Genomic DNA, 57,671 nt, shown 5'->3' with positions numbered 1-57,671 from the left:
TCCCGATACGCATTGAGCCTGATATTTACCTGCTTTGCCGCTTCTCTTACGGTCTCTTCCTCGTCACGATTGATGGTGAGGGGATAATAAGAATCTGCTATTTGCAGGTTTATTTTTATTTTATCGTTCATACATCCTTTTTTATGTTATTCATTCAACAAAGCGATGCATTTATCGACTTCACGCACTAATTTAGACAATCGCAGCTTCGTCTCTTTTACGTCGCTGCCGTTAAGGCTGATTGCCGTAGCTGTTTTTAGGTCTGTGTAGTTTGATTCTAACGCTTTGTATTCAGCTTTCACCTTTTCGAGTTCGGCCTTCTCATCTTCGAGAAGTTGCTTTAACTCAGCATTTTCGCGCTTTAATTCATCATGCAGATAGATTAAATGCCGCAGCCTTGCTTCAAAGGTACTTAATAGCTTCTTTTCTTCTTCTGTCATCACTACACCAAAATTGTACACAAAAATACGATTAACTCTGATATTACAAAAACTTTTCGGCGGAAAATAGTCATTTATAGTGAAAATAGTTGTCCGGGGCAACTTTTATTTATTTTTTTTAGCTATATGTCTTCTATTACAAGGATATTTATTTTCTACACACAAACGTTCATTTATAGAAAAGAATATGGGTATAAGTACAATTATTCAGAATCATCATCTCGTTTGTAATAAATATGCAGAAAGAAGAGAAAAAGCTGGATACATTTTCATCTTTTTGTGCCTTTTTGTTATTAATTTAATAGAATTTATATCAAATAGACTACGATTCCGAAGTTTTATTCCTACATTTGCGGGCAAATGATAACCTTTATAAAAACGCATAATCATGGCTAAAATAACCAAAGAAGCCGCTTTGCTCTATCACTCACAGGGCAAACCCGGTAAAATTGAGGTAGTACCTACCAAACCCTACAGTACACAAACCGACTTATCTCTCGCTTACTCTCCCGGTGTGGCAGAACCATGCCTCGAAATAGAAAAGAACCCACAGGATGCTTATAAATATACAGCCAAAGGTAATCTGGTAGCCGTAATCTCAAACGGTACAGCAGTTTTGGGATTGGGCGACATCGGCGCCTTAAGCGGTAAACCGGTAATGGAAGGTAAAGGTTTACTTTTCAAAATCTATGCAGGTATCGATGTGTTCGACATCGAAGTCAACGAAAAAGATCCTGATAAATTTATCGAAGCTGTAAAAGCCATCGCTCCTACTTTCGGAGGTATCAACCTGGAAGATATCAAAGCACCCGAATGTTTTGAGATAGAACGCCGCCTGAAAGAAGAGCTTGACATCCCTGTGATGCATGACGACCAACACGGAACGGCCATCATCTCGAGTGCCGGACTGGTAAACGCCTTGCAAGTGGCCGGTAAGAAGATAGAAGATGTGAAAATCGTTGTCAATGGTGCAGGTGCTTCCGCCGTATCGTGCACGAAGCTCTACGTATCATTGGGCGCCCGCCTCGAAAATATCGTCATGCTCGACAGCAAAGGCGTTATCAGCAAGGCACGCACCGACTTGAACGAACAGAAACGTTATTTCGCAACCGACCGTACCGACATTCATACACTGGCCGAAGCAATCAAGGGAGCAGACGTATTCCTCGGCCTGTCAAAAGGAAATGTATTATCCCAGGATATGGTGCGCAGCATGGCCTCCTCGCCCATCGTGTTCGCTTTGGCAAACCCCACACCCGAGATTTCATATGAAGACGCCATGGCTGCCCGCCCCGACGTGTTGATGGCAACCGGACGTTCGGACTATCCGAACCAGATTAATAATGTAATCGGTTTCCCGTATATCTTCCGCGGAGCGCTCGACACTCAGGCAAAAGCAATCAACGAAGAGATGAAGATTGCCGCCGTACACGCCATTGCCAATCTGGCCAAACAACCCGTGCCCGATGTGGTGAACGAAGCTTACCATGTGAACAACTTCACTTTCGGTCCGGAATACTTTATCCCGAAACCGGTAGATCCGCGTCTGATTACGGAAGTATCTATCGCCGTGGCCCGTGCCGCTATGGAGAGTGGTGTGGCCCGCAAGAATATCGAGAACTGGGATGAATATAAAACGCATCTCCGCGAATTGATGGGACAGGAATCCCAGTTGACCCGCCAGCTCTACGATACCGCCCGCCGCAACCCGCAACGTGTGGTATTTGCCGAAGGCGGACACCCCAACATGCTGAAAGCCGCTGTCGAAGCTAAATCGGAAGGAATCTGCCACCCTATTATATTAGGTAACGAAGAACGCATCGAGAAACTGGCCAAGGAACTCGACCTGAGCCTGGACGGAATCGAAATCATCAACCTTCGCCACGACCGTGAGGCAGAACGACGCGAACGTTATGCCCACATTCTCTCTCAGAAACGTGCCCGCGAAGGCGCTACATACGAAGAGGCCAACGACAAGATGTTCGAGCGCAACTACTTCGGTATGATGATGGTTGAAACCGGAGACGCGGATGCTTTCATCACCGGATTATACACCAAATACAGCAATACCATCAAAGTAGCAAAAGAAGTTATCGGCATCCGTCCGGAATACAAGCATTTCGGAACCATGCATATCCTGAATTCCAAAAAGGGAACTTACTTTCTGGCTGACACTTTAATCAACCGCCATCCGGATACTTCCACTCTGATAGATATAGCCAAGCTGGCCGATCAAACTGTCAGATTCTTCAATCATACCCCGGTGATCTCCATGCTGAGCTATTCTAACTTCGGTTCCGACCAGGCAGGAAGCCCGCTGAAGGTACACGAAGCAGTAGCTTATATGCAGAAAGAATATCCCGAACTGGCTATTGACGGTGAAATGCAGGTGAACTTTGCCATGAACCGCGAACTCCGTGACTCCAAGTACCCCTTCACCCGCCTCAACGGAAAGGATGTGAATACATTGGTATTCCCCAACCTAAGCTCTGCCAATGCAGGATATCAGTTGTTGCAAGCCATGGACCCGGATACCGAATTTATCGGCCCGATCCAAATGGGGCTGAACAAACCGATCCATTTTACAGATATCGAAAGCTCGGTACGCGACATCGTGAACATCACCGCCGTGGCTGTTATCGACGCTATTGTAGAAAAGAAAAAAGCTAATAAATGAAACGTCCTTTATCCAAATCACAAATAGTTTGTATCATTCTGCTTTGGGTGGCGCTTTGTTACATAGTATTGGTATACGCCGAACGTATTGACGGTCCTACCATACTTATGCTTATCATTTCGGCAGCATTAGTCTTTATTCCCGTCTACAAATCACTTAAAAAGAATAAATAATATCTTTTTATTCCTTTTTTGCGGCATAAAATATCAATTTTGATGTTTTATGCCGTTTTTCTTTATAAAATGCTTGTTAGTTCGATTTTTATGTTTACTTTTGCAACGTCATCAACAGAGAGACGATAGAATTTAAAAACAATCATATTAAAAGAAAAAAGAATTATGAATGCAGCTAAGGTATTAGAAGATTTGAAGAGAAGGTTCCCCAACGAACCGGAGTATCATCAGGCAGTAGAAGAAGTTCTTTCTACGATTGAAGAAGAATACAACCAACATCCTGAATTCGACAAAGCCAATCTGATTGAACGTCTTTGCATTCCAGACAGAGTATACCAGTTCCGTGTGACTTGGGTAGACGATAAAGGCAACGTGCAGACCAACATGGGTTACCGTGTTCAGCACAACAACGCCATCGGCCCGTACAAAGGAGGTATCCGCTTCCATGCTTCTGTAAACCTTGGTATTCTTAAATTCCTTGCTTTCGAACAAACCTTTAAAAACTCACTGACTACCCTGCCGATGGGTGGTGGTAAAGGTGGTTCGGACTTCTCTCCGCGCGGAAAGTCAAATGCCGAAGTAATGCGTTTCACTCAGGCCTTCATGCTTGAACTGTGGCGCCACATCGGTCCTGAAACCGACGTACCTGCCGGTGACATCGGTGTAGGTGGCCGCGAAGTAGGTTTCATGTTCGGTATGTACAAAAAGCTCTCTCACGAGTTCACCGGAACATTCACCGGTAAAGGTCGCGAGTTCGGCGGTTCACTGATCCGTCCGGAAGCTACAGGTTATGGTAACATCTACTTCCTGATGGAAATGTTGAAGACAAAAGGAACTGACCTGAAAGGTAAAGTTTGTCTGATCTCTGGTTCGGGTAACGTGGCTCAGTATACCGCCGAAAAAGTGTTGGAACTGGGCGGTAAAGTGGTTACCATGTCTGATTCCGATGGTTACATCTACGATCCGGACGGTATCGACCGCGCTAAACTGGACTACATCATGGAGCTGAAGAACCTCTACCGCGGACGCATCCGCGAATATGCCGAAACTTACGGATGTAAATACGTTGAAGGAGCCCGTCCCTGGGGTGAGAAAGGCGATATCGCATTGCCTTCGGCCACTCAGAACGAACTTAACGGTGACGATGCACGCAAACTGGTTGCCAACGGTGTCATGGCAGTATCCGAAGGTGCCAACATGCCTTCTACTCCGGAAGCTATCAAAGTGTTCCAGGATGCCAAGATCCTGTATGCTCCGGGTAAAGCAGCCAATGCGGGTGGTGTATCCGTTTCAGGATTGGAAATGACCCAGAACTCTATCAAACTGAGCTGGAGCTCTGAAGAGGTAGACGAAAAGCTGAAGAGCATCATGAAGAATATCCATGAAGCTTGCGTACAATACGGTACAGAACCGGACGGATACGTAAACTATGTGAAAGGTGCTAACGTGGCCGGATTTATGAAGGTTGCCAAAGCAATGATGGCACAGGGAATCTTATAATCAGCAAAGAATTCAATCATAATGTCATAGTAGAAGTCCCCGTATCTCTGTAACAGGAGTACGGGGATTTTCATTTCAAACTGTCAATGCAAGTGCTTGAAGAGAAAGAGCACAAAGATGGGATACTAAAAAATGTACTCAAGCTCCGGAACAGCAAAATAAAATATCTCCTTATTCAACATCACCTCCGCATTCCATTAATCGTTCAGCAACAAAAAAAATAATATTAACAGACTATTTAAACAGACAGTCCGGACAGTTTGCTATAAAAGAACTTATTGACATCAAAAAAATAAAAACAATCGTCCCAATCTTTCATAAAACGAAAAAGTAATCTCTTTTTTTAGTTCATTAAAAATTTGCTTGTTTGTTTTAAACCATTTACTTTTGGAATTTTAAAAACCAAAGCCTTATTTTTGAAAAAATCACAATCAGCCTTATATTCTACTAAATGATTTTAAATAACGAGCCTAAGAAGAAGAAATTTGAGCAGTTTTTCATTATGACTTACCCAAAAGTCAAAGCGTTTGCATGGAAATTGTTGAAATCAGAAGAAGATGCAGAAGATATTGCCCAAGATATATTCGCAAAATTATGGACCCATCCTGAGATTTGGGAAAACCAGGAAACTTGGAACAGCTACATTTACACTATGGTCCGCAATCATATTTATAACTTTCTAAAACATAAATCAATCGAACAGACCTATCAGGAGCAATATACAAAAGAGGATCTGTCTATATCCGAAGCCGACATTCACGATCAACTTTATGCCAGGGAAAGCGAACTTCTGATGAAACTCACGATTGCCAATATGCCCGAACAGAGAAGAAAGATCTTCCGGATGAGCCGCACACAAGAAAAAAGCAATCAGGAAATTGCCGATGAACTGAATATTTCAGTTCGTACGGTAGAGCGTCACATCTATTTGGCATTAATCGACTTAAAAAAAGTGCTCCTCACCCTATTTTTTTTCTACATCGGTTGAGTAATCAGCCACAACTAATTGTCTTATCTATATAAAGGCTATAAAAATGAAGAATTATATTCAGAGAATCATCCGTTTGTTTGCAGCTTCCGATCCCGACAAAAAAGTCACCGGAGAGATCCATCAATGGTTGCTCGACCAGGAACATACCGAGGAAAAGGAAACTGCCCTGCACGACTTATGGAACGAAACGGAAGGAAAGGTCGACCAGACCACCTGGGACTCTCTCGCATCAGTATATACCAAAGTCGGAGCCAACTCCGGAGGCAGACATCAGCCACGCATCCGTTTTGCATATTACGCGGCTGTCATAGCGTTGTTGATCGTGTCTGTTTCGGTTACTTTTCAAATGACCAAACAGCACTTCACCGAGACTCCCCTAATTGAGAACATAACACCGGACGGGCGCCTGAGCACCCTCCGGCTTCCGGACGGCAGTATAGTGGAAACTAACTCAGGCAGCATCCTCCTTTATCCTGAAAAGTTCAAAGGTGAAACCCGCACGGTTTACTTAATCGGTGAGGCCAACTTCAAAGTAAAGAAAAACACCGGCCAGCCTTTTATAGTCAGATCGGGCACCATGGCAGTGACAGCCTTGGGAACCGAGTTCAATGTCGCCGCTTATCCGGAAGAGAACGAAATGATTGCAACCCTGATTCATGGAAAAATAAAAGTGGAATGCGACAATGGAAAAGAGAGTTATATTGTCACTCCCGGACAACAGGTCACTTACCATAAGAGCACGGGAAAAAGCAAGCTCGCCGAAGCAAATATTGAAGACGTTACAGCCTGGCAAAAAGGGATGTACGTATTCAGAGGAGTTACTATGTCGGCAATCCTGAACGAACTGGAAAGACGCTACGCGGTCACCTTCCAGTATAACGCCAATTTATTTAATGATGATAAATTCAACTTCCGTTTCCGTGAGAAATCCACTTTAGAAGATATCCTGAATATCATGCAGGAAGTCGTGGGAGGATTCAACCATGAACTGAAGGGGAATATATGTTACATTAAACGGGATGCAAAAAAATAAAATGATTTAGTATATTTATTTGTTTAACCTTAAAAACAACTATTTAGCATGTAAAAAAGTATCCGGAAAGAGGCGGCCACCTAATTCCGGATATGAAATCTGAATTCTTAGCGTCAAAGCTTATGCTTTACTTTTTGGGAAATAAATATTATGATTTAACACTAAAATTCGTTCAAATCTATGAATTTTTATCGATTAAAGTCTATTTTTTTTATAATTTTTAGCTGTTTTATTCTACAAACAGCTGCCTTTGCTCAAAACAACGTAAAAATAACGATCAAAAAAAAGAATATCACGTTGCAGGAAGCATTGCGGGAAGTTGAGAAACAATCTGATTATCTGATTGCTTTCAACGAATCCAAACTTGAGAAAACCAAACGCGTTAACCTGAATATTAATGCTGAATCTCTGGATAAGACCCTGACTTCTATCCTGTCCGGAACGGGTCTTTCCTACAAAATCAAAGACAAATATATCATGATTATTCCGCAATCAAAAGTGGAAGTTGAAAGCAAAAAACTGTCGGGGATAGTGAAAGATGACAAAGGAGATCCCTTGATCGGAGTCAACGTCTCATTCAAAGGCAGCCCCACAGGAACCGTCACCGGTCTTGACGGACGATTTTCCATCCTGGCTGCCAAAGGAAATGTAATTGAATTCTCCTATGTGGGCTATACCACCAAATATATTACAGTGGGTGATGCTTCTTCACTGACTGTCGTATTGGACGAAGACGCCAAAGCGCTGGACGAGGTTGTCGTCACCGCACTGGGTATCAAACGTGCAGAAAAAGCGCTGAGTTACAGTGTTCAGCAGGTAAAGTCGGATGCTATCAACAGTGTGAAAGATGCCAACTTCGTAAACGGATTAACCGGAAAAGTAGCGGGTGTGTCCATCAACCGGAGCTCCTCGGGCATCGGCGGAGCAACCCGCGTAGTCATGCGCGGGGCCAAGTCCATTGTAGGAAACAATAATGTGCTCTATGTGGTGGACGGTATGCCCATCGGCAACCCCTCAAAAGGTGAAATCAATAATGATTACAGTACTCCGGGAGGAGGTGAAGGCATTTCCGATTTCAACCCGGAAGACATCGAGAGTTTATCGATACTGACAGGTCCCGCCGCTGCGGCCTTATATGGTTCATCGGCAGCCAACGGTGTTATCCTGATCAACACTAAAAAAGGTCAGGAAGGCAAACTGAAAATCTCAATCTCCAACAATACGGAGTTTATGACTCCTTACGTAATGCCGGAATTTCAGAATCAATACGGTAATGCAAAAGGATCCTATAAGAGTTGGGGTGAGATGTTGCAACAGCCTTCAACGTTCCGCCCGAAAGACTTCTTTAAGACAGGCGCCAATATCATGAATGCCGCCAATTTTTCAGTAGGAAACAAAAATAATCAAACGTTCGTATCGGTGGCAACCACGAATTCCACCGGCATCATCCCCAACAACGAATACTATCGTTATAACTTCACATTGCGCAACACTGCGAGTATGCTGAATAACAAACTCCATCTTGACCTGGGAGCCAGTTATGTTCTGCAGGGAGACCAGAACATGCTGTCGGCAGGACGTTACTTTAATCCGCTGGTACCTCTGTATCTCTTTCCGCGGGGTGAAGATTTTGAAGCGGTCAAAGTGTACGAACGATATGACACCAACCGCAAGTTCCCCATACAGGAATGGTCGTATGGTGACCAGGGCCTGAACCTGGAAAACCCGTACTGGATTGTGAACCGCGAAATGTTTGTTTCCAAAAAGAAACGTTATATGTTTTATGCCAACGTAAAATACGACATTCTGAGCTGGCTGAACATAGCAGGACGTATACGAGTGGATAACACCAACACCACATCCGAACGTAAACTGCATGCTTCGACAATCAAGCTGCATGCCCAGTCGGACAAGGGAGCATATAACCAAAGTATGGAAGAGTATCAGCAGACCTATGCAGATATCATGCTGAATGTGAACAAAAATCTCGGTGACTTCAATCTGACAGCAAACGCCGGATTCAGTTATGAAGATCACCTGACTACCGGCATGGGCATCGGAGGGAAACTGTTTACTGTCCCCAACCTGTTCTCTGCCTATAACTTCGATCCGTCTTCCGGACCCGGTTCGCAATCGCACATCCATACACGAAACAATTCGGTGTTTGTAAGTACTGAATTGGGCTATAAAAGTATGCTTTATCTCACCCTGACCGGACGGCAGGAATGGGCTTCCCAGTTAGTCAACTCCGACCAGCCCACCTATTTCTATCCTTCCGTCGGAGTGTCGGGCGTAATCTCCGAAATGGTAAGTCTGCCTAAATTCATTTCATTCTGGAAGATGAGAGCTTCATTCGCTGAAGTAGGAGGACCGATCAATTATACCGGATTGACTCCCGGAACCGTCACCGATCCCATGAAAGGCGGAGTCATCAATCCGATATCGATTTACCCTTTCCCGAACTTCAAAGCAGAACAAACCAAATCGTATGAGTTGGGAACTAACCTGAGACTTTTCAACAATAAAATCAATATCGACGCCACGGTTTATCTGACAGATACCTATAATCAGACCTTCCTCTCCAGTATGTCTCCTGCTTCGGGATATTCGGGTTTCTATGTACAGGCAGGTAAGGTACGCAACAAAGGTATCGAACTGTCATTGGGTTATAACGACCGGTTCGGAAAAGTGGGATATGCCACCAATCTGACTTACACAGCCAACCGAAATAAAATCATGAAGATGGTGCATGACTACAGGAACCCGGCGGACGGCTCGCTGTTCAGCATCACCGAACTGACCCTGCAGGATAAAGGAGGAGTTTATCTGCGGGAGAAGGACGCAATCGGGGATGTATACGTAAAAGGTATCCTTGCCAGAGGCAAAGACGGTAAACTGATCGAAGAAGAAGGAGGATATAAAGTAGACCGCTCACAACGTATCAAGATAGGATCGGTCAACCCGGATTTTTCAATAGGCTGGAGACATAATGTAACCTGGAACAACCTTACTCTGGACCTGTTGTTCAACGGACGCTTCGGAGGTATCGTAACCTCTTCCACCCAAGCCTTCCTCGACGACTACGGTGTATCGAAAGACACTTATAAAGCGCGTCAGAACGGTGGTGTATGGGTGAACGGAACACAATATGATGCGGAAAAATATTATACGACCATCGGCGGCGAACAACTGATGGCATATTATGCGTATAAAGCGACCAACATCCGCCTTCAAGAAGCCAGCCTGAGCTATACACTGCCGGGCAAATGGTTCGGTAATGTGATCAACCGGCTGACGGTTTCCGCCATCGGACGCAATTTGTGGATGATCTATAATAAAGCTCCATTCGATCCGGAAATGACCTCTTCGACAGGTACCTATAACCGGGGAGATGTCTTTATGCCACCCAGTTTGCGTAGTGTGGGATTTAGCGTAAAGATTGAATTATAACCTTTAAAAAATGCAACACTATGAAATTAAATAAAATAAAGAATACGTGTAGAACGCTATCGGCCATAGCCCTTTTAGGTTCAACACTATGCACCTCGTGTATATCCGAAGATATCAACCGGAACCCGTTGCTCCCGACAAAAGAAGACGAAAAGATGGACGGAGTTATTTACGGGGCCTACCTGCCTAATCTTGAGAAAAGTGTAATCCCCGTCGGCACCGCTTCAGAAAGCACAGAACCGGTAAACCGCTATCAGATCGGAGTAAATCTGGCCGGTGATGCCTGGGCGGGATACATGTCTCCCCGCGACAACAAATTTAACGGCAGCAAGAACTTCACCAACTACTTCATGTACGAAAACTGGGTGAACTATGTGTATTCTTTTATGGTGACGGATGTTTATTCGCCATGGATGCAGATAAAACGCATCTCGCAGGATGAAGGAACAAGAAATGACGAGATTTATGCCTTAGCCCAGATCATTAAGATCGCGGCTCTGCACCGCACTACGGATATGTTTGGCCCGATTCCCTACTCACAAGTGGGCAAAGGTTCTTTTAAAGTGGCATACGACTCCCAGGAAAGCGTATACCGCTCTTTTCTGAAAGAGCTGGAAGAGGCTGTCCAAACCTTGGACGATTACTCGAATAAGAGCAAAGAAGTATTGCCTGCCTTCGACATTGTTTATAACGGCGATGTCAATAAATGGATGCGCTTTGCCAATTCGCTGATGCTTCGCCTGGCCATCCGTGTCCGCTTTGCCGATGCGGGACTTGCCAAAGAATATGCGGAGAAAGCCGTGAAACATCCCGCAGGCATGATCGACAGCAAAGAACTGGCAGCCCAGATGGGTAAAGGGGCCGGCCTGCAAATGAAGAATCCGCTGAAAGTGATTAATGAAGAATACAATGACACCCGCATGGGAGCCACCATCTATTCTTATCTGGCAGGATATAATGACGCCCGTGCTTCCGTATACTTTGTCAACAACAATGGCTTCAAGGCCGTACGGTGCGGAATCGCCAAGTCCGGAGACGCTTACAACGGGTTCACACGCCCCAACGTGCATGAAGACGATCCCCTCTATTGGATGAAAGCGTCCGAAGTATGCTTCTTGAAAGCCGAAGGAGCATTGGCCGGATTCGATATGGGCGGCAGTGCCGGTGACTTCTACAACGCAGGCATCCGTATGTCGTTCAGCGAAAATGGACTGAGCAATTCATCGGCCGAGAACTATCTGAAGGATCACACCCGTAAACCGGCCAACTATACCGACACCGCCAATGGTGAGTTAAGTGCAAACGCTCCAAGCAGCATCACTATCCGCTGGGAAAACGGAGCTACGGAAGAAGAAAAGCTGGAACGTATCATCACTCAAAAATATCTCGCCATCTTCCCCAACGGACAGGAAGCATGGACAGAGTGGAGACGTACCGGATATCCCCGCCAAATAGTCGTTGCCGAAAACAAAACGAACTCCGCGGTATTGATCGGAAACGGATACGATGTGGGAGGTGTAAGAAGAATGCCCTATCCCCGCACCGAGTATGAACAAAACAGCGAAAACCTGCACAATGCCATCAACCAGCATTTAGGAGGAGCAGACAATGCCGCCGCTAAAGTGTGGTGGGACAAAAAAAGCAAATAGTAATGAACCTGAAAATTAAAGAAACATGAATATGAGAAATACCATTTTTGCATTTATCGGAACGGCACTCTTAGTAAGCTTTGCCGCATGCGATGACTGGACCTCACCGGAGAAACTTGATGTGGAAAACGAAGCCGTGGGCGATCTTTATTCCAAACGGGACTCCGTAAAATGGGCTGAAGAAGATAAAAGACATAAAGAGAATGAAGTTGCCTACGAAAAATATCTGGAAAACCTGAGAGCTTACAAAAGCACCAAACACCCCATTATGTTCGGGTGGTTCAATGCCTGGCAACCGGACGGAGCGGGAAAATATCCCCGGCTGTCTCTTTTACCGGACAGTATGGACGTTGTTTCGATATGGGGAAACTGGCACTCTTTGAGCGAAGAAAAAATCAAAGAGCTGCGGAGTGTGCAGGCCAAAGGAACCAAAGTCATTATCGGCTGGATTATAGAAGACATAGGTGACCAGATAAAATGGGGACGCGACCAATGGCCCGCCGACGACACACAAGCCATCAAAGAGTATGCGCAAGCCATCGTAGATACAATCAATAAATATGGTTACGACGGATTCGACTATGACTATGAACCCTCGTACGCATCGCCGTTCAAGCCGGGCAACCATTGCGGTAATTTGACTTCTTGCTCACGCGATTATAATAAAGAGAAAGAAATCTTGTTTATGAAGACCATGCGCGAGCTGCTGGGACCGGACAAACTGTTTCATCTGAACGGCTCTATCCATTGGCTGGACCCGCGTGCGGCACAGTATTTCGACCGTTTTGTCGTTCAATCTTACAGCGGTTCGGCTTCCAGTTTCGAGAGATGGTCCAATGATATCCAAAACCGGTTGAATATCAAACCCGAACAGATCATTTTTACGGAAAGTTTTCAGAACAAGCCCGGTGCACGAAGCAGATTTCCGGGCACATACGCCGGTTATGTGGCTTCCAAACAAGGCAATGTGGGAGGAATCGGAGTTTTTCATATTAACGAAGACGCATTTGAAGACGAAGCTTATGTTAATATCAGAAAAGCAATATCGATCATGAATCCTCCCGTAAAATAATTAACCTAAAAACAGTTTGAAACATGAAATGTAACGTATCTTACAAATATCTGTTTATTGCGATCGGCATACTTTGCCCGTTCTTTTCTGCCTGTGACTATGCCGACGGAGAAGGTTCAGGCTCGGAAAACGCAGTATACATGGAAACACCCGATAATAAAGGCATCGTCAACTTCACTTTAGAGCCCGATGGCGGAACAACCTATCTGACACCCCGACTGGCCAATATCAGCCAAAGCCCGGTGACCATACAAGTGAGTTATGATAAAGAGGCTTTGGACAAATACAACAAAGCCAACGGAGCCTCGTATGAGCCCCTGCCTCCCTCCGCTTTTAAACTGGCAGATGCAGAGGGAAACGAGCTATCCGGCTCCGAAGGCATACGGGTACCCGCCGGTGACTTTTCAGCAAAAATAATGGTGAAAGTGGGACAACTGGATTCCAAGGATTTCCCCGCCAACAAGAAATATGCAATTCCTCTTAGTATCACGGGGGCTTCCAAATATTCGCTGATTCCCTCACAACGCAGTGCGGTCTTGCTCCTGAATCGCTCCATCCTTTCGTCAGTAGCCAAAGTCAGCGGTGGAGAAGGTATCCGGATAAAACCTGCCGGAATGCACACAAAGGCTGAATGGACCATTCAAATGAGTGCCATCTATTCAAGCCTGACCCGCAGCAACCTGACCACAGCCTATCTAAGCAACGGAACAGGAGGAGAATTCTATACCCGTATTTCATCTACCGCCGGTATACAAGTGAAAAACGGACGCGACGGGGACGACACATGGACTCAAATACCCCTGCAAGCGGGTAAATGGTTGCATATCACCTATGTGCACAAGGATAAAAAAACGACAGTCTATGTCAACGGAAAAGTCCAGAAGGTTTTCGAGAACAGTGCCATCACCTTTGGTGAAAACAGCATGATCATAGTCGGAAACTCCGGTTACCGAAACGACTATCTGCGAGAAATACGCTTATGGGATAAGGCGTTGACAGAATCGGAAATCAACGATTACTTATACCTCCCGATGGATCCGGAAACACCACATCTCATTTCGTATCTGCCACTGAGCAAAGAGACGGGGATCAAGGACCTGAAAGCTCCCGCCGATATGGAGAATGTGACCACGAAAGCCCGTATTGAATATGTGGAAAACGTTAAATTTCCGGCAGATGAATTAGTAATTGTAAATCAAGAATAAAAAAGAGTTCAGAATGAAAAGAAGAATAAAATCCACCCCAAGCATTTTATGGGTTCTATTGCTCGTCTTGTCGGCATCGTGCAGTAAAGATGAAATACAGATAGTAGATCAGGATACAAGTTGGCAAATGGACAATAAGTATATCGAAGAAGATATCCGTGAGCAACTCGGCATCGATCCGTTCACTGATCTGGTGTACCTGGGATACTATGGCAAGCCTTATATACAGCTGGAAGCAACCAACGACCTGGTAAGTACCACCCTGGTAGGAAAGAACGAACTTTCGTTCAAAGTAAAAGTGACAAAGCCCTACAAAGAAGATATCCAGGTCAATCTTATCAAAGAAGACAAATTGATGGCCGATTTTCCTGAAATGGTGGAAGGTATCCCCCTCTTTCCGAACGAAAGCTGCACCTTTGAGGGTAGTGTGCTGAAAGCGGGTGAACTGGAAACGACAGTCAAACTGACTCTCAAGGATGTTGAGAAGTTAAACAACCTATCGGGTTATGTGATGGCAATAAAGCTGACGATGGAAGGATCGCATGAACATTTGGCAATCGCCCGGACCCGCTCGGCATACTTTGTGAAACTAAATCTTTCTATACGCCTGGACAATATCGATTCAAGCAATAAAAAGATCGAAGGAAAAGGCTTCAACAAAGAAATCGGGTTTAAATCGGATATACGACCGGAGAAATTAGGTTCGCTAAACGATGGTAACTTTACAGCCAACAACTGGTATACCTCCAACGCCCACAATTATCTGACGATTATTCTGCCGGAAAAACAGTTACTCAAAGGGTTCAGGCTGGACACCAACAAATCGACAAGCGGCTCGTATATGCTTAAATCCTGTAGAGTGATGGTTGAAACACCGGACGGAAATTGGGTGAACCATGGAGTATTCGACCGTAAGGTCATGGATGGAATTGCTTATATAAGCTTTAAAAAACCGGTGGAATGTACTAAAGTACGTTTCGAGAATATGATGGCCTTCAATGGCAGATTTTCCGTTGATGTAAATGAAGTCACAGCTTTCCGGTAAAGCAAGATTTCATTACTTTTTATTCACACCGTGAAGGGGCGGGACTGTTAATTCATAAGTCCCGCCCCTTCCTTAAAACCATGTGACAGCACATTAATATACAAACAGGTGAAGCTGTACCCTTCTCCATATTATGCCTCTAAATGCATTTCATATCCCTTACTATCTTTAGTGAAAATGGTCTGCCATTGATCCGGCCTGATCGTCCGGCTGAGATAGTTCTCCTTCGGGAACAGCCTCAGCTACTTCACGTTCGATAATCTCTCCGATCCGTTTTCTGTTTTTGCGCAACAGATCATAAATCTCATTTTCATCAAAGCTATCCTCAAATATAATGGGATATTTTTCCACATCTTCGCTGTCACCCATACAAACAAGAATACGCAGCTCGCTACAATGACCGTAAGATATTATGGCACTGTATTCTTTTAAAAGTTCAGCCAGTTTGGTGAAGAAATCAATTTCTTTAGTTGTCAGTAGTCCGATCATAGTGTGTAATAGGATTGTTGTTATTTCAATAGCCGTAAAATAAGCGCAAAACAGTTGATTCTGCAAGCATATACGTATTCCTTATATTCTATTTTCAAACAAAGTAATATTCATTTTATTCATCTTATTCCATTTTTTTCGTATATTTGCTTCGAACGGAACATTTTAACGGAAATCGTTGTTCAAAAAGCAAAAAGAACATGGAAACAGAAGAAGAAATACAGAATGTAAATGTCCATCACGGACATAACATAAGGCGTACCCGGATCGAGAAAAACATCAAGCAGGACGCATTGGCAGCACTCGTAAACATGACGCAACCGAATGTATCCAAATACGAGAAGATGCGGGTGATTGAGGATGAAATGCTAAATAGATTCGCAAGGGCGCTGAATGTGCCGGTGGAATATCTGAAAACGCTGGAAGAGGATGCACCTTCTGTGGTATTTGAGAATATCACAAATAATGTGCATGACAATAAAGATAGCTCAATGGGATCTACAGGATATAACAACGATATTATAACTAACACTTTTAATCCGATTGATAAAATCACCGAACTCTACGAGCGTCTTCTCAAAGAGAAAGATGAAAAATATGCCGCACTTGAAAAACGGATTCAAAGTCTGGAACAGCAAAATAACAGCGGAAAGTAATTCCGCAAACATATCTCTCCATATAAATGGGTGTAGCCATCCGACACTTAGGGTGTAGCCATACCGGGGTTAGGGTGTAGCTATCCGTCCCGGATGGCTACACCCTAATTATTATGTGCAAGTTCCATCGGGGCGGGCATCCCTCACCCGTTTCTCCGGACAATTCTTCGATCCGGGTATATTCCACATGACATTGCTACATATGACAGCTTCAGCTTGAACCTGTCAAAATCACCTTTTAATAAGGAAAGAAGATCCCCAGGCCTTTAATATGAAGTGGTAATATGTTTCTGCGCTTTATTAGAAACATAAAATTTCTAACCAGCAATAAAAGTATAACTTCCTCTAATCTGCAAGGACGACTACAATACCGGACATGGTTATCTGGATATATTAGACTTACTGACATAGGGTTGTCATAGAAGTTGTTATTTTTGCACCATTAAGCATTCAACGTTGATTTTGGATGATTTTAGGTTGCTAATACCAAGTACCCGACAATAATAAATTTAATATAACTAAATATGAAAAGATTATTTTTATGCTCATCTTTTGCCGATGTAGCCAATCTGCTTATTGATTTTGCTAATGAGGATTTAAAAGGAAAAATTATAGCTTTTATACCAACTGCAAGCCTTACAGAATCAATACGATTCTATGTAAAAACAGGAAAAAAAGCTCTTGAAAAAGTAGGAATGATTGTTGAAGAAGTTGAGATTACCCAATTTTCCAATGAAGAAATATCTTCTATATTACACAAATGTGATTATATCTATATAACAGGTGGAAATACATTCTTCCTTCTGCAAGAGTTAAAAAGAAAAGGTGTTGATAAAATCATATCCGAACAAGTTAAATCGGGAAAACTGTATATTGGGGAGTCTGCTGGAGCAATAATAGCATCTCCCGATACAGAGTATATGAAGAATGTAAACTTTGACCCAATAGAAAAAGCTCCTGAATTGGAGGACTATTCTTCTTTAGGTTTGGTTGATTTTTATACAATTCCCCATTATGGTAATTTCCCATTCAAGAAAAAAGGTGAAAAAGTAATTCAGCTATATAATGAAAAGTTGCAGCTTATCCCAATAAGTAATAAACAAGCAATTTTTATTGAAGACTCAAATATCCAAATTAAAGATGCAAGATGAATAGGATAGACCGTATTTCTGCTATATTGATTCAATTGCAATCGCATTCGTTAGTGAAAGCACAACAGATTTCAGAGCGTTTTGAAATAAGTATTCGTACTGTATACCGGGATATAAGAACATTGGAAGAGGCAGGAATTCCGATTATTGGAAATCCCGGTATTGGTTATTCACTGGCAGAAGGATTCAAATTGCCCCCGCTAATGTTTACTCAAAAAGAAGCCTTGTCCTTTTTAATTGCAGAGAAATTAGTACATGAACTAACTGATTCAAACAGTAATGAACATTACAAGTCGGGCATAGAAAAGATAAAGTCTGTGATGCGCTTTGTAGATAAAAAGATGTTGGAAACAATGGAAGAATGCCTGTCTGTCTTAAATACTTATAAATCATCTGCGTATAAGCCAGACATTCTTTTACTAATATTGCAAAGTATATATCAAAAGAGAATTGTTGAAATGTCTTATTTTACAGGTACTACATTAAGTGTTTCAGAACGAAAGGTTGAACCTATTGGAATTTTCTTTTCGAGAACTAACTGGTATCTGATAGGGTTTTGTCTTCAAAAAGAAGCCTATCTTACATTTCGTATAGATAGAATTCAAGAAATACACATTCTTAATGAATTTCAATCACGAGAACATCCACCTTTTAAAAAGTTCTTGGATGAGTTTTACGACAAAGAAAAGTTATATGAAGTTGTCATAAGAATAGAAAAAGATAAAACATCCATGATAAATGATGATAAATATTACTACGGATTGACATCCGAAAAAGAAATAGACAATATGATTGAGTACCGTTTTATTACTTTTTCAATCAGTAAATTTGCACATTGGTATTTGTCTTTCGCAGATGTTGCTACAATAATAACGCCAAATTCTTTAAAACATGAAGTTAAAAATATTATCAATAACATCTCTATTTGATAGCAATCAGCTGTTCCTGATGACAAACAGGTGATGAACCGGTTACGGAACGGTGACTTCAGCAACAAGATTGGGCATTGCCAAACGAAAGATCAATAGATTTGGAGAAGTGTTTGAGAGCAGATGTCAAAGTGCCAAAATGTCAAAATGATAATCCAATGGCTCTATATCCCGTTCTTTCGGACACGTCTCTGATGAAGTTCGGAAAAACGGCTCACAGACGATTCCCCGATTATCGTTTCAACAGGTCATTCAGCTGCTTCCTTATCAAATAGAAACAATAAAGGAGTATTATCCGCCGTAATCTCCTTGTTAGAGTAGAATACCATTCTTTTACACACTTCGGACAGGATACTTCCCGGCGAGCAACGGGAAGAAAATCCGTGCTCTTATCGCCCGATTTGCATAACAATATATGTAATCTGCCAAAACATTAGGAGATATTTAAAAAAGAAGTAAGCAAATTGGGAAAATGTAACCGTCTTTCGAAGCAAATGCTTACTTGTTTTGGGGTAAATGCTTACTTGTTTTCCGGAAAAGCAAGGCTCTACCGACTCAAAAGAGCGGTTCTTCGCCTCCGGAAGTTACTTGATATGCTTCTTTTCCCTCCGGTTCATCCGGAAAAAAAACTGGGAGAGTCAGAGGAAAGAGGTATTTCACACCTTTTTGATAGTTTAATAGGATAATAGAGAACAAAACGTTTTACCTGCCACAAAGCATACAAAGGGCACAAAGGCTTATTTATAAATAAAACCTCCATGCCCTCTGTGTACTCTGTAGTGAAAAAGGGATCTCGCAACGATTCCTGTTTTACACTATTTTTTCTTTCCCGTTCCTTTGCCGGAATGGATATCGCCAGCACTGCCGGATGCAGCAGCTTTTTCCTTTACTTTGTCCTCAGACATCAGATGCCTGTTCTTTTCATATTCTTCATGGATCTGCACTTCCCGGCTCTCCATGTCCTTCTTCAATTGCCTGTCTCTATTCATACTTTCTACGTTTTAAAGATTGGCAATATGACAAATCCGGAAGAAGAAAGTTTGGAGGTTTAAGGAAGTTTAGGAGTAACCGGACTGCTTTTCATCGACCTTCCTTACTGAACCAGGCCGATCCGGACTTTATAATTTCCGGAAGTAAGTTCCGCTCCCGATTCCTGAAGGATGGAACGCGCTTCGGAAGTCATTGTTTCTCCATCGGCATTGGTGGCGGTAAGCGTATAACTTAAATGGGCTCCACCGGTCGGGACATTAAAATAAAGAAGGTCTGTCACATTACCTGCCAGGCTTGCCTGACGTCCTGTAGGACTACTTACGGTAATGGAGAAGTCTGTAAAGTTTGCCATAAATTCATCCGAATACTCAACGCCAACCCCGATATTAATTTGGGGCGCTTTCACCGAAATCAGAGTTACATCCTCTGATACAATGGCGAAAGGGTAGTCGACGCTGTAAGTGGGTGTGCCCGATTCATTGTCCGACGCCTCGGTCTGATCGGGCGTAAAAGCCTTCAGGGTATATTCACCAACCGGAAGAACGATTCTTTTGGAAAGTTCCGCAGCTCCCGGATCGTAACTACGGACACACTCAGAACCTTGCCAGATTTCAAGCTTAAGTCCGGCATCGACGGCACGAGTAATGGGAAGCGTTTCGGTATCACAAGTGAGGGTGATGTTTTCTACGCGGAGATAACCGACAGAGTGATCGGGAGTAGTTTGCTCGCTACAAGAGGCTGTAGCAAGCAAAAGGAGAAAGAGGTATATATAGGTTTTCATATTTATTTGTCGTAAATTAGTTCCACATCGTCGATGAATAGTTCACTACCACGAAACATAGGGTTAGCCGTTTTAGCACTTGTCAGCCCCCCCGATTCGCGTTTTTCAACAGAGGTATTCAAACCAGACTTAAATACCAAAGACATTTTATCCGGGGATAAATATTTATAATTGTCATCATAAATAATATCTATTTTATATTCTTTATAAGATGAAACTAAAGTACTTTCCTGCAATAAGCCTTCGCCTATCACAATATCCCCACTTATTATTTGAATCTTAATATCTGACTTATCATTATCATAAGGAGCATATTTATACCAAAAATGAACTCCAGTGGGTCTTGATTTATACGAGATACCTTTTACGTTATATTCTCCTAAAAAGAGTTCACTTGGAGTAACAGACTTTGGAGAACTATTACTTCCACCATAACCATATCCCACTGTTATAATCCATACAGCAGTCTTTCCATCAGATAAAGGACGTACATCAGTAGTTGGACGTGTACCTGATCTTGAATTATAAGCAAAAGCTGTACCGACACATTTATCTGCAGTCAATACATTCAAAGTAGCCCAAGAATCCCATTCATATTGAGCTCCGTAATCACCACTCAAAAAAGATGTTCCATCTTTACCTCTTACTAACGAATAAGTCTCCATACCTCCATTTATTAATTCTGTCTGGGGATACGTTTTCACCTCCACTTTCTCTCCCGGCACCTCTCCCCTATATTTCGCTCTCACATAATAAGAGGTCCCCGGACTCAGCCCTGCCTTTCGCAAATCTCCGGGCATCGCCTCCCAACTATTACCATCCGCACTAAATTCGTAAGCAATATCGGTAAACTTATCCAAGTTACCGGTTTTCACACTATCGGCAGTAAGTGTATTCAAAGTAAACTCTTTCGTCCAAACATTGCCCGGATAATAACCCACTTTAAAGACAGGTTTCACAGTCCGGATGGTATACATACCGGCATCACTCCAACGGTCATTTGCTTTTACCCGAACGGCTATTATATTATCCGTATCCTGTCCTCCATCGTGAGTCAGCATGCCGGAAGTTACTCCGGCAAAGTCGATAACTCCCTCAGTACTTCCTGCAGTCAGATCGGGCAAGACAATATTCACAGCAGCCAAAGCCCGCCGATCTTCTTCGGAAAGTTCCGACAGCAGATATGTCTTATTCAGATGTTCCAAATGCTTATCCGCAAAGTTGAGGGCAAACTCCACATCCTGAACCGGACGCAAAGCAGTATACGAAACGCCGGCTCTCGACAAAGCGTCCGCTGTTTCCGTATAAGTCAGCACATGATTTTCATCGAAATCCTCACTGAAGACCTTAGCTTTCGGCAACCAACTGTCGGGTACGGTTTCATTGATAGTGACAGGTTCCTGCCGGGCTTCCGTAGTGACCTCAAAACCAACATTGGAAGCTTTCATGGAGAGCTTATAATTATACTTAACGCCCGCTTTCACTGTCTCGATCGGATTCAAAGCATAACTTCCCTCCTGCCCTGTTTCTACGGAAGTGCCGATCAACGCCATCGTCACCCGGCCTCCGGCTTTGAAGTAGGGATGTGTGACATCTCCCGGTTTCCACGTAACCGACTCACCGCCTACGGTAACTTTTACGTAATAATCTTTCAGGCGTTTATCGAAAGCCTCCCGATTCACAATCTCAAAAGTAGCCAGCGCATTGGCTACCTTACAGCCAACGCTTACCGTTGTTGCCTTACCTTTCTCGATAGCGATGTCTTGGACTTCTCCATAATAATAGGGTGCATCCAACTCTAATGCCGGATTCTCTCCAAGATAAGCCTTCAGTTGATAACTGCCTACCTTGAATACCCTTTGATCTCCGAAATCTTTCAATGCACCTTTGTATTCGGGCACGATTGTCCCATCTCTGTCACGCAGCAACTCAATCGTAAACTGCTGCCGCAATTCATCCGACAGTGCATCCGGCAAAGTCCGGGTAACCGCTGCTCCGTCCGTCAATACTATATTCAGGCTGCCGTTAGGCATCGTTTCTATTTCTTCCTGACACGACAGGAAAAAGAACAAACAACACACTAAAGATAAAACAGATTTATGCATAACTCCCTTTCTTATTCATACAATAATTCAAATTCATCTACCCACAGTTCACTACCTACACCTACCGAACCGGTCACTTTCATTCCGGTAAAGTCGCCTCCGTAATGGCTCGAAGTGGCAACAATCGTTATCTTGGCGGGCTTCGCCGTTTTATTGGAGTAAGTCACATCGAACCGGAACTGAGTGTACTTGGTCACTGTCTCCTTTCCGACAAACTCTCCGTAACCGATCTCGTTATCTTTATCGTCCCACAAACGGAGATAGATATGGCATTCATCGTTTTTCAAGTTATCCGGATTGCCTACATAATCAACCGGTTTAGAAGTATATTTATACCATCCTTTCAATCCGGTGGGACGGGCTCCCGTAAACGAACGTCCAAACTTGGGACTATCCTTGGGGCTTTGAGCATTCGTTTTATAATCACCGATGAACAAGTTGCCGGCAGCAACCCCTACCAATGGCACACTGCCCAAAGTAACCATATAAGCGGCTTTCCCGCTTACCGCCTCTTTCTCTTCAGGGCGGGTGCTCGAATCACGGCTGCCTGCCAACGAAGAGGTCACTCCGTCGTTTCCGGTTGCCCAATAGGAATTCGCTCCGTCAGAGTTCGGATACCAACTCTTCTTAAAGGTTCCTGTGGGATTCTGCGACCAGGTATCGAAGTTTAAGTTGGGTATTTCTTGTATCTTTTCGGTTGTGAACGCGGCTTCCGTACTGGGAATTTCTTCGACTACTACCCGCCAAACGTAGTCGGTGCCATCTTGCAACCCGGTCAGTGTCGTACTGAAAGTAGTACCACTTTCCAGTTTCACATCTGCCTCGGGTACAACGCTCCAGGTATCTTCCGACTTCTTCCTGTATTCCACACGGGGAGTGGTTCCCTGCTTCATGCCCCCATCCAGAGTGGCACGTGTGGCCCATACATCGGCACTGCCCGTAGTACCTGTCGATGTGGTACGCACCACATCGACCGTCCATAGCTCTTCTTTATCGAAACGGCTGACAACAAACTCTTGCGGTCTGCGGAAATTGGTTACGGTGGACGGATCGGGGGTGATGGTAGCCTTACTGCCTCCCAGAATCATCTTTGTTATCTTGACAGCAGACAAATCCTGTTTCTGCGAGACATACACCAATACCGTGTGATTCTTATCATCGATGATGGCAGGCAAGGCCTGGTTCTCGACTTCGACTACCCGCTCGATGGTCTGACGGACGGTTATCATCCACTGATAATCCTGATAGGTACGCAGCAGAACAGGAACGGTCTTACTGAAATCGACCCGTGTATCTGCTCCTGCCGGCAAGTCGGCTAAAGCAGAAAAGCCGGCCGAAGGAAATTTATTGGGGCTGACACAGTATTGTTCGTCTACGCTGTAAGTGGCTTCTTCGTTCACAACGAACCTGATAATACGCAATTCTTCTATATCGACTTCATCACCTACTTCGACTGCGATGGTGCGGCTGTTCTTGTTTATCTCGGCATCACCGGTCTGCCCTTCTACTTCGAAAGCTGTAATTTCGCCTTTGATGTAAGGGTAAGGAATGTCATTCTGTATGCAAGCACCCAGAGCAAAGACCGACAGAAACAGGAATAGATAAATTTGTAAACTCTTCATTTCTCAAAACACTGCTTAAGTTAGAAATACATCGTCATTCCGAGATTAATCGAGAATAAGTCTATCTTGAAATTACCACTTGCACTATGACGGGAAGCTTTGTTTACCTGATTGTGTATCTGATCGACCCATTTATAACTGAATCCCATCACTCCTACCGAAACTTCTACCGAAGCAAAATCGGATACGAATGCCGCCAATCCGGGAGCTGCACCGATCTCAAACGTGTGAGAACGCTGATAGTATCCCGTCAAGTCGTTACCCGTACCATTGGAATGTTTCCCTTGCCCGTAAGCATAAGTCAGACGCACTTCATTGAAGAAACCGAACACTTTGCTGCTGCCCAGCCCCATATAGGTACGCAGAAATCCGGATGCGGAATAGTTATGCTCCAGATACATATCGTCTTTGATGTGGAACGAAAGATCATCGCCCAGATTAATGTCTACGTTTCCTATATTGAAGTAGGTACGAGAGTAAGTGAACCTGCCTCCCGCTGCCATATTGTCGGCAAAGAAGTATCCTCCGAAGGGACTCAAACGGAATGTATAACCTTTGGCATCGATATTTGCCAATACCAAAAACTGGTATTGATCAGCACTCTGCTCCGAATACGAAACTGTAGAACCCATAAACCATTGCCCTTTCGGGACAAACACACTCTTCACGATTCCACGGTCAAACTTCTTCTTTGCCTGGACCAGTACCGGACAAAGAAGAAGTAGAAATATAATTATTTTTTTCATTCGCTATGGATTAGTTGGCGGTAACAGGTGTACCGTACACCAATTCAAAATCATCAATCAACATGACACTGCTTTCGCTGCCGGTAAAGAAGTCACCATATTTACTTGCAGAAGCAACAACGATAATATATTTGGGTTTACGGGTCAAATCACGATATTGCAGATCAATCGTAAACTGCTTCCAGACTACATTTCCGCTTTCATCGAAAGAACCTTTGGACTCTTCATCGGTAATGGAACCGTAGGCTATGACATCTTTATTGGCTTCGGAAAGATCGACCGTATAACGCGTGGGACTGCCTTCTTTGTTATTGTTGACTTCATAAGCTGTCTTCACTCCATTATCATCAACCAAACCTTCATTGTCAGTCAAGGCAATATAGATAGCACATTTATCACCACCCGAGTTTTTCAATTCCTCCACATTATGATCTCCACGATCTATACTGGTTCCACGAGTGTATTTGTACCATCCATTCAGTTGCGTAGGACGTGAAGTAAACTCACGACCAAAACGTATACGTGCTCCCATCGGGCTTGTATACGTTTCCATATAACGCCCGATATAGATGTTACCGGCAGCAAATTTTCCGATACCAAACACTCCCACAAATTGCGAAGACAATTTAGCCGATTTACCACCTACGGTATGTACATCGTTGCTTTCTCCGATACTTGGATTTTTACTCATGGTAGCTGCTCCCACATTACCGGTATCCCAATACGAATTCTTAGCAGAAGCCTCAGCCGCAGTTCCCGGGAACCAAGTTTTTCCATTCTGATTCCATTCATCAAAACTTCCATTTTCCAGTTGTTTCTGAAGTTCGGTGGTCGCAGTCGTTATCTTTCCGTTTACTCCATTTATTGCAAAACAGAAATCATACTCCGTACCGGGAATCAGACCGGTTATGGTTGCAATAAGCTTTCCATCGGCCTGTTCAACATTGGACACCGTATTCCAATCTTCCGTTCCGGAAATGCGATATTTACACTCTTTGGTAACAACACCGTCAGGAAGAGGAAGAGTTACGTCTGCAAAATCAGACCAGACATTTACACTCGGATTACTTTCTTTAGGAATGGAAATATTCACATTATACTCTTTGGTAGAAGGATCTAAAGTAACAGATACACCACCAATAGCACCATTGGCCTTCATAGTATAGTTAATACGATAGTGCTGACGTTCTTTTACATCTGTAATCGGTTCGGATTCAAAAACAAAAGAACGTCCATCCGTATTTGTCAATGCCAACGAAATATTCAGATTATCCACCGCAAAATATCCGGAACGTGTTTCATCCTTACCAAAAATCAGTTTACCGGAAGAATTACCCACAGAACAGCTCAGTTTCGAAAAATACTTCTTCACATCAGCACTGTAATTGACTGTCACTTTCACATTAGCCAAACGGCACTCTATATTCACATTCTGATTTACTTTCGGAACAACCGTTACTTCGGTCTGTCCCCAATAATAAGGTTCGTCAAATCCGGCCGTCGCCACATCAACCCCTTTTGAGAAAGCATTAATGGTATAAGTACCCAATGGTAATTCAAGGGGAGCAGATGTCCAGTTATGCCAGTCATCAGTCTCTTTCACAACAGTCCCTGCTCTGTCAACTACCTGCAAGGCAATCGGCAACTCTTCTGCCCTTGTCGCCGGAACCAAAATCGTACTTGTATTCTTCTCCACAGAAAACTGGAGATAGCCAGTCTTGCCGTTAGAAGTCTCTTCTTGTTGGCATGATGCCATCACAAGAGTAAAGACAGAGACGAACAAATATATATATCTTTTCATTGGAAATTCAAATTAGTTTTTCACCACTTTTACTGTCAATTTCTTGGCTAACTCCTTACCATTATTATCAATCAGTTTAATAGTAAAATAATGTTGCTGAAGGCCAAACGGTGACAACATAGGCATAAAGCCGGATACATCAAAGATGAACTCTTTTTTATCTTTAATCGGATCATTCGGATCAATCAAACCGATACCGGATCCGTCTTCCAAACTACCTCCAAGTTTATCTTCCAAATCACCGGGATTAGCCAAATCGAATGTTTCTCCCAACCCCATTTGAGAAATCAAACCTATAAACTCATTAGAGTCTGAAGTGATAGTCACAAGCAAGTTCCGGATTCCGGCCGGAGCTTTCATCGTTACCTGAACTGTCGGCGGATTGTTCGTATCCACTTCCACCACTTCATCTGCTCCGATAATCTCCGGTCCGTCTTCTGCCGGCTGATCCGGTTCTGCCGGCTGATCCGGCTCCTCCGGTTTCGATTCTTCAATCAGTTCAGTTGGTACTTTCACTGTTATGCCGGTCTCGTCCATTGTCAAGTCAATATCCAACTGTATCCCCAATTTCGGATCAGAAGGGGTCACATCCGGATCTTCCGGGTCCTCACCCTCTTCTACAGGTTTCACTGTAACATTAAAAGAATCACCTCCCTCCAAGCCTTCTTCATCGGGTTTGGTCACAGTATAAATAGTTTCAATGTCTCTACCTGTTTCCTTCTCAGTTACTTTCGCCACAATTTTGATCGAAGTGGCTCCATTGGGAATGCTGAGATAAATTGAACCTAAATCTTCCTTCTTCACATAAATAACTCCGCCAATCCCATTTGAAACGGTGAACACATAATCGTCGGCAAACATACTGAGAAACTCGTCCGATACATTCAAACTGACCTTTACCGTTGCCGATTTACAGAGAACTTCCGCCTTAGATTCCATTCCCTGCTTCACTTCAATAGAAGAGCTTCCTTCAAAATAAGGAGTACGCGAAGCATCTTGCAAAACACCGCTTTTAGCCACAATCTTATAGTTTCCTACCGGAACGACCAACGGCAAGGCCTCTTTCAGCTTCGCATAGCTGGCAAACGAACGAACCACAGCCTCAGTGGCATTATCAACAATCTCTACTTTATAGGTATTCACATCCAGTTCATCAGTAAGTGACGTACTTTCAGCTTTTGTAGAAGGCGTAGCCTGCGTCTTGTTCACCAGATCCAATGTCAGAAGTCCTTCGTCATTCTTCAAATTATATTTGCCTTCCAGCTCATTTTTCATCTCGCAGGAACTCAAACAAAGTGCTATCAATGCCAGCACTGCATATATGTTTCTTATCGCATTCATATATACCAATCTTTTATATTTACTTACTTGCATTACCCGGCCAATACTCTTCCGGAATCTCAATATTCACATCCTTATCTTCCGTACCGGTATCCACGGTTACGTCCAACGATGCAGTACCCGTAGAAATAGTAATCACCTCCGGATCTACTGTAATAGTAAGATGCGTTTTGGGAGCTACTTTTTTCTCGGCAACCAAAGCTTCCATCACCACCGCATTGCCTTCTTTATCTTTGAAACCTCCTACAGTGATAGATACATTCTCACCATCGGCATTTGCTTTCAGATAAGCATCCTTACCGGAGTCTTTTTTCATATTTACTTCAAAAGGAGCAGTCAGGTGTGAAGTAGAAAGGGAGACAGTACAATCCGAATAATATTTCAGAAAATCTTCCGTATAAACGACTGATACTTTAACATTAGCCGGCTTACAGTACAAAATAACATTCTTTTGTTCGCCTTCACTGACAGTGAACTCCTGGCTGCCTTCCACATACAGTTTATCGAAACCTGCATCTACATTATCACCGTAGAAGGCTTTCACCGTATATTTTTTGCCGGCAGTCAGATCGATAGACAAAGGCATATCCTTGTACAGGCCATCGTATAAAGAGGTACCGTCGCCCTCGTTGACCGTAACTTGATAGTTATCGACTTTTTTGTATTCCGCTTCGCTGACGGAACGGGTTTTCTCTGCAAAAGAAGGATTGGCTGAAAGCCCAAGACTTAAAGAACCAACACCGTATGAAACAGCATCACTGCCGGAATCACACGAGGCAATACATGAAATTAGCATCGCCATACTAACCATAAAAGAGAGTCTTTTCATAATGATAACTACTAAATATTATTCATAAGTTGTAAAAACCGCAGGCAAAATTATAGTTTTCTTTTATTATAATAAATACACAACCTTCGATTCCTTACAAAATCTGAAAAAAGGACCACAAATAGTTGTTTAATCATAAAAACAGACCACAGAAATGGGCTAAAACAAGAAAGTCCCGCCTTTCTTATGAAAAACAGGACTTTTTTTATACAATATTATTTTATTATTTCTCCGGCATAAGAACCACTCCAAGTTTCTTTTTACCATCCATTTTCACAACAATCGGCCTCTCAAAGTGTATGTGACGAAGATATTCAGTCTCAAATACGGCAGGTTGCGCATTCAGAAACTCCTGGTTGTATATTCCATCATTCATAAACGCATTGATGGTGAAATAACCTACACCAAAGGAGGTCAGATTCTGGAAGAAATGCGTCCCCTGACTGGGGTCTACCCGGTAATTGGTCAGTCCGGCTTCCACAATGACACGCGCAGCAGAAATATGCGGCCACTTCACCGGGATACCTAACCAAGTGTCACTGCTTCCCCATCGTCCGGGTCCGACAAGTACATAGTTCTTGCCTTCATTCAGGAACTGCTGGTTAAGTTTCTCTATTTCCCAAGCTATATTCTGATTGTTCGATGCACTGTAATGATCAGTCTTGACATATACGATATCATGTATTTCGTTCATAATGCCATGCCCCAAGGAGTTATTGGAACGGAGCAGCACATCTTCGTCCGAAATAGTAGTAAGATCTTCATCCAGCATATCTTTACTGTCTACAATGGGACGTACCTGAAGCAGATAGAACGTACCGGTCTTATCACGGTCATGATTGAGTGTCACTGCAAATTCGATCTCTACCGGACGGCGCATCTCCTGCTGCCCATAACGAAGTACCCAGCGCAGAATGCGTGCCAACGGAAATACATCGTGCTGCAAGATGTTGGCAAACGTAATCACTTTACGCCCACCGGGATATAAACCGTCACGAATCACCTGGTCATACGGATCATAGGTAGAAGCTATATACCGTAACGAACCGTCTTTTTCGGCTTCTTTCACATGCAACTTCAGAAGATTGAATCCATCATCAATCGAAAAGTTATCACCGGCATTTTTCAGATCGAGAGCGTAAAAACGGGTCTGCGTCTCTTTCAAGGCAATATCCAGTTCACTGGTTTGCAACACCTTTGAAGGATGGGCAGGCGAGAAACGTAAAGTCATACCTCCGTCCACGATATACTTGCCCAAACCGAGAGCCAGGTTTACCGTACCTTCTTCAGCTTTCTCGTCGCCAATGGGATAGTAATTGAGAGATCGGGCTACACCGGACATCGAAGGATAATAACGGTCTCCGTACTGATTGCCGACCACTTGTTGCAGAATAACGGCCATCTTTTCCTGATCGATCACATTCGAAGTGGCCTGCATATATGCCTTACTGTCGCGGAAATAAACAGACGCATATACGCCTTTAATGGCATCGGACAGCATACGGAGCATCTCATATTTATCATCCAGATAAGGAATCATATAGGTATTATAGATTCCTGCAAAAGGCTGATAGTGGGAGTCCTCAAGCAAGGAAGAAGAACGAATGGCGATAGGAGACTTCACCACATCGAAGAAAGTAAAGAAGTCTTCAACCAGACGGTCGGGCAACTTCGCTTTCAGGAAGTATTTCAGAATCGTATCGTCATCAGCATCGGAAAGGGCAATCTGATACAGATTATTGCTATCCATAAACTCGTCGAATACATCGGTACAAAGCACCACTGTTTTCGGGATAGCCACACGGGCATTCTCAAATTCTTCAAATTCCGGATGACGCTTCACCATATTGTCAATAAACGCCAGTCCACGCCCCTTTCCTCCCAACGAACCGTCTCCGATACGGGCAAAGTTTGAATAACGGTCGAAGCGGTCGCGTTTGAATACAGCTACCACTCCCTGATTTTTCATTTTTCGGTATTTAACAATAGCCTCAAAGATGATTTTACGATGCGCATCCACATCTTGCAGACTATGCCAGGTGATGGGACGAAGGAATTCCGCAACCGGAAACATAGCACGTGAATACAGCCAACGTGAAACATGATTGCGACTGATGTGATAAAGGAACGATTCGGCAGGAACGGCAAAAAGAATATTCTGCAACTCTTTCAGGTTCCGAACCCGGGCTATCTCGACACCCGTCTCAGGATTACGGAACACAAAGTCGCCAAAACCGAAATTATCGGAAACAATCCGGCGAAGATCGACATCCATTTTCTTGGAATTCTTATCAATGAACGTAGCTCCATACTTAGCCGCATAGGCAGCGTTCTCTGTCTCGGACGACTGGATGATCAAGGGTACGAACGGATCTTTCTTCCTGACTTCCGCACAAAGCTTGATTCCTGCCATGCCGTCCTTCTCTCCTTTCTCCACACGGGGAAAGCGGACATCGGTGATGACTCCCAGTATATTATTGGTATACTTATCGTATATATCCATTGCCTCCTCATAAGTACGGGCCAATACTATTTTGGGACGCCCGCGCATACGGAGTGTACGTTGATGGGCATTCAAAGCCTCGGTAGAGAACTCCTGGCTCTGCTTCAACACAAATTTATAAAGATTGGGAAGCACAGATGAATAGAAACGGATACTGTCTTCTACCAGCAGAATCAACTGCACGCCCACCTCTTTCACGTCATGCTCCAGGTTCATCTTGTCTTCGATCAGCTTGATGATGGACACCAGCAAATCAGTATTTCCCAACCAACAAAACACGTAGTCGAATGCACTCAGGTCCTCGTTCGCTATCCGTTTGGTAATGCCGTGACTGAACGGTGTCAGAATAACGATCGGTATCTGTTCGTACTTCTCCTTGATATGGCGTCCGATATCAAAACTATCGTTGTCTCCCGTACCCGGCATGCAAATCACCAAATCAAACGATACACTCCCAAGCTGTCTCAACGCCTCTTCCTCGGTAGAAACTTGCGAAAAACGAGGGGGATAACGGAGCGAAAGCGAGGTGTATTCATTGAAAATCTTTTCATCGATACGTCCGTCATCCTCCAGCATAAAAGCATCGTAAGGATTGGCTATCAATAAAACATTAAAGATTCGCCTTGTCATCAGATTGGCAAACTGAGTATCTTTAAAATAGAGCTGGTTTAATTTAAATTTGCTGAGCATGGGTTTCCCGTAGTTTTAAAATTCAACAGACAAAAGTCGCTGTTTTTATTGGGAAAAGCAAGAAAAAGCAATTCACTTTATTGCCAACTTCCAATATAGGCACAGATTATCTTCCCATTTACGATTTGAAAACAAACCGAAACATCAAAGTCGAGAAATCCGAAAACAGAAAATGACCGAATTATTTGTTTTGTAATAAACACTCTGTATATTTGTGAATTTACTAACCGTAACCAATTGAAAAACATGAAAGCAATATCCTTATTAATTATAATAGGTATAGCAGCCACCTCATGCATACGCCCCCGAAAACCGGTTTACCCTGCAACAAAAAAGGTAGACAGCATAGACATATATTTCGACACAAAAATTCCCGATCCGTATCGTTGGTTAGAGAATGACACTTCCGACGCAACTGCCGCATGGATAGAAGCACAAAACAAAGTCACTGCCAAGTACCTGGAAGCCATCCCTTTCCATCGGAAATTATTAAAACGAATAACCACCCTGTCTGACTATGAAAGAATTGGATTACCGGTCAAGAAAGGAAATAAGTACTATTTCACTAAAAACAATGGGTTACAAAATCAAAACGTGATGTATATACAAGACTCTTTGAGCAATAATCCACGCATTTTTTTAAACCCTAACCGATGGTCTGACGACGGTACTGTATCACTCAGTAGAATATCATTCTCCAAGAACGGTAAATATGCCGCCTGTGGCATCTCACGCAACGGTTCCGATTGGCAAGATCTATATATCATGGACACCACAACCGGGAAATTTCTGGACGATCACATTCAATGGGTAAAGTTTCAGGAAGTGGCTTGGGATGAAAAAGGCTTTTATTATAGTGCTTATGACGCTCCACCAAAAGATAAAGAGTTGTCAAGCGTAAACGGAAACTCCATGATTTATTATCATAAACTAAAGACACCACAGGCAAAAGACAAACCGATCTATCAAAACCCATATTATCCGGAGTGCAATCATTCCGGGCAAACAAGTGATGACGGACGTTTTCTTTTCATAAACAACGGCCTTTTAATGAAAGATCTCACCCAAACAGACGCACCTCTGGTACAACTGGCCAATGCGGGCTATCGATATAGCCCAATAGGCATCATTGATAATAAAATTTATATTTTTACCAACTACAAAGCTCCGAAAAGACGTATCATGGTGGCTGATATCAACAGTCCCACGTTGAAAAACTGGAAAGAACTGATTCCAGAATCCGATGCCGTATTATCCAAAGCAGAAATAATTGGTGGAAAATTGTTTCTCACCTATAATAAAGATGTTTCAGACCGGGCCTATGTCTACAATTTAAATGGGAAACAACTACAAGAGATCAAGCTTCCTTCACTGGGTACCGTCTTCTTTTGCGGAGAAAAAGAGGATAAAAAATGTTTTTTCCTCTTCACTTCTTTCACCACCCCGAACACAATTTACCAATATGACATTGATAAAAATGAGTATACACTATATTATGCTCCGAAAATAAAGTTTAATGCAAATGACTTTGTGACGGAGCAAATATTCTTCACCAGTAAAGACAGTGTGCAAATCCCAATGTTTCTGACTTATAAGAAAGGATTAAAGAAAGATGGAAACAATCCTGTACTTCTTTATGGTTATGGTGGCTTTGGCCTCACCCTCACTCCTTCCTTCGCCATCGAACGTATCCCGTTCCTCGAGAACGGAGGTATCTATATACAGGTCAATTTACGAGGCGGTAACGAATATGGTGATTCATGGCACAAGGCGGGAGTCAAAATGCAAAAACAGAATGTTTTCGACGACTTTATCAGTGCCGCCGAATATCTCATTAAAGAAAAATACACTAATCCGAACAAAATAGCCATTACCGGTGCATCGAACGGAGGATTACTCGTGGGTGCCTGCATGACACAACGGCCTGAGCTATTCCGCGTAGCCGTATCTCAGGTGGGTGTGATGGATATGCTCCGTTATCATAAATTCACCATAGGCGCATCATGGAGCACAGACTATGGCACAAGTAGCGACAGTAAAGAAATGTTTGATTACTTATTGAGCTATTCTCCGCTGCACAATCTGAAGTCGGGCACAAGATATCCTGCAACATTAATCACCACAGCCGATCACGACGATCGTGTTGTCCCTGCACACTCGTTCAAGTTTGCCGCAACTTTACAAGCAGAAAATGATGGGACCAATCCTACTCTCATACGTATCGATCACAAGGCCGGACACGGCTTCAACAAAGCCACAACAAAGTTATTAAAAGAGCAAGCAGACGTTTATGCATTTATCATGTATAATCTGGGAATGAAAATGAAAAACTGACATCTATTTCCCAATGCTCTTTCTATCATTTTATCATTATTTAATCAAAATATTCCATACAATCAAATAACATTAGAAAAGTTTTCCTATATTTGCGATACGATAAAGTGACATTTTATCAGAATCAACCTATTAAAACATACTATTATGAACATCGAAAAAATCATGTCCTCTTTAGAGGCTAAACATCCCGGCGAATCAGAATATCTTCAAGCTGTAAAAGAAGTGCTTCTCTCTATCGAAGATATATACAATCAGCACCCTGAGTTTGAAAAAGCCAAAATCATCGAAAGACTGGTAGAGCCGGACCGTATCTTTACGTTCCGCGTGACATGGGTAGATGATAAAGGTGAAGTACAAACCAACCTGGGATATCGTGTTCAGTTCAACAACGCTATCGGCCCGTATAAAGGCGGTATCCGTTTCCACGCTTCTGTCAACCTGTCTATCCTGAAATTCCTCGGATTTGAACAGACCTTTAAGAATGCCTTGACTACTCTGCCGATGGGTGGTGGTAAGGGCGGCTCCGACTTCTCTCCACGTGGCAAGAGTGATGCTGAAATCATGCGTTTCTGCCAGGCATTTATGCTTGAGTTGTGGCGCCATCTGGGCCCGGATATGGACGTACCGGCCGGTGACATCGGTGTAGGAGGACGTGAAGTAGGCTACATGTTCGGTATGTATAAGAAACTAACCCGTGAATTTACAGGAACCTTCACCGGAAAAGGACTTGAGTTTGGCGGTTCACTGATCCGTCCGGAAGCTACCGGATTCGGAGGTTTGTACTTCGTCAACCAAATGTTGCAGACCAAAGGTATCGATATAAAAGGCAAGACTGTAGCTATCTCCGGATTCGGAAATGTTGCTTGGGGAGCTGCTACCAAAGCTACCGAGTTGGGAGCAAAGGTTGTTACAATCTCCGGCCCGGATGGTTACATCTATGATCCGAACGGCATCAGTGGGGAAAAGATCGATTATATGCTTGAACTCCGTGCTTCGGGCAACGATATCGTAGCTCCGTATGCTGACGAATTCCCGGGATCTACTTTCGTAGCCGGTAAACGTCCTTGGGAAGTGAAAGCCGATATAGCCCTTCCTTGTGCCACTCAAAACGAATTAAACGGCGAAGATGCCAAAAATCTTATTAATAACAATGTTCTTTGTGTCGGAGAGATCTCCAACATGGGTTGTACACCCGAAGCCATCGATCTTTTCATCGAACACAAAACGATGTATGCACCGGGTAAAGCAGTCAATGCAGGTGGTGTAGCAACGTCCGGGCTGGAGATGTCACAAAATGCCATGCACTTGAGCTGGAGTGCAGCAGAAGTAGACGAGAAACTCCATACCATCATGCATGGTATCCATGCACAGTGTGTGAAGTATGGTACAGAACCTGACGGATATATCAATTATGTGAAAGGTGCCAACATTGCAGGCTTCATGAAAGTGGCTCATGCCATGATGGGACAAGGAATCATCTAAAAGCTTTGTTTAGTTGTATTTGTGAATTGCGTTACTCATTTCCTGAGACAGGATGTGGGTAACGCTACTTTTTTCTGAAAAGGTTTCATTTTCAACTAAAATAGCCTAACTTTGCATTTCGAAACCAAATAATTGTTACGAAATGTTACAACCCGAATTAAAGATGCGCCGCGATAAGATTCGCGTGCTGATGGCTCAACAAAACATTGATGCCGCTCTCATCACTTGTAATGTAAACTTGCTCTATACGTATGGCCGTGTTGTCAGCGGATACCTCTACTTACCTCTCCACTCACCGGCCTTGTTATTCATCAAACGCCCCAACAATATTACCGGCGAACACGTCTTCCCTATCCGAAAACCGGAACAGATTCTTGATCTGATTAAAGAAAGCGGATTGCCTGCCCCTCAGAAACTGATGCTGGAAGGCGATGAACTGTCATATACAGAGTACAATCGCCTTGCCGCTGTTTTCCCAGAGTCGGAAATTGTAAACGGAACTCCGTTAATCCGCGAAGCGCGTAGCATCAAGACTCCTGTAGAAGTGGAATTATTCCGCCGTTCGGGTGTAGCTCACGCCAAAGCTTACGAACAGATTCCTTCTGTTTACCGTCCGGGAATGACCGATCTGGAATTTTCAATCGAAATAGAAAGGTTGATGCGTCTGCAAGGTAACCTGGGAATCTTTCGTGTGTTCGGTCAGAGCATGGAAATCTTTATGGGCAGTGTACTGACCGGAGACAACGCCGCTTTCCCTTCTCCATACGATTTCGCCTTAGGAGGTGAAGGACTGGATCCAGCTCTCCCGGGAGGACTCAACAGAAGCCTGCTAAAAGAAGGTCAAAGTGTCATGGTAGACCTCGGAGGAAACTTTAACGGATATATGGGCGATATGAGCCGCGTATTCTCCATTGGTAAGTTGAGTGATGAAGCGTATACAGCCCATCAGGTCTGTCTCGACATACAGGGCGCCGTATCATCTATGGCTCAGCCCGGAGTTGTATGCGAGGATTTATATAATACAGCCATCGATATAGTGACCAAAGCCGGTTTTGCCGACAAGTTCATGGGTATCGGCCAGCAAGCAAAATTCATAGGTCATGGTATCGGTCTGGAAATTAATGAAGCTCCGGTGCTTGCCCCCCGTATGAAACAAGAACTGGAACCGGGAATGGTCTTCGCTCTCGAACCTAAGATTGTAATTCCGGGTGTAGGTCCCGTAGGTATCGAAAACTCGTGGACAGTAACACAAGAGGGTGTAGAGAAACTTACTATCTGTAACGAAGAGATTATTGAGTTGCAATAAAAACAAATCCCAATAGATACCAAAAAGACGACTGTTGTGCTTTCCACACCACAGCCGTCTTTTTCATATCACTATTAACTTTACTAAGGAATTTCTGTTACCGGAGTCTCCAACTTAATGTTTTCCCATCCCACCCATGTAGGAGAAACCATACATTGCGGCTCCTGAATTTTATCGATCAAGGCAGTAGCACGTTTCACTGCAACACTGGTTCTTTCGAACAGCTCTTTCATGGAAAGGTTACCTTTAGCGTCACGGATCGTCTTTATCAGGAAATACGTATAATATCCCTGCTTCTTTTCATGGTAAACACTTGAAGTCTGATCGCCACTGCTGGACGAAAAACTCAATGTGTTTCCTTGCGGCAATCCCACTTTCGGAACAACACGCACGCCCTTCTGTGCCAATAGCGGAGCAGCACTCTTATAACCACCGCTAAAGCAAGCATCGAGGAATACATAAGCCCCCTTCACCGGATAAGTAGCCAATTTTTTATACAGTCCGGACAATGAAATACCCAGACGGATATTCTTACCTGTAATATCCACCGGAAGTAAATAAGGCTCCTTAGTAGCCTCGTCATTATTTCCATGACCGGAATAATAGAATATCAGTTCGGCTTGCGGATCGGTGCTTGCCATGTTCACCAACCAGTCAAGTTGTTCGTGCATCATACCGGCAGTAGCATTCGGCACCACCTTGATCTGCCCGTCGGGTACCCCAAAGGTACGTACGCAATATTCACGGAACAGCACAGCATCGTTTACGGCATAAGGCACATTAATTTCAGCATTGGCACCGGTCATACTATAATCCTCATTACCGATAATCAAAGCATAACGGTGGCGGTTCACAGCTCCCACAGGGACATCCTCCATCAACTCACTCTTGAAACTCAGCGAAAAGTCTTTCACATTCACCTTCCGTGCAGCCACATTTCCACTCAGATTGATAGAAGCGGCAGAAGACAGGTAATCTCCCACTTTCACTTTATAAGCCTCGTTCAGGAAAGTTGAACGGGTAGACTCCGTTACCGCCAGCATTACGGCCACGGAATCTTCATCAAAACGCTTGTTCACCAGGAAGCCGTAATCGAGCACAGCCACATCCCCCGGAGCAATACTATCAATTGTCATTTCCGGAGAATCGGTAGTAAATATGTTCTTCGGCAATGTGAAATTCACCTTCACCTTACGCGCAGTCTGTGTTCCAAAGTTTTGCAAGGCAACCGTCAGCTTTCCGTTTTTACCCAAAGTAATAGATGTACCCTCAGACGCAAAGAACTGATGGTCGGCAATGCGCAAACGAGGCATTGCATATTCCTGAGTATTCACAATCAGCTCCGAAGGATCGGCATCAAATCCATTCGCTTCGAATGCATAAATGTTGATCTTAGCCAAGCTCGTGGGCAACTCTTTCTTTGCAAGATAACGGAATGTATACTGTTTGGACTTCCCGGCCGGAATATTGCCTCCGTCCAACTCACGCGGACCGTCGAAATACTGATCATATCCCTGCTGCTCAGCCAAACGGATACGTATATTATACGCATCTCCTTTACCTTGGTTCTCAATGGTAAACTGCAAAGCGAAACTCTCTCCGGCATCAATTACCTTATTATTATTGGCATCCGTAAACTGATCCATCTTGATTACCAACATGGCCGGTTCCACAGGTACCGGAACAGACTCCTGTTCCTGAGCTATATTTTCAGTCTTCTTCAACGCCTCTTTGTAAGCAGCCAGCCGGGAGGGAAAAGCGGTATAAGAAGCCCCGTCCTGAACTATCTTAGAAAGCACTTCATATTCCGGTTTCATATCCATATACTGATATACGCCTGCCAGTCCCTGCATATACAATTTGGAAGAAGGATCTTTCTGCAATATCTTCAGGAAAAGATCTTTAGCATCCATCAGATAGCCCGATGCGCGCTGACGTACCAATGCATATTCAGTATCATTGGCAATGGTAGCCCCATTGTTTACGATCTCCGTAGCACAATTGAAGTTGGCGCGTGCCACACCGGTCATCAATTCAAAACTCTCGGGATGAAGTGCATACAAGCGTTTGTAGATATCCAGTGCCTCCACATTCTTTCCCTGCCGTTCCAGAATGCGCGCCTTGATAGGCAATACCTTATCATTATTCGGATCCACAGCCAGAATGCGGTCAATCGCACCAATCAACTTTTCCATATTATTGGTGGCGATATGTACATTCACCAGATTATACAAGAAATCGAGTGACACCGGATATTTGGCAATAGCCTGTTCCAGCACGCGTTCCTGATCCGCATATTTCTTCTGCTTCTGATAAATCATGTTCATATAAACATAACAGTCCTTCTGCTGAGCTTCCGTACCGGTATTAAGATACTCCTGAAAATACCTCAGCGCCTGTTCGTTCTTCTCCAGATTAAAGGCCGATACCGCTGCATAGTAAACCACCGAAGCATAACGGTTATCTTTCGGCAACAATTCACTGCGGAACAACTGCATCTGCGGCATATCGATATATGCAGCGGCAAAATCCAATGCTTTAGCCGGCTGTTTCTGTTCCGAATAATATACCGCCCCATTCAGCAGATAAGGATACAATGCCTTTAGCCTATTCTTTGCTCCCCCTATATACTGACCGTTATTCGGTGCCTCCACAACCTTCATGAAATTCGCGTAACTGTCCAGCAGATAGTCATACATAGCCGTTACATTCGTTCCTTTATCGCGCTCGCTTTCAAAAAGCACATACTGTTGGTTGGCACGCTTAGAAGCGGAGGACGCATCCTGCGCCCCCACTTTACCGGCCATAACAACAGTGAGAATGATTGTCAGTAAAAAAAATCTTTTCATCGTTTATTGTTGAAATGCATCCATAATTACAAACTCTACATTGATCTTGCGGAATTCTCCACCACGTTCTTTAGCTACTTCCACATGATATTCGTAGTCGTTCTTCGTATTACCTAATGTTGTCACATTCTTTTCGATATAACTCTTCACACCGGCAGCACGCATCAGTGCCAGCTGTTCGTTCTGTGTGATTCCGGCAGCCTTGGTCACCGTGATATTGTCGAGATTGCCATCTTTGTAATATGGCTCGTCCACAAACTCTCCGTACCGTCCGTCATAAGCCAGGCGTCCACGAATCGGAGCCGCATCGGCCGAACCGGTAATAATCACTTTCACCTGCTTACCCTCTGATAAATATTTGGAGAAATCGCCTTCAAAAGCATTCTTGATAATCTTCATCAAAGACATGGCGGCATTTGAGCGTTCAATGTTATAACCACCGGACGGGAAGTCTTCCTTAGCAGAAAACTCTTTATTGATCACCTCATACTGATAACCCACTTTATAATTGAGAATTTTTTTGCCGTTAGCATCCACACCCGGAATAACCTCTGTCTTCACATTGATCTGTGTGTTATCGGTAATCAGTTTATCCTGCTTTTTCTCTTCGATCACCTGTTCCTTTATTTCGGCCAATTGTGCTTCCTCACGGGTAGCCTGCTGCATGATTTCCAGAGGGACAAAGTTTTCATCCGCTTCCAAAGCAGTCAACTTCGTCCGTCCGATATTGTCATAGATATAAACCTTGTTGGTCGTTTCGTTGGTAACTTCCACATAGGCCAGTTCAAATTCATCTTTATCATTCAGCACATATACGGCATTCGAGAATTTCATTTTACCTTCCTCAAAGTCCCCTGCCTCGTTAGCCGGAACTTCCAGTCCGATAGACGGCAACCCCTTAAAACCGATATTCAACATATTATTAGCAGCATCATATCCATCCACAAAAGGATTATCCATTGAGATACGGTCACCCGCCAATGCCGTAGCAACTTCCTGAGCAAACAACTGCTGCTGTTTAACACGGGTTTCATCGTTCACACGGATAGCATAATCCTCCATCGATTCTCCCTGCATCATCTTCACCCATTCATTCATCTTGGCGTCTACTTCCTTACCCATAATCTTTCCATAAAATGGGTTCAGCCCGTTCGCATCCCAGAAGACCATTTGCTTCGTACGATTGGTTAGCATGAATACCTCGCTATTCTGATTGTTCTTAAAGAAGCGTCCACCGGTAACACCGCCTATAGGATCTACAATCTCCTGCTCTATGACACCATTCTTCAAGTTGATGATCTCGATATTCTTCCCATCTTTTACCACACTGATGTATTTTCCTTCGGGATGGAATGACGGAGAACTAAGCGTTCCCCCCAACTTATCGAAGATGTCCACCTTATCCCAGTTTTTCGTATCGATAATGGTCAGGTGATTATCCTCCGTGGTTACTGCCAGCAACGAAGCATCCGGAGAGAAAGTCAGTTCTTTGACAACTGCCGACATAGGAATCGCTTTTCTCAACTCCTTTGTCTGGAAGTTCCAGATATTAATCGTCTGTCCTGCCCCTGCTGCAATAAAATAATTGTTCGAACTCATAGCCAGTGCAGTAGCCGGAGCATCTCCCTGGATATAAGCCAATGGCATATATTCTTTCGTATCATAAATAACGATTTCCCCTAACGAGTTACCTACAACGAAACTACGGGCATCGGTAGCATAACACATGGATACCGGCAGCGGTTTGGCTTTCAATTTTTTACGTTTCTCTTTCAATTCGAAAAGCTTCTTATTCCTGTCACGAAAAGAGTAAATGCTTACCGGATTCTTCGCTCTCAACACGGCGATAGAACTTCCCGTCGGATTAAATACGATACGCTCAATTTTGCGTAAATCATTAATCGCGATATCGCGCATGGTATACAACGATCCGTCAGACAAATAAGCAGTACAAAAAGTCGTGTTATCAAACGCATTAATCTTTTTCTGAGAATCAAACCCCCTTTTCTCTACAACTTGTGCCATTGCTTGTCCGCAGAACATCGCGGTGACAAAACAAAAAGCAATCCCTCTGTAAGTGTAAAATCCACATTTCATCCTATTCATACCTTAAAATGATTTAGTTTATGTTTAATAGTGTTTTGCAAAATAAGCATTAATTCTGCAATCTATCACAAACAGAAACTCCTTTTTTTTCATTTCCCGTAAAGTTTAGTTGTTAATACATAGAAATGAAAAAAGAATAGACAGAAAGACTGTAGAAAAAGAGCAGGTTTGTAACGGTTTTCCGTTACAAACCTGCTCTATAGCATACATTCCCTTTCCTTACGTGATTAGTCGGAAATCGAAAAAGACAAAAACTTATTGCATTTATTCATCCACGTTTCGTACGGGATTCAATCCCATTTTCTTAGCTTTTTGAAGCATAAATGAATAAGCAGCCTCGTATTCATTGGGAATCACTCCGTCCAAAATAGCATCTTTTATAGCACTTTTTAACGACCCCACTTCCTTGCAGGGTCCCAGATTAAACACCTCCATAATCTCTTCCCCACTCACAGGCGGCTGAAAGTTACGGACACGGTCTTTCTCTTCCAAATCTTTCAACTTCCGGCGAACCAGCTGGAAATTATTTAGAAAGCGCTGTTTACGTTCCGTATTCTTTGAAGTAATATCCGCCTCACAAAGTGTCATCAGGTCGTCTATGTCATCTCCGGCTTCAAAAAGCAGACGACGCACGGCCGAATCCGTCACCACATCATCCGCTATCACGATGGGGCGCATATGCAGGCTCACCATCTTTTGCACATACTTCATTTTCTCGTTCATCGGCAACTTCATCCTCCTGAAGATATTCGGAATCATCTTTTCGCCTATGAAATTATGATTATGAAAAGTCCATCCCGCCTTCGGTTCCCAGCGTTTAGTCACCGGTTTGGCGATATCATGTAACAAGGCAGCCCAACGTAACCAAAGATTATCTGTCACCTTGCTGATATTGTCGAGCACTTCCAGCGTATGATAAAAATTATCCTTATGGGCACGCCCGTTCCGGGTCTCCACCCCTTGTAAAGCCACTAATTCCGGAAAAATCAACGCCAACAACCCACTTCTGTCCAAATCGATAAAACCTTTGGAAGGGATAGGTGAAAGCATTATTTTATTCAGCTCGTCCGCAATGCGCTCACGTGAAATAATCTCAATCCGTTCCCGGTTACGGCAAAGAGACTCAAATGTATCGTCATCGATGTAAAAATTCAGTTGGGTAGCAAAACGGATACAGCGCATCATGCGCAAGGGGTCGTCACTGAACGTTATGTCCGGATCGAGAGGAGTACGAATGACCTTTTCCTTCAAATCATTCATGCCTCCGAACGGATCGACCAGTTCCCCAAACCGCTCCTTATTCAGGCAGACAGCCAGAGCATTGATCGTAAAATCCCGGCGGTTCTGATCGTCTTCCAACGTTCCATCCTCCACAATCGGCTTGCGTGAATCCCGCTGATACGATTCCTTCCGTGCTCCTACGAATTCCACCTCCGTTCCGTGATATTTCACTTGTGCCGTGCCGAAATTCTTAAAAACAGAAACATGCGCACCCCGTCCCAGACGTTTACCCAACGCCTCGGCCATAGCAATGCCACTCCCCACCACAACAACATCTATATCTTTAGAGGGACGCTGCAGAAAAATGTCGCGGACATATCCGCCCACCACATAACATTCCAATCCCAACATATCGGCCGTCTCCGAGATCTGTCCGAAAATGGGTTCACTGAAATGCTGCTTCAATTCCTCCTGAGTCAACTCTATCATCTTCATTTTTCTTTTTTACAGTGATTGAAGGTGGTAGTCCGTTACTAACACCTTACAGTTAATTAGGCCGCAAAGGTACAACTTTTCGCTCTTCACTTTCCACTCTTCAGTCTAAATTTGTATTTTTGCCCTTTCTTAAGTAAAGAACAACAAAATGAAAAAACTGATTGTCCTGGCATGTACATTGTCACTGCTGACTGCTTGTGGTGACAACATCGAGAAGAAAGCGGGTGAAAAGCTTGCAGCTGCCCGCGCAGCTTTTGAACGCAACGACTACAACGAAGCCAAGTTGCAGATCGACAGTATTAAAATTCTGTATCCAAAGGCATTCGATACCCGTAAAGAAGGTATCAAACTGATGCAACAGGTAGAACTGAAAGAACAGCAAGAAAGCCTTATATATCTGGATAGCATGCTACAAGTCAAACAGCAAGAGTTCGAAGCTATCAAGAATAAATATACTTTTGAGAAAAACGAAGAATATCAAAAAATCGGTAACTACTTTTGGCCTACCCAAACCGTAGAGAAAAACCTGCATCGTTCTTTCCTCCGCTTCCAGGTGAACGAACAGGGAGTAATGACACTGACATCCATCTATTGCGGCCCAAGCAATATCCACCACGTAGCAGTCAAAGTGATAGCACCAGACGGAAGTTTTGCCGAAACCCCAGCCTCCAACGACAGCTACGAGACTACCGATCTGGGAGAAAAAATCGAAAAAGCCGACTACAAAATGGGAGAAGACGGCAACGTCCTCAGTTTCCTCTACATGAACCGCGATAAGAAAAATATCCGTGTCGAGTATCTCGGCGAACGGAAATTCTCCATTACCATGACTCCTTCCGACCGTGAAGCACTCGTCGGTACTTACGAGTTGGCCAAATTACTTTCATCCATACGTCAGATTCAGCAAGAGAAAGAAGAAGCCAACCTGAAAATCGAATTTGTGAAAAGAAAAATGGAACAGAAAGCCCAAGAAGAGGCTGCGGAAAAATAAATTTTCCTTTTTTCATAAGTCGCTCAGTGGGGCGACTTATGAAAAAAAGTTTCTACTGAACAAATATTAAAAGAGATTGGTTATCTTTGCAATGACAGCCTTTATTAAAATCAAGCTGATAAACAGTAAGTAATTATAAAACAGAAGCAATGAAGATTTCGCAGATACAAATTAAAAAGATGTGGGGAAAACAGGACATCGAATGGAATCACGTAGATCCCAAAGTCAATATCCTCGTCGGTCCCAATGGAAGTGGCAAATCTACCTTTCTCCGATTTATCTACTTGCTACTTACAAGTGATATCAAAGAGCTCAATAAGCTTAAAACAGATATCTTTATTCGGTTTGATGCAGGAGGTAGCATATTATATCATGCAGACAAAAAAGATTTTAGCATAGAATTTCAAAAAGACTGGCTTTTAGACATCGAATACATCAATACATTCGACATACCGACAGCTAAGAAAAGTACTCAATCTTCTCTTATGCAAGAATTGGATATGACTATTTATCCGCTAAATAAAAACGTTTTCAATTTCATCGACTATCGTTCAAAAATCCTTAACTACCCTGAACAGTCAGAAGAGATACAAGAACGAATCTCGATGTTATTTAAAATAATCAATAGTTTTTTTGCAAGTACCCAAAAACAGATCAGTATCAATTCAAAAAACAAAATGGTTTTCACGTTTTTAAACCAAGAAGAGGAAATAGAACCGGAACAGCTATCCTCAGGAGAAAAACAATTGTTACTCATATTACTCAAGGTATTTTTAAAGGAAGACAAACCGTTCATTCTGTTAATGGACGAACCGGAACTATCCCTTCACATCGAATGGCAAAGACGATTAATTGAAGCTATACAAATTCTAAATAAAAATTGCCAGATCATTCTTTCAACTCATTCACCGAGTATCTTTGCCGATGGATGGGGAGATAAATTAGTATTTATGGAGGATATCGTCAAACCGATATAAAAAGAGAAATGACACCAAGCAAAAAAGCTTATTATGCAACTGTAGCACAAAACTACAAAGCCTCACTGTTGTTGAATGGATGTAAAGCTGTCATCCATCTGGAAGATAAAAACGATATTATATTTTGGAATAAAATATTTAAAGAGGCATGTCCTCAATACAATTTTTATTTTATTCCCTACAGCCGCTCCCAATCTGGAAATAAAGCTACGGGAAGTTCCACTTGTCTTATTTTCAAAGATTTCCTCGACAGTAAGATGGCGATTGCCATAGACAGTGATTTACACTATTTAATGCAAGAACCAGATATAGATGCCAAGCATTACATACTACAGACTTATACTTATTCTTTCGAAAATCATCTTTGTTTCACAGATCGTTTAGCTGCGTTACCTATATTGACCTGCGGATTTACAAATAGCATTTTTGACTTTAATAAGTTTTTGTTGGCATACTCAAAAGAGATTTATCCGTTATTTCTTCTTTTCTTATATGATCACAGACAAAAGGAAAGGAAATTACCCAATACTGACTTTTTCAAATTACTATCATTCCCCTACAGCAACAATAGAATAGATGACAATGGAGACTATATTATTACCACTCTTCATAAAAGAGTTACTCCCCAAATATCCTATTTAAAAAGTATTTATCCCAATTATGATGAAGCAGTAGAGAAAGCCAAATACAAACGCCTGGGACTTACAGAAGAAAATACCTACTTATATATTCGTGGACATAATCTATACGATTTGATTACAAAATTAGGAGAAGAAATATGCAATATATTGAAAAGAAACGAAAAAAAACGTCTGTCAGAAGCGGGCGAATATGACAAAATAGCAACTATTTATCAAAGAAAAGATACATTTAAAAAGAAGCTCCTAAATGCCGATCTTTATTTCACCTATCCTGAGATAAAAAGATGTGTTCAAGATATTCGATCAATATGGCCTTAAATATACAAAAGCTGAAATAAAAACGAAAAGTAACAATCACTTACCAATATGGCCCCAATAATTGAGTTATCAATTATTGGGGCCATATCCATTATTATTATCCGTGATAATTACTTATTTCGGAAGCCACTTTGCTATTCAGTCACTATTGATATTCGTACAGCGTTCATTCCACGCATACCGCGCTCTATTTCAAATGTCACTCTATCACCTTCAGCAATTGTTGCTGGGGCAGAAGAGATATGGAAGAAATACTTTTCGCCATTATCCGTATCTTTCACAAAACCATAGCCTTTCGCAGCATTAAAATACTCGATACGCCCCATGTGAGGAGCCACTTCCACATTCTCTTGTTTAGGTACAGAAACCTCGATATGAGATGCATCTACTTCTTCCTCAATCCGTTCCTGCGGCACTGAATGCAAAACACCGAATTGGTCTACATAAGCAATCATATCCTCAAAAGAACTTGGACCGCTGCTTTGGCGTTCCTCTTTACGTTGTTGCTTCTCCTTACGTTTCTGCTCCTTTAGCTTCTCCCGGTCACGTTTACTTGTTGTTATTTTTTTTACCATTCAATAATTTTATGTCTGAATCAATACTGCCTGTTCTTTTACATGTTGATTGCCGGATAGGCAGTTTTATGTCACACACACCAATAAACAAACGATTTCATCATTATATCCAGATCATACGCTACGCCGAATGCCAGCAGCACATAGGCGCGATGCTTTTATCCTGAACAAAGCAGCAAATAATGATGTCGATTGGGGAATGCCATAAGCCGCAGAATAAAGCGGAAAACAATCACGCACAAAGAAGATTTCAGTATAAACCCAATGTTAGTAACGGCAAATATACACATATTATTCGGTTATTCCTAATTCTCCGGTCCCAATCGTGATGGGACCGGAATTGCCAGATAGCGCAATCACTTAACGGCACTATCCAAATCGACCTTCTCTATCAGTTCCTGATCCTGCCAATAAGATATTACTTTTAGATGTTGCAGCCTTCCTACTATTATGGCAGGGTGAGTACAGAACTTCTCAATATTATTTCAAATTTTCCCAATAAGGTTTTAGTTTGACTTGGAGGTAATCCATTACTTCAAAAAAAGTAAGTTGAGTTGGAATCTTAAGTTTCTTCATGAATGCATTCCACCTTATGTTCAAATTCGAGTTCTTTGCAAAGGCAAGACTAAATGCAACGTGATTTTCCATGTAGTTAGTTTGGCGATTCTTGAATGTTGCCTTTATAGCTTCATCTAATATTTCCGCATTATATTTTCCTCCTTGCAAGATCGTATAGAGATCATAAAAATCTTTCATTCGACTATTTGTTTCTGCTCTTGAAATCATAGTCTGAAATTTCTCTGCCACAACTGTCTCCAAAGAATAAGCCATGATGTCAGTATTGGGGAATCCGTCAAGTAAGTTCGGATAATCCAATTCAGATGGACTGGGAGTTATCACATCTCCAAATCCTATATCCATAGAAACATACTGGCGAATCGTATCAAGAGAGGCTGTCAACGTCAATCTTACACCCGGATATTTCTTCTCAATTGCAATCTCATCAGTACGCAGTGTATCAATGTAAAATATTACACCATCTTGTTCGTAAGAGATGGAGCAAATTTCTGCAAATATCTTTTTTATATTTTCTTTGTTATTGTCGATGTGATACCCCATGAAGTCAATATCCAATGTTGGCCTCGCCAAAAAACGCTCATGAGCATATAGCAATGCTCCACCTTTCAAAAAGAAATGGTCATAAAAACGGCTGATTGATAAACGATAGAGCAAACGCTCTTGGAGGTATCGGGTTACAAGCATTTGATAGCTTTGTCCATTTCTCCGTGAAATATTCAACAACCTAGCTTTCACTGAGTCCCCATAGTTATATATTTCTTTTATAGCCATGCCTCAAGATAATGATTAAGTGTATTACGTATTCTTAGTTTAGAGGCATAATCCATCAATAGAGATATATTCTTATCGGGACGTTTCAGATAGGCTTGAAGGACTTCTGCCATCACATCAATTCCCACTTTATTTCGATACTTGACCACATCACAAACCGAACGTTCCACATCAAAGATCGGCACATCGTATCCTTGTATTTCTTTCCGAGTAGCACCGATAGATAGTAATTTGTCAGATTGATATATCAGTTGAAATTCGGGATATTCAGGCAGAACTACTTTTCGACTACGCTTAATGGCCACATAGTAAGCATTCGGAATCTGAGTAGTGAGATTATAAACCGACCATGCCGACCAAAGACAGAGAATGCCATTAGGAACAATCAGGCGAATATCCACCATTGTACCTGCCAATGCGTCAATATGAGCGTATACGCCATTTTTTAAGCGCATAGCCTCTCCTTTGCGAACTGAGGCCTGCAATTGCTGTTCCTGCCAGTCAGTCAAACCTTGTGTAGAGACAAAGCCATTTTTTTTAAGTTGGTCTTCAATGCACATATTCCCTATAACTATTCCTTGCAAATATACTGCAAATATTCAAATATGCAGTATACTTTTAAGGGAAAAATACAGAAGTTATCACAATCTTTTATTTTTATACGGATATACAATCAGAATTATCAAACTAACCGCCATTAAAACATCAATAATATTCCAAAGTAGTCGTCCTAAAGTAACTTTCATAAATGCTTGGAACATTACATATCAGTAATATTGACTTCTCAACAGATTCAAAGATATTATATAAAAACAGCCGGAATCACCTGTTACGGTAATCCCGGCTGCCGCCTAAAACACGAATAACCGCCGTTACCCGTTTCCCGTAACAGACCACAACAGTCTGCTGCTTCTTTCTATCTCCTGCAATTTCATCGCCAAATCGTCATCCTCCTCCATCGAAAACGATTCACTGTATCGCATCACCTTTGTATCCTCCCTGCCCGAACAGAGATATGTATACCACTCCTTTTTCAACAACATACGGCTGTAATTCAACGCTCCGTCACCATTGTAACCGAACAAGGAATATAGATTCAGCATCAGCCTGCATCCCGATTCCCGCAAGTGCAGATAGTCTTCCGTTCCCCAATAAAGTGAACGTTCCGGTTGCATCAGAACAGGGATATAACCCGACAGGCAGATGGCATGAATCATCTCACTGAGTCCTTCCGGCTGTTTTAAAGGAGACACATCTACCAGTAACTCCTTCCCCCCTCCTATCGCCAACAAATCTCCCTTCTCCAACAAAGCCGGAAATCCTTCATCCAAACGATATCTTGCCGACAAACGCAAAGAGATATTACCGGAGTATTGCTGCTGTAAATATTGAAAGGCTTCTTTCAGAAAAGAAGAAGCATTCCCTTCATTTTCCACCTTTACCGGAGGTACACAGTAGATCTGCCTGACACCTTGCTGTTCAAGATAAACCAACAATTCCAACGCCTTATCCCCAGGTAAAGCCCATGCATCCGTATTAAGTAGTAAATAAGGCTGAAAATCGGTATGTACCAAAGAAGAGAGAATCATAAATTTAAATCTTTCAACCGAGGATGCCTGCTGTCCTTCTCCGAGAGAATCACACGATCTGCCGGAATACGCCAGTCAATACCCAAATCCGGATCATCCCAGGCAATGGCACCCTCACTATGCGGAGCATAAAAATTATCACACTTATACTGAAAAACAACTGCCTCACTCAATACACTGAATCCATGTGCCAACCCACGGGGAATGAAAAATTGACGATGATTATCCTCCGTCAACTCTACTGCCACATGTTGTCCAAATGTAGGAGATCCTTTACGGATATCAACAGCTACATCCAATACCGCTCCTTTCACTACACGCACCAATTTACTCTGAGCAAAAGGGGCCTGTTGAAAATGTAAACCACGAAGTACACCATAACTCGATTTACTTTCATTATCCTGGACAAACGTAGTCTTGCATACTTTTTCCTCAAACTCCCTCTGATTAAAAGATTCAAAGAAATATCCCCGGTCATCTTTAAAAATACGGGGCTCAAGGATAACAACCCCATCGATAGCAGTCTTTATTACATTCATTTCAAACCAAGTTCCTGTATCACTTTCAACAAATACTGTCCATACTGGTTCTTCAGCATCGGCTTTGCCAATTCACGCATCTTATCGGCACTGATCCAACCTTGCCTCAAAGCAATTCCTTCCAAACAAGCTACTTTCAATCCCTGACGCTTTTCTATCACTTCAATAAAAGTAGATGCTTCACTTAAAGAATCATGCGTACCGGTATCCAACCAGGCAAAACCACGACCTAACAACTGAACTTTCAGTTCCTGATCTTTGAGAAATTCCTGATTCACTGTCGTTATCTCCAATTCTCCGCGTGCTGAGGGCTCTATTTTTTTTGCTACTTCCACCACCTTATTCGGATAGAAATAAAGCCCTACCACTGCATAATTAGACTTCGGTTCTTCAGGCTTCTCTTCCAGACTCAAGACATTTCCTTCTTTGTCAAATTCAGCCACTCCATAACGTTCCGGATCACTTACCCAATAACCGAACACCGTTGCCTTCTGTTCCACTTCTGCCATGCGTACAGCTTCATTCAGCATACGGGTAAAACTCTGCCCATAGAAGATATTATCTCCAAGCACCAAACAAACCGAATCACTCCCAATGAATTCCTCACCGATAATGAATGCCTGAGCCAAACCATCCGGAGAAGGTTGTTCCGCATACTCTAAACGTATTCCGTAATCAGAACCATCTCCCAGTAAACGTCGGAAAGCAGGAAGATCATCCGGAGTAGATATAATCAAGATTTCACGGATACCGGCAAGCATCAACACCGAAACCGGATAATAAATCATCGGTTTATCAAAAATAGGAAGAAGCTGTTTACTAACTCCTTTGGTGATGGGGTACAGACGAGTACCAGAACCACCGGCTAAAACAATGCCTTTCATAATATATTATTTATTTTCCAGATAATTCAAACATTTTTTATTGATATCCTTCCTATAAGAATCAAAAAACCATCCCCATTTATTGAAATATTTAAAAACAGAAAATATATGAAATCTCAAAAGCTTCCAGCTTTTATAAGACCCTTTATCATATCCGTGCATAACTATTATATTAGGATTAAATATTGTGTCAGAAATAGTCCCTATCCTACGTGATAAATCCAAATCTTCTGCATACATAAAAAAACGCTCGTCAAATCCACCTATTTTTCTTAAAACATCAACTCTCATAAACATAAAGCAACCAGACAAAGAAGGCACCCACATTATTTTATCATAGCCAGAAAAGATTAATTCATATTTATAATTTCTATTTCTATTATATTTTTTCAATGGAAGAAAGCGACGTCCGAACAAATCCCATGGAGTTGGTAACAATTTACATAAATATTGAATATCTCCATTAGGGTATACAACTTTAGGCATAACCAAGCCACAATTATGATTTTCACCCATATACATAGCCAATGACTTAAAAATACCTTTTGAAAATGATATATCCGGATTTATCACTACATGATAATCGACTTTTTCTTCAATAGCTTTTTTTATTCCAATGTTATGTGCTGCACCATATCCTAAATTGGTACCATTAAAAAGATAAACTATTTTGTCTGAAATTACACTAATAGAAGTTCCGAGTTCATCGGATGGAGAATTATCTATTACATATAATTTATGTATTATCTCACCACAAATTAATCGGCAGATATTTTCAACATCTACCTTCTCATTTTTATACAACACTAAACTGGCTGTTATTCGGACATTAAGCATAATCTATATTAGAACTAAAAAGATCAATCTAAATAAAAGGAATACATCAAAATCATTTTAATAGAAGAAGCATAAGATCGTAGTAACTTACGACGTAGGGAGAAGCTACCTTTTTATAAGGGACAGTAGAAAACTTTATATAATTATCATTTATTGCATCAATCATCAATTCCGCTAACATTTGAGGGCTATTAACATCAAAAAAAGCAGTACATAAACTACCCTCAGATGTTTCATGTGCATACTCAAGATCCGCAATTATCATAGGTTTTCGATACTCTTTAAATTCTGATATAGGAAGTCCCCAAGTCTCCAGTTTACTAGGAAACAGTAATACATCAGTTTTTAAATACATATCATGCATCTGTTCCATCCTTAAAAGTCCTACAAACTCAATATTAAGTACAGATTTATACTTTTCTAAAATATGATTGGAATAGCTATTCTCTGTACCATCAATAGTTAGTACCACTCTAAAATTTTTTATATTCAATTTATTCAAAATGATAACAGCTTCACATATAACCTCAAAATTTTTAAAAGGACGGGCCAATGCAGGAAAGAAGAAAGTAAAAGGAAGTGTACTAACACTATTCCTTTCTTTTGAATCTATTTCTTCATGGTAAGGTCTAGCTACAATAATTTTTTTCTGATCAACCTTAAACATCTCACCAAAAGCTTTACGTAACCAGTCTTGTTGAACAATCAAATAATTATTTTGATGAATGTTAATTCGATACGCCCATTTATAAAACATTGCAAAGAAGACGTATTTTTTTGACAAAAAAACATCTTTCACTTTCCATCTAAAAAAAGGGGATGGATTATGCATATAGACAGCTCTTCGCCGAGCTTTTACATTAGGCGACATGTCATGTAAAGAAAGCCACAAATAGACATCAAATTGATTTGATATTTTTTTGAAATAAAAATATTCATAATAAATACGGTATAGCCATCTTTTTTTTGCTTTTGGCAACTCTATATACTCTATATTCGGATAAAGAATTTTATCCTTATTATTAACAAGTGCAATAACCCTATAAATATTACTTAACTCGGACATACTAAGAGCCTGCAAGAAGCTCTTTAAAATACTCAAGGTTCCTCCCTCTGTCAAATTAACAGCAGAGATAATTATAGTGTTCATTTTTTATTTTTTTGAAGAATAGATAAAAGAACCAGAATAGTAATAAAGAAAAGCCCAAAAAATAAATCCATATCTAACATAATGTCCTCCACGTATTAGCAGTGTTAGTATCAGAAAGAAGACGGAAATATTTATTATATTATTCAAATTATAATTTCTATATATCACCCATAAACATAATATTAGACCTAATACGCCAAATTCCGAATACAAACGATTTAACAAAGAATAGCCATCTTGAGCATTAAGACCATAAAAAATATAATCTGATTTATATTCTCGATAGTAATTTAATTCATGTGTCCCCAATCCGGTACCCATTATTCTATTAGGAGCATTTAATGCGACCCACACATTAACCATAGTAGCATAAGAACTCATATTCAACGTTTCAAATACATCTGGATCCATAGCAATAAAACCTTCATAAGTGTCTTGAAGCTTCATTACTATTGCACTAAAAGCAGTTTCTTCACCCGATTGTTCCAGTCTTTTAAAATTCCCTCCCAATAAAAACAATAGCAATAAAATAATAAAAATGGAATAACAGGCGTATTTGTTTCGTAAATAAACGTATTTATAAAATAAAAGGATACCGACAACAACAAATGTGATCGTACTAAAAGTCAGAAAGATAGCTAATATCACAATAAGCTTTCTTTTATTCAGAGGAAATAATCCTGTAAATAAATAATAGGCGAAAGCCGGAGTTAATATTGTACTCAAATAACTTGGTTCATCAATAATTGAGGACACCCTCAATATGCCTGGAAGTACTTCAACCGATGCCCGTCCATAAACCCAGCAAAATATATCGATTCCACAAATATAATAAACAGCAAATTGGATAATACCCAAATATGCAACAACATGTGCAATACAAAGATATTTAGCAAATAATGCAGGAATATCCCCACGAAAATATCTAAAAATCACCGCATAACACATTACAAAATAAGTCAATAAAAAAAACTGTTGAATAAACTTATCATACGCATAATTAGACAGTGTAATGCATGAAAAAGAATATATACCAAGTATTAATAAAAAAAACAAAATATTTCTACTAAAATTCAACTTCTTCTGAAGTTGATTTATAACAAGTAGAGCCAAGAATAGAATGACCATTTCATAGTATCTTTCCATGAAAATACCACATACTATTAACCATCCTGCACATTCTTTTAAATTGAGCTTATTTTTTCTATACAATGTCATTTATGGCAAATAGCTTTATACATTTCTACATACATATTAGCTATATTATCCCAAGAGTAATTTGATATCATTTGTTTAGTATCAACAGGTTTATCAATCATTTCAGTAATTCCGGCTTTTATTTCCTGCACATTTCTCCAATCCACATAATAAGCCTTATCTTCAAAATATAGATTAGTACCACCATTTCGAGTAATAACAATAGGTACATTATAAAAAGCAGCCTCCATTGCTGCAATACCGGGAGTCTCTAGTGTTGAAGGTAGTGCAAAAACAGAACACGATTTGTATGCACTAAACAATAGCTTCCGATTATAAATTGGCCCAAGAAAATAGCACTCCTTATATCCAATATTAAGAATCTCTTCATAGTACTTCTTATCCCAAATTTTGCCAACTACAACGACTGGCATATCTAACTCTTTACAAGCCTGAACCAATAATTTCTGATTCTTTCTGCGTTCCACTCTTGCTACATTTAAAACAAATTTCCGATTCTTCAAAAAAGGATATTCAGTTTCAAATAAGTCTTTGGAAACATCTGTCATCTCATATAAGTCAAGCCCATTAGGAACAACTTTAACAAAGTCATTTTTCGTTACATTTGATATAAATTTAGCTTCGTCAATCGTATTAGGAAATAATGCAGAAGCTTTATCCCACAATTGGACCCTCCGCGAAATGCTCAATAAACTTTTTAATTTTTTAGGAAATATCCTAGTCAGGTTATATGCCAGCACTTCAAGTCTAAAGTTTTTAGGATATATAATTGTAGAAACAACATAAGGAATCTCCTTTTCTGCTAAAGTTATGGCAACAGGAGTATATTCAAAACTAGACTTAAAAAAATGAATTAAATCAAACTTTGATAAATCAGTTGTTTCATGTGTTATATATTCAACAGATACCAAACCTGTTTTTTGTAAAGCGGCAATTGTATTTTCAACTTGTGCTTCAGCACCTCCACGCTGCAAATTTCCAAACTGATCACAAATAACTCCTAATCTAATTACTTCATTCATGACATAAAAGTGTTTATAATTCTAAAACATGCATTTCCGTCACCATAAGGATTCACAGCTTTACTCATGCTATTATAGTACTCTTGATCATCAAGAAGTTTAGATACTTCTTTTATGATTTTATCATAATCAGTTCCAACAAGTTTTACCGTGCCGGCTTTCAGAGCTTCGGGTCTTTCTGTCGTTTCACGCATAACTAAAACAGGTTTACCAAAGCCAGGTGCCTCTTCTTGTATACCTCCACTATCAGTCAAAACAATGGTGGCTTTTTCCATCAAGAAAACAAAAGATAAATATTCCAAAGGCTCAATAAAAAAAACATTAGGGAGCTTTTCTCCTGCAAAAATATCATGAATGGGTTTTCTCACATTAGGATTCAAATGCATTGGATAAACAAAATCAATATCCAGATACATCTGTGCCAATTGTTTAATAGCTCGGCATATGTTAACAAAACCAGCACCAAAGTTTTCACGCCTATGTCCGGTTATCAAAACCAATTTTCGTCCTATGGAAGTGCGTAAAGGATCATATCCTTTTATTTTCAATAAATCAATAAGGTTTGATTCTATTTTTATATCAGACTTGATTCTATTGGTAACAATATGGAGAGCATCAATTACCGTATTACCTGTCACAAATATTTTATCTTCATTTATTCCTTCCAATATCAAATTCTGCTTACTAAGCTCTGTCGGAGCAAAATGATAGGCTGCAACCCGTCCTGTTATCTGCCTATTCAATTCTTCAGGCCAAGGATTATATATATCAAAAGTACGGAGCCCTGCCTCTACATGTGCTACAGCAATTCTTTTATAATATGCAGCCAAAGAAACAACCATCGAAGTCGTAGTGTCCCCATGTACAAACACAATCTCTGGACCTACTTCATCTAAGACTTCGCGCATGCCCATCAGAACACGAGCTGTCACATCATATAGATCTTGTCCAGCTTGCATAATGTTCAAATCATAATCTGGAGTTATATCAAAAATCTTAAGAACTTGATCTAGCATTTCACGATGCTGCCCAGTCACACAAACAATTGTTTCAAACTCACATAAATGTTTCTGAAACTCCTTGACCAAAGGAGCCATCTTTATAGCTTCTGGCCGAGTGCCAAAAACAAGTAAAATTTTTCTCATAATAATATTTCCAAAAAATAAAAGAAGTACTTTATAAATTCCACCTCCATCGGAGAAAAGATTGAAAAAATTTATTTTTTACATATTTCTTCATTAAAAAAATTTTTAATCCAGCATTTTTTTCTTTAGAAATTATATCCCTAAATCCATCCAGATTCTGATTATATTTTAAATAGCATCCCAACACTCCTGCATAATATTCACCCTTTATGCGATTCGCTCCTTTCTTCATTCCCAAATAAGAAAAGAAAAAAGAACGGACATGATAAATACTTTCTAAAAAAGAGCTATTAGATTCGAATGTTTTAAAATGACTGGCGGAAACAGCTAATTCCCGATATACAGCAGTTACATCATCCTGATACTTTATCTTGCATTTTGAACTAATAAATATCCATAAAGGATAATCTCCCATCTTCCATTTATTTTTCATTATTTCCACATCATTGACATACTCTAAGTATAGGTTATGCCTAAAAACTGTAGTTAAAGTAGGAATTTCAGTTTTAGAAAATAACAAATCATAGGTGGATCTTTTTTTATTTCCCCAAGAATATTGCAAGAATATTTCCCTATCTTGACTATATATTTTAGCATTAGAATATATCATACCATATTCTATATGACTTTCTAAGAAATCTACTTGTTTTTGCAACTTTAACGGATCTATCCAATAATCATCTCCTTCACACATTGCTATATATTTCCCCCTTGCCCGAGGCAGATTGTATACAATGTTTATATCCAATCCTTTGGAATACTGATTTTCAA

Annotated in this window: 47 protein-coding genes (1 of these 47 running past the window's edge); 19 read left to right on the top strand and 28 right to left on the bottom strand. The window is 41.7% G+C overall.

Annotated elements, in window-relative coordinates:
- Window positions 1–131 carry the 5' portion of a cell division protein ZapA gene (locus ISX59_RS13255; protein ID WP_005781039.1) on the bottom strand. The gene continues 163 nt to the left of window position 1, outside the view, so only the first 131 of its 294 coding nucleotides appear in the window; it begins with the start codon at window positions 129–131; its stop codon lies off the left edge, out of view.
- Window positions 132–146: 15 nt separating this feature from the next.
- Window positions 147–440: a hypothetical protein gene (locus ISX59_RS13250; RefSeq protein ID WP_005781040.1), complete on the bottom strand. Its 294-nt coding sequence runs from the start codon at window positions 438–440 to the stop codon at window positions 147–149.
- A gap of 388 nt (window positions 441–828) precedes the next feature.
- Between ISX59_RS13250 and ISX59_RS13245 the strand changes: the two genes are divergently transcribed.
- The 10 genes from ISX59_RS13245 (at window position 829) to ISX59_RS13200 (ending at window position 15,235) form a co-directional block, all read left to right on the top strand.
- Window positions 829–3,117, top strand: coding sequence for an NADP-dependent malic enzyme (locus tag ISX59_RS13245; RefSeq protein WP_005781044.1), 2,289 nt, complete (start codon window positions 829–831; stop codon window positions 3,115–3,117).
- Window positions 3,114–3,290, top strand: a complete 177-nt coding sequence (locus ISX59_RS13240) for a hypothetical protein (RefSeq protein WP_002562412.1) — start codon at window positions 3,114–3,116, stop codon at window positions 3,288–3,290. The genes ISX59_RS13245 and ISX59_RS13240 overlap by 4 nt, the downstream gene beginning before the upstream one ends.
- Before the next feature lie 165 nt (window positions 3,291–3,455).
- Window positions 3,456–4,790 carry an NADP-specific glutamate dehydrogenase gene (locus ISX59_RS13235; protein ID WP_005781046.1) on the top strand — a complete coding sequence of 445 codons (1,335 nt, stop codon included), beginning with the start codon at window positions 3,456–3,458 and terminating at the stop codon, window positions 4,788–4,790.
- A 451-nt stretch (window positions 4,791–5,241) separates the two neighbouring features.
- Window positions 5,242–5,778 (top strand): RNA polymerase sigma-70 factor, encoded by a 537-nt coding sequence (locus tag ISX59_RS13230; protein ID WP_005781047.1) that lies wholly within the window; start codon window positions 5,242–5,244, stop codon window positions 5,776–5,778.
- 46 nt (window positions 5,779–5,824) lie between these two features.
- Window positions 5,825–6,814 (top strand): FecR family protein, encoded by a 990-nt coding sequence (locus ISX59_RS13225; protein ID WP_005808125.1) that lies wholly within the window; start codon window positions 5,825–5,827, stop codon window positions 6,812–6,814.
- A 180-nt stretch (window positions 6,815–6,994) separates the two neighbouring features.
- Entirely contained in the window at window positions 6,995–10,264 is a 3,270-nt protein-coding gene (locus ISX59_RS13220) for a SusC/RagA family TonB-linked outer membrane protein (protein ID WP_005808126.1), read from the top strand.
- Window positions 10,265–10,284: 20 nt separating this feature from the next.
- Entirely contained in the window at window positions 10,285–11,913 is a 1,629-nt protein-coding gene (locus tag ISX59_RS13215) for a RagB/SusD family nutrient uptake outer membrane protein (protein WP_005808127.1), read from the top strand.
- A 31-nt stretch (window positions 11,914–11,944) separates the two neighbouring features.
- Window positions 11,945–12,985 (top strand): endo-beta-N-acetylglucosaminidase family protein, encoded by a 1,041-nt coding sequence (locus ISX59_RS13210; RefSeq protein WP_005808128.1) that lies wholly within the window; start codon window positions 11,945–11,947, stop codon window positions 12,983–12,985.
- A gap of 23 nt (window positions 12,986–13,008) precedes the next feature.
- Window positions 13,009–14,190, top strand: a complete 1,182-nt coding sequence (locus tag ISX59_RS13205) for a DUF1735 and LamG domain-containing protein (RefSeq protein WP_005808131.1) — start codon at window positions 13,009–13,011, stop codon at window positions 14,188–14,190.
- Between the two features lie 13 nt (window positions 14,191–14,203).
- Window positions 14,204–15,235, top strand: coding sequence for a BT_3987 domain-containing protein (locus tag ISX59_RS13200; RefSeq protein ID WP_005781056.1), 1,032 nt, complete (start codon window positions 14,204–14,206; stop codon window positions 15,233–15,235).
- A 168-nt stretch (window positions 15,236–15,403) separates the two neighbouring features.
- Here ISX59_RS13200 and ISX59_RS13195 read toward each other — a convergent pair whose 3' ends face one another.
- The gene (locus tag ISX59_RS13195) at window positions 15,404–15,724 is read right to left on the bottom strand and encodes a hypothetical protein (RefSeq protein WP_005808132.1); all 321 of its coding nucleotides are present in this window, start codon (window positions 15,722–15,724) and stop codon (window positions 15,404–15,406) included.
- A gap of 200 nt (window positions 15,725–15,924) precedes the next feature.
- On the opposite strand from ISX59_RS13195, the gene ISX59_RS13190 reads away from it, so the two are divergent.
- The 3 genes from ISX59_RS13190 (at window position 15,925) to ISX59_RS13180 (ending at window position 18,460) form a co-directional block, all read left to right on the top strand.
- Window positions 15,925–16,380 carry a helix-turn-helix domain-containing protein gene (locus ISX59_RS13190; RefSeq protein WP_005821551.1) on the top strand — a complete coding sequence of 152 codons (456 nt, stop codon included), beginning with the start codon at window positions 15,925–15,927 and terminating at the stop codon, window positions 16,378–16,380.
- A 524-nt stretch (window positions 16,381–16,904) separates the two neighbouring features.
- Window positions 16,905–17,531, top strand: coding sequence for a Type 1 glutamine amidotransferase-like domain-containing protein (locus tag ISX59_RS13185; protein WP_005781062.1), 627 nt, complete (start codon window positions 16,905–16,907; stop codon window positions 17,529–17,531).
- Window positions 17,528–18,460, top strand: coding sequence for a YafY family protein (locus ISX59_RS13180; protein ID WP_005781063.1), 933 nt, complete (start codon window positions 17,528–17,530; stop codon window positions 18,458–18,460). Before ISX59_RS13185 ends, ISX59_RS13180 begins: the two co-directional genes overlap by 4 nt.
- Window positions 18,461–19,275: 815 nt before the next feature.
- Here the strand turns inward: ISX59_RS13180 and ISX59_RS13175 are convergent.
- The 9 genes from ISX59_RS13175 to ISX59_RS13135 form a co-directional block, all read right to left on the bottom strand.
- Window positions 19,276–19,449, bottom strand: coding sequence for a hypothetical protein (locus ISX59_RS13175; protein WP_005808137.1), 174 nt, complete (start codon window positions 19,447–19,449; stop codon window positions 19,276–19,278).
- A 104-nt stretch (window positions 19,450–19,553) separates the two neighbouring features.
- The gene (locus ISX59_RS13170) at window positions 19,554–20,231 is read right to left on the bottom strand and encodes a DUF4493 domain-containing protein (RefSeq protein WP_005821553.1); all 678 of its coding nucleotides are present in this window, start codon (window positions 20,229–20,231) and stop codon (window positions 19,554–19,556) included.
- A gap of 2 nt (window positions 20,232–20,233) precedes the next feature.
- On the bottom strand, window positions 20,234–22,336 hold the full coding sequence (locus ISX59_RS13165; RefSeq protein ID WP_220575968.1) for a DUF4493 domain-containing protein: 2,103 nt from the start codon (window positions 22,334–22,336) through the stop codon (window positions 20,234–20,236).
- An 11-nt stretch (window positions 22,337–22,347) separates the two neighbouring features.
- Window positions 22,348–23,958 carry a PCMD domain-containing protein gene (locus tag ISX59_RS13160; RefSeq protein ID WP_005808144.1) on the bottom strand — a complete coding sequence of 537 codons (1,611 nt, stop codon included), beginning with the start codon at window positions 23,956–23,958 and terminating at the stop codon, window positions 22,348–22,350.
- Between the two features lie 20 nt (window positions 23,959–23,978).
- Entirely contained in the window at window positions 23,979–24,704 is a 726-nt protein-coding gene (locus ISX59_RS13155) for a hypothetical protein (protein WP_005781085.1), read from the bottom strand.
- A gap of 10 nt (window positions 24,705–24,714) precedes the next feature.
- Window positions 24,715–26,505 (bottom strand): DUF4493 domain-containing protein, encoded by a 1,791-nt coding sequence (locus tag ISX59_RS13150; RefSeq protein WP_032539542.1) that lies wholly within the window; start codon window positions 26,503–26,505, stop codon window positions 24,715–24,717.
- A 12-nt stretch (window positions 26,506–26,517) separates the two neighbouring features.
- Window positions 26,518–27,846, bottom strand: coding sequence for a DUF4493 domain-containing protein (locus ISX59_RS13145; protein ID WP_032539558.1), 1,329 nt, complete (start codon window positions 27,844–27,846; stop codon window positions 26,518–26,520).
- A gap of 19 nt (window positions 27,847–27,865) precedes the next feature.
- Complete coding sequence (locus tag ISX59_RS13140) at window positions 27,866–28,675, bottom strand: DUF4493 domain-containing protein (RefSeq protein WP_005781092.1); 810 nt, start codon at window positions 28,673–28,675, stop codon at window positions 27,866–27,868.
- 223 nt (window positions 28,676–28,898) lie between these two features.
- On the bottom strand, window positions 28,899–31,868 hold the full coding sequence (locus ISX59_RS13135) for a PEP/pyruvate-binding domain-containing protein (protein ID WP_032530172.1): 2,970 nt from the start codon (window positions 31,866–31,868) through the stop codon (window positions 28,899–28,901).
- A 246-nt stretch (window positions 31,869–32,114) separates the two neighbouring features.
- Between ISX59_RS13135 and ISX59_RS13130 the strand changes: the two genes are divergently transcribed.
- From ISX59_RS13130 to ISX59_RS13120, 3 genes are all read left to right on the top strand, one after another.
- On the top strand, window positions 32,115–34,202 hold the full coding sequence (locus tag ISX59_RS13130) for a prolyl oligopeptidase family protein (RefSeq protein WP_032539543.1): 2,088 nt from the start codon (window positions 32,115–32,117) through the stop codon (window positions 34,200–34,202).
- A gap of 147 nt (window positions 34,203–34,349) precedes the next feature.
- Window positions 34,350–35,687: an NADP-specific glutamate dehydrogenase gene (gdhA, locus tag ISX59_RS13125; RefSeq protein ID WP_005781098.1), complete on the top strand. Its 1,338-nt coding sequence runs from the start codon at window positions 34,350–34,352 to the stop codon at window positions 35,685–35,687.
- A gap of 142 nt (window positions 35,688–35,829) precedes the next feature.
- A complete protein-coding gene (locus ISX59_RS13120; RefSeq protein ID WP_032539544.1) occupies window positions 35,830–36,993 on the top strand; it encodes a Xaa-Pro peptidase family protein in 1,164 nt (387 codons plus the stop codon).
- Window positions 36,994–37,076: 83 nt separating this feature from the next.
- Here the strand turns inward: ISX59_RS13120 and ISX59_RS13115 are convergent, their stop codons facing one another.
- The 3 genes from ISX59_RS13115 to ISX59_RS13105 form a co-directional block, all read right to left on the bottom strand.
- The gene (locus ISX59_RS13115; RefSeq protein WP_032539545.1) at window positions 37,077–39,842 is read right to left on the bottom strand and encodes a caspase family protein; all 2,766 of its coding nucleotides are present in this window, start codon (window positions 39,840–39,842) and stop codon (window positions 37,077–37,079) included.
- 3 nt (window positions 39,843–39,845) lie between these two features.
- Window positions 39,846–41,948 carry a WD40 repeat domain-containing protein gene (locus tag ISX59_RS13110; RefSeq protein WP_032539546.1) on the bottom strand — a complete coding sequence of 701 codons (2,103 nt, stop codon included), beginning with the start codon at window positions 41,946–41,948 and terminating at the stop codon, window positions 39,846–39,848.
- A 264-nt stretch (window positions 41,949–42,212) separates the two neighbouring features.
- On the bottom strand, window positions 42,213–43,658 hold the full coding sequence (locus ISX59_RS13105) for a CCA tRNA nucleotidyltransferase (protein WP_005808160.1): 1,446 nt from the start codon (window positions 43,656–43,658) through the stop codon (window positions 42,213–42,215).
- A gap of 154 nt (window positions 43,659–43,812) precedes the next feature.
- Between ISX59_RS13105 and ISX59_RS13100 the strand changes: the two genes are divergently transcribed.
- The 3 genes from ISX59_RS13100 (at window position 43,813) to ISX59_RS13090 (ending at window position 46,591) form a co-directional block, all read left to right on the top strand.
- Window positions 43,813–44,655 carry a hypothetical protein gene (locus ISX59_RS13100; RefSeq protein WP_005808162.1) on the top strand — a complete coding sequence of 281 codons (843 nt, stop codon included), beginning with the start codon at window positions 43,813–43,815 and terminating at the stop codon, window positions 44,653–44,655.
- 149 nt (window positions 44,656–44,804) lie between these two features.
- Window positions 44,805–45,632 carry an AAA family ATPase gene (locus ISX59_RS13095; protein WP_005808164.1) on the top strand — a complete coding sequence of 276 codons (828 nt, stop codon included), beginning with the start codon at window positions 44,805–44,807 and terminating at the stop codon, window positions 45,630–45,632.
- A gap of 8 nt (window positions 45,633–45,640) precedes the next feature.
- Window positions 45,641–46,591 (top strand): DUF4435 domain-containing protein, encoded by a 951-nt coding sequence (locus ISX59_RS13090; RefSeq protein WP_032535456.1) that lies wholly within the window; start codon window positions 45,641–45,643, stop codon window positions 46,589–46,591.
- Between the two features lie 134 nt (window positions 46,592–46,725).
- On the opposite strand, the gene ISX59_RS13085 is transcribed toward ISX59_RS13090, so the two are convergent.
- From ISX59_RS13085 to ISX59_RS13030, 13 genes are all read right to left on the bottom strand, one after another.
- Entirely contained in the window at window positions 46,726–47,166 is a 441-nt protein-coding gene (locus ISX59_RS13085; protein WP_005808167.1) for a cold-shock protein, read from the bottom strand.
- A gap of 480 nt (window positions 47,167–47,646) precedes the next feature.
- Complete coding sequence (locus ISX59_RS13080) at window positions 47,647–48,516, bottom strand: nucleotidyl transferase AbiEii/AbiGii toxin family protein (protein ID WP_005821574.1); 870 nt, start codon at window positions 48,514–48,516, stop codon at window positions 47,647–47,649.
- Entirely contained in the window at window positions 48,507–49,076 is a 570-nt protein-coding gene (locus ISX59_RS13075) for a hypothetical protein (RefSeq protein ID WP_005781128.1), read from the bottom strand. The genes ISX59_RS13080 and ISX59_RS13075 overlap by 10 nt, the downstream gene beginning before the upstream one ends.
- Before the next feature lie 81 nt (window positions 49,077–49,157).
- Window positions 49,158–49,277 carry a DUF6804 family protein gene (locus tag ISX59_RS21445; RefSeq protein WP_350338497.1) on the bottom strand — a complete coding sequence of 40 codons (120 nt, stop codon included), beginning with the start codon at window positions 49,275–49,277 and terminating at the stop codon, window positions 49,158–49,160.
- A 111-nt stretch (window positions 49,278–49,388) separates the two neighbouring features.
- Window positions 49,389–50,105: a CpsB/CapC family capsule biosynthesis tyrosine phosphatase gene (locus ISX59_RS13070; protein ID WP_220575967.1), complete on the bottom strand. Its 717-nt coding sequence runs from the start codon at window positions 50,103–50,105 to the stop codon at window positions 49,389–49,391.
- Window positions 50,102–50,644: a dTDP-4-dehydrorhamnose 3,5-epimerase gene (gene rfbC, locus ISX59_RS13065; protein ID WP_005808170.1), complete on the bottom strand. Its 543-nt coding sequence runs from the start codon at window positions 50,642–50,644 to the stop codon at window positions 50,102–50,104. The genes ISX59_RS13070 and rfbC overlap by 4 nt, the downstream gene beginning before the upstream one ends.
- On the bottom strand, window positions 50,641–51,528 hold the full coding sequence (rfbA, locus tag ISX59_RS13060) for a glucose-1-phosphate thymidylyltransferase RfbA (RefSeq protein WP_005808173.1): 888 nt from the start codon (window positions 51,526–51,528) through the stop codon (window positions 50,641–50,643). The genes rfbC and rfbA overlap by 4 nt, the downstream gene beginning before the upstream one ends.
- Window positions 51,529–51,534: 6 nt before the next feature.
- Window positions 51,535–52,365, bottom strand: a complete 831-nt coding sequence (locus ISX59_RS13055) for a glycosyltransferase family 2 protein (protein WP_005808175.1) — start codon at window positions 52,363–52,365, stop codon at window positions 51,535–51,537.
- Window positions 52,366–52,417: 52 nt separating this feature from the next.
- Window positions 52,418–53,515, bottom strand: coding sequence for a glycosyltransferase (locus ISX59_RS13050; RefSeq protein WP_005821578.1), 1,098 nt, complete (start codon window positions 53,513–53,515; stop codon window positions 52,418–52,420).
- Window positions 53,516–53,518: 3 nt separating this feature from the next.
- Entirely contained in the window at window positions 53,519–54,733 is a 1,215-nt protein-coding gene (locus tag ISX59_RS13045) for a hypothetical protein (protein WP_005808180.1), read from the bottom strand.
- A complete protein-coding gene (locus tag ISX59_RS13040) occupies window positions 54,730–55,755 on the bottom strand; it encodes a glycosyltransferase family 4 protein (RefSeq protein WP_220575966.1) in 1,026 nt (341 codons plus the stop codon). Before ISX59_RS13040 ends, ISX59_RS13045 begins: the two co-directional genes overlap by 4 nt.
- Window positions 55,752–56,900, bottom strand: a complete 1,149-nt coding sequence (wecB, locus tag ISX59_RS13035) for a non-hydrolyzing UDP-N-acetylglucosamine 2-epimerase (protein WP_005821579.1) — start codon at window positions 56,898–56,900, stop codon at window positions 55,752–55,754. Before wecB ends, ISX59_RS13040 begins: the two co-directional genes overlap by 4 nt.
- 31 nt (window positions 56,901–56,931) lie before the next feature.
- Window positions 56,932–57,671 (bottom strand): hypothetical protein (locus tag ISX59_RS13030; RefSeq protein ID WP_220575965.1); only part of this gene is annotated, 740 nt, incomplete at its 5' end.

The organism is Bacteroides sp. FSHCM14E1 (assembly GCF_019633785.1).
Classification (GTDB): domain Bacteria; phylum Bacteroidota; class Bacteroidia; order Bacteroidales; family Bacteroidaceae; genus Bacteroides; species Bacteroides hominis.
The sequence above is the reverse complement of the archived record's forward strand: the minus strand, read 5'-3'. Positions and strand labels throughout refer to the sequence as shown.

What these genes read in the sequence shown, in the direction of transcription:
- ISX59_RS13250 (WP_005781040.1), bottom strand. Translation starts at nt 440, where the DNA reads ATGACAGAAGAAGAAAAGAAGCTATTAAGTACCTTTGAAGCAAGGCTG.
- ISX59_RS13245 (WP_005781044.1), top strand. Translation starts at nt 829, where the DNA reads ATGGCTAAAATAACCAAAGAAGCCGCTTTGCTCTATCACTCACAGGGC.
- ISX59_RS13240 (WP_002562412.1), top strand. Translation starts at nt 3,114, where the DNA reads ATGAAACGTCCTTTATCCAAATCACAAATAGTTTGTATCATTCTGCTT.
- ISX59_RS13235 (WP_005781046.1), top strand. Translation starts at nt 3,456, where the DNA reads ATGAATGCAGCTAAGGTATTAGAAGATTTGAAGAGAAGGTTCCCCAAC.
- ISX59_RS13230 (WP_005781047.1), top strand. Translation starts at nt 5,242, where the DNA reads ATGATTTTAAATAACGAGCCTAAGAAGAAGAAATTTGAGCAGTTTTTC.
- ISX59_RS13225 (WP_005808125.1), top strand. Translation starts at nt 5,825, where the DNA reads ATGAAGAATTATATTCAGAGAATCATCCGTTTGTTTGCAGCTTCCGAT.
- ISX59_RS13220 (WP_005808126.1), top strand. Translation starts at nt 6,995, where the DNA reads ATGAATTTTTATCGATTAAAGTCTATTTTTTTTATAATTTTTAGCTGT.
- ISX59_RS13215 (WP_005808127.1), top strand. Translation starts at nt 10,285, where the DNA reads ATGAAATTAAATAAAATAAAGAATACGTGTAGAACGCTATCGGCCATA.
- ISX59_RS13210 (WP_005808128.1), top strand. Translation starts at nt 11,945, where the DNA reads ATGAGAAATACCATTTTTGCATTTATCGGAACGGCACTCTTAGTAAGC.
- ISX59_RS13205 (WP_005808131.1), top strand. Translation starts at nt 13,009, where the DNA reads ATGAAATGTAACGTATCTTACAAATATCTGTTTATTGCGATCGGCATA.
- ISX59_RS13200 (WP_005781056.1), top strand. Translation starts at nt 14,204, where the DNA reads ATGAAAAGAAGAATAAAATCCACCCCAAGCATTTTATGGGTTCTATTG.
- ISX59_RS13195 (WP_005808132.1), bottom strand. Translation starts at nt 15,724, where the DNA reads ATGATCGGACTACTGACAACTAAAGAAATTGATTTCTTCACCAAACTG.
- ISX59_RS13190 (WP_005821551.1), top strand. Translation starts at nt 15,925, where the DNA reads ATGGAAACAGAAGAAGAAATACAGAATGTAAATGTCCATCACGGACAT.
- ISX59_RS13185 (WP_005781062.1), top strand. Translation starts at nt 16,905, where the DNA reads ATGAAAAGATTATTTTTATGCTCATCTTTTGCCGATGTAGCCAATCTG.
- ISX59_RS13180 (WP_005781063.1), top strand. Translation starts at nt 17,528, where the DNA reads ATGAATAGGATAGACCGTATTTCTGCTATATTGATTCAATTGCAATCG.
- ISX59_RS13175 (WP_005808137.1), bottom strand. Translation starts at nt 19,449, where the DNA reads ATGAATAGAGACAGGCAATTGAAGAAGGACATGGAGAGCCGGGAAGTG.
- ISX59_RS13170 (WP_005821553.1), bottom strand. Translation starts at nt 20,231, where the DNA reads ATGAAAACCTATATATACCTCTTTCTCCTTTTGCTTGCTACAGCCTCT.
- ISX59_RS13165 (WP_220575968.1), bottom strand. Translation starts at nt 22,336, where the DNA reads ATGCATAAATCTGTTTTATCTTTAGTGTGTTGTTTGTTCTTTTTCCTG.
- ISX59_RS13160 (WP_005808144.1), bottom strand. Translation starts at nt 23,958, where the DNA reads ATGAAGAGTTTACAAATTTATCTATTCCTGTTTCTGTCGGTCTTTGCT.
- ISX59_RS13155 (WP_005781085.1), bottom strand. Translation starts at nt 24,704, where the DNA reads ATGAAAAAAATAATTATATTTCTACTTCTTCTTTGTCCGGTACTGGTC.
- ISX59_RS13150 (WP_032539542.1), bottom strand. Translation starts at nt 26,505, where the DNA reads ATGAAAAGATATATATATTTGTTCGTCTCTGTCTTTACTCTTGTGATG.
- ISX59_RS13145 (WP_032539558.1), bottom strand. Translation starts at nt 27,846, where the DNA reads ATGAATGCGATAAGAAACATATATGCAGTGCTGGCATTGATAGCACTT.
- ISX59_RS13140 (WP_005781092.1), bottom strand. Translation starts at nt 28,675, where the DNA reads ATGAAAAGACTCTCTTTTATGGTTAGTATGGCGATGCTAATTTCATGT.
- ISX59_RS13135 (WP_032530172.1), bottom strand. Translation starts at nt 31,868, where the DNA reads ATGCTCAGCAAATTTAAATTAAACCAGCTCTATTTTAAAGATACTCAG.
- ISX59_RS13130 (WP_032539543.1), top strand. Translation starts at nt 32,115, where the DNA reads ATGAAAGCAATATCCTTATTAATTATAATAGGTATAGCAGCCACCTCA.
- gdhA (WP_005781098.1), top strand. Translation starts at nt 34,350, where the DNA reads ATGAACATCGAAAAAATCATGTCCTCTTTAGAGGCTAAACATCCCGGC.
- ISX59_RS13120 (WP_032539544.1), top strand. Translation starts at nt 35,830, where the DNA reads ATGTTACAACCCGAATTAAAGATGCGCCGCGATAAGATTCGCGTGCTG.
- ISX59_RS13115 (WP_032539545.1), bottom strand. Translation starts at nt 39,842, where the DNA reads ATGAAAAGATTTTTTTTACTGACAATCATTCTCACTGTTGTTATGGCC.
- ISX59_RS13110 (WP_032539546.1), bottom strand. Translation starts at nt 41,948, where the DNA reads ATGAATAGGATGAAATGTGGATTTTACACTTACAGAGGGATTGCTTTT.
- ISX59_RS13105 (WP_005808160.1), bottom strand. Translation starts at nt 43,658, where the DNA reads ATGATAGAGTTGACTCAGGAGGAATTGAAGCAGCATTTCAGTGAACCC.
- ISX59_RS13100 (WP_005808162.1), top strand. Translation starts at nt 43,813, where the DNA reads ATGAAAAAACTGATTGTCCTGGCATGTACATTGTCACTGCTGACTGCT.
- ISX59_RS13095 (WP_005808164.1), top strand. Translation starts at nt 44,805, where the DNA reads ATGAAGATTTCGCAGATACAAATTAAAAAGATGTGGGGAAAACAGGAC.
- ISX59_RS13090 (WP_032535456.1), top strand. Translation starts at nt 45,641, where the DNA reads ATGACACCAAGCAAAAAAGCTTATTATGCAACTGTAGCACAAAACTAC.
- ISX59_RS13085 (WP_005808167.1), bottom strand. Translation starts at nt 47,166, where the DNA reads ATGGTAAAAAAAATAACAACAAGTAAACGTGACCGGGAGAAGCTAAAG.
- ISX59_RS13080 (WP_005821574.1), bottom strand. Translation starts at nt 48,516, where the DNA reads ATGGCTATAAAAGAAATATATAACTATGGGGACTCAGTGAAAGCTAGG.
- ISX59_RS13075 (WP_005781128.1), bottom strand. Translation starts at nt 49,076, where the DNA reads ATGTGCATTGAAGACCAACTTAAAAAAAATGGCTTTGTCTCTACACAA.
- ISX59_RS21445 (WP_350338497.1), bottom strand. Translation starts at nt 49,277, where the DNA reads ATGTTCCAAGCATTTATGAAAGTTACTTTAGGACGACTACTTTGGAAT.
- ISX59_RS13070 (WP_220575967.1), bottom strand. Translation starts at nt 50,105, where the DNA reads ATGATTCTCTCTTCTTTGGTACATACCGATTTTCAGCCTTATTTACTA.
- rfbC (WP_005808170.1), bottom strand. Translation starts at nt 50,644, where the DNA reads ATGAATGTAATAAAGACTGCTATCGATGGGGTTGTTATCCTTGAGCCC.
- rfbA (WP_005808173.1), bottom strand. Translation starts at nt 51,528, where the DNA reads ATGAAAGGCATTGTTTTAGCCGGTGGTTCTGGTACTCGTCTGTACCCC.
- ISX59_RS13055 (WP_005808175.1), bottom strand. Translation starts at nt 52,365, where the DNA reads ATGCTTAATGTCCGAATAACAGCCAGTTTAGTGTTGTATAAAAATGAG.
- ISX59_RS13050 (WP_005821578.1), bottom strand. Translation starts at nt 53,515, where the DNA reads ATGAACACTATAATTATCTCTGCTGTTAATTTGACAGAGGGAGGAACC.
- ISX59_RS13045 (WP_005808180.1), bottom strand. Translation starts at nt 54,733, where the DNA reads ATGACATTGTATAGAAAAAATAAGCTCAATTTAAAAGAATGTGCAGGA.
- ISX59_RS13040 (WP_220575966.1), bottom strand. Translation starts at nt 55,755, where the DNA reads ATGAATGAAGTAATTAGATTAGGAGTTATTTGTGATCAGTTTGGAAAT.
- wecB (WP_005821579.1), bottom strand. Translation starts at nt 56,900, where the DNA reads ATGAGAAAAATTTTACTTGTTTTTGGCACTCGGCCAGAAGCTATAAAG.